The 57,671-nt window shown below is 60.9% G+C and carries 46 protein-coding genes; 16 read left to right on the top strand and 30 right to left on the bottom strand.

Translation table 11 applies throughout. The annotated features are described in order from the left end of the window. Positions 1–66: 66 nt before the first annotated feature. Positions 67–423 carry a DMT family protein gene (locus tag R3F07_16550; GenBank protein ID MEZ5277994.1) on the bottom strand — a complete coding sequence of 119 codons (357 nt, stop codon included), beginning with the start codon at positions 421–423 and terminating at the stop codon, positions 67–69. Between the two features lie 21 nt (positions 424–444). Then, positions 445–771 (bottom strand): quaternary ammonium compound efflux SMR transporter SugE, encoded by a 327-nt coding sequence (gene sugE, locus R3F07_16545; protein ID MEZ5277993.1) that lies wholly within the window; start codon positions 769–771, stop codon positions 445–447. Between the two features lie 128 nt (positions 772–899). Between sugE and R3F07_16540 the strand changes: the two genes are divergently transcribed. From R3F07_16540 to R3F07_16530, 3 genes are all read left to right on the top strand, one after another. Continuing rightward, positions 900–1,646 (top strand): polysaccharide deacetylase family protein, encoded by a 747-nt coding sequence (locus R3F07_16540; protein MEZ5277992.1) that lies wholly within the window; start codon positions 900–902, stop codon positions 1,644–1,646. Beyond that, positions 1,639–2,796 carry a DegT/DnrJ/EryC1/StrS family aminotransferase gene (locus R3F07_16535; protein MEZ5277991.1) on the top strand — a complete coding sequence of 386 codons (1,158 nt, stop codon included), beginning with the start codon at positions 1,639–1,641 and terminating at the stop codon, positions 2,794–2,796. The genes R3F07_16540 and R3F07_16535 overlap by 8 nt, the downstream gene beginning before the upstream one ends. 390 nt (positions 2,797–3,186) lie before the next feature. After that, positions 3,187–3,414: a hypothetical protein gene (locus tag R3F07_16530; protein MEZ5277990.1), complete on the top strand. Its 228-nt coding sequence runs from the start codon at positions 3,187–3,189 to the stop codon at positions 3,412–3,414. Positions 3,415–3,416: 2 nt separating this feature from the next. On the opposite strand, the gene R3F07_16525 is transcribed toward R3F07_16530, so the two are convergent. Further along, complete coding sequence (locus R3F07_16525) at positions 3,417–4,127, bottom strand: hypothetical protein (protein MEZ5277989.1); 711 nt, start codon at positions 4,125–4,127, stop codon at positions 3,417–3,419. Between the two features lie 311 nt (positions 4,128–4,438). Between R3F07_16525 and R3F07_16520 the strand changes: the two genes are divergently transcribed. Both R3F07_16520 and R3F07_16515 read left to right on the top strand, forming a co-directional pair. Further along, a complete protein-coding gene (locus R3F07_16520) occupies positions 4,439–5,935 on the top strand; it encodes an ATP-binding cassette domain-containing protein (protein MEZ5277988.1) in 1,497 nt (498 codons plus the stop codon). Between the two features lie 226 nt (positions 5,936–6,161). Further along, the gene (locus R3F07_16515; protein MEZ5277987.1) at positions 6,162–8,735 is read left to right on the top strand and encodes a CehA/McbA family metallohydrolase; all 2,574 of its coding nucleotides are present in this window, start codon (positions 6,162–6,164) and stop codon (positions 8,733–8,735) included. A gap of 148 nt (positions 8,736–8,883) precedes the next feature. Here the strand turns inward: R3F07_16515 and R3F07_16510 are convergent, their stop codons facing one another. Further along, positions 8,884–9,375 carry a cupin domain-containing protein gene (locus R3F07_16510; protein MEZ5277986.1) on the bottom strand — a complete coding sequence of 164 codons (492 nt, stop codon included), beginning with the start codon at positions 9,373–9,375 and terminating at the stop codon, positions 8,884–8,886. Positions 9,376–9,674: 299 nt separating this feature from the next. Here R3F07_16510 and R3F07_16505 point away from each other — a divergent pair, with 299 nt between their 5' ends. After that, positions 9,675–10,610 carry an aldo/keto reductase gene (locus R3F07_16505; GenBank protein ID MEZ5277985.1) on the top strand — a complete coding sequence of 312 codons (936 nt, stop codon included), beginning with the start codon at positions 9,675–9,677 and terminating at the stop codon, positions 10,608–10,610. A 292-nt stretch (positions 10,611–10,902) separates the two neighbouring features. Here R3F07_16505 and R3F07_16500 read toward each other — a convergent pair whose 3' ends face one another. Then, complete coding sequence (locus R3F07_16500; GenBank protein MEZ5277984.1) at positions 10,903–12,852, bottom strand: heparinase II/III family protein; 1,950 nt, start codon at positions 12,850–12,852, stop codon at positions 10,903–10,905. Positions 12,853–12,968: 116 nt separating this feature from the next. Continuing rightward, positions 12,969–13,784, bottom strand: coding sequence for an aldolase/citrate lyase family protein (locus tag R3F07_16495; GenBank protein MEZ5277983.1), 816 nt, complete (start codon positions 13,782–13,784; stop codon positions 12,969–12,971). Between the two features lie 164 nt (positions 13,785–13,948). On the opposite strand from R3F07_16495, the gene R3F07_16490 reads away from it, so the two are divergent. The 4 genes from R3F07_16490 to R3F07_16475 all read left to right on the top strand — a co-directional run bounded on the left by R3F07_16490 (position 13,949) and on the right by R3F07_16475 (position 19,385). After that, a complete protein-coding gene (locus R3F07_16490) occupies positions 13,949–16,084 on the top strand; it encodes a TonB-dependent receptor (GenBank protein ID MEZ5277982.1) in 2,136 nt (711 codons plus the stop codon). Between the two features lie 136 nt (positions 16,085–16,220). Beyond that, positions 16,221–16,982 carry a FadR/GntR family transcriptional regulator gene (locus R3F07_16485; protein ID MEZ5277981.1) on the top strand — a complete coding sequence of 254 codons (762 nt, stop codon included), beginning with the start codon at positions 16,221–16,223 and terminating at the stop codon, positions 16,980–16,982. After that, entirely contained in the window at positions 16,945–17,769 is an 825-nt protein-coding gene (locus R3F07_16480; GenBank protein ID MEZ5277980.1) for a hypothetical protein, read from the top strand. The genes R3F07_16485 and R3F07_16480 overlap by 38 nt, the downstream gene beginning before the upstream one ends. Next, positions 17,766–19,385, top strand: coding sequence for a hypothetical protein (locus tag R3F07_16475; GenBank protein MEZ5277979.1), 1,620 nt, complete (start codon positions 17,766–17,768; stop codon positions 19,383–19,385). Before R3F07_16480 ends, R3F07_16475 begins: the two co-directional genes overlap by 4 nt. 60 nt (positions 19,386–19,445) lie before the next feature. Here R3F07_16475 and R3F07_16470 read toward each other — a convergent pair whose 3' ends face one another. From R3F07_16470 to idi, 7 genes are all read right to left on the bottom strand, one after another. After that, on the bottom strand, positions 19,446–20,825 hold the full coding sequence (locus tag R3F07_16470) for an aldehyde dehydrogenase family protein (protein MEZ5277978.1): 1,380 nt from the start codon (positions 20,823–20,825) through the stop codon (positions 19,446–19,448). Further along, positions 20,822–21,322 (bottom strand): hypothetical protein, encoded by a 501-nt coding sequence (locus R3F07_16465; GenBank protein MEZ5277977.1) that lies wholly within the window; start codon positions 21,320–21,322, stop codon positions 20,822–20,824. Before R3F07_16465 ends, R3F07_16470 begins: the two co-directional genes overlap by 4 nt. A gap of 3 nt (positions 21,323–21,325) precedes the next feature. Then, a complete protein-coding gene (locus tag R3F07_16460; protein ID MEZ5277976.1) occupies positions 21,326–22,417 on the bottom strand; it encodes a glycosyltransferase family 2 protein in 1,092 nt (363 codons plus the stop codon). Continuing rightward, the gene (crtI, locus tag R3F07_16455) at positions 22,414–23,922 is read right to left on the bottom strand and encodes a phytoene desaturase family protein (GenBank protein ID MEZ5277975.1); all 1,509 of its coding nucleotides are present in this window, start codon (positions 23,920–23,922) and stop codon (positions 22,414–22,416) included. The genes R3F07_16460 and crtI (R3F07_16455) overlap by 4 nt, the downstream gene beginning before the upstream one ends. Positions 23,923–23,955: 33 nt before the next feature. Continuing rightward, the gene (gene crtI / locus R3F07_16450; protein ID MEZ5277974.1) at positions 23,956–25,443 is read right to left on the bottom strand and encodes a phytoene desaturase family protein; all 1,488 of its coding nucleotides are present in this window, start codon (positions 25,441–25,443) and stop codon (positions 23,956–23,958) included. Further along, the gene (locus R3F07_16445; GenBank protein MEZ5277973.1) at positions 25,440–26,270 is read right to left on the bottom strand and encodes a squalene/phytoene synthase family protein; all 831 of its coding nucleotides are present in this window, start codon (positions 26,268–26,270) and stop codon (positions 25,440–25,442) included. Before R3F07_16445 ends, crtI (R3F07_16450) begins: the two co-directional genes overlap by 4 nt. A gap of 62 nt (positions 26,271–26,332) precedes the next feature. Continuing rightward, on the bottom strand, positions 26,333–26,878 hold the full coding sequence (gene idi / locus R3F07_16440) for an isopentenyl-diphosphate Delta-isomerase (GenBank protein MEZ5277972.1): 546 nt from the start codon (positions 26,876–26,878) through the stop codon (positions 26,333–26,335). Between the two features lie 507 nt (positions 26,879–27,385). Here idi and R3F07_16435 point away from each other — a divergent pair. The 3 genes from R3F07_16435 (at position 27,386) to R3F07_16425 (ending at position 30,564) form a co-directional block, all read left to right on the top strand. Then, entirely contained in the window at positions 27,386–28,258 is an 873-nt protein-coding gene (locus R3F07_16435) for a sugar phosphate isomerase/epimerase family protein (protein MEZ5277971.1), read from the top strand. 77 nt (positions 28,259–28,335) lie between these two features. Beyond that, a complete protein-coding gene (locus tag R3F07_16430) occupies positions 28,336–28,893 on the top strand; it encodes a hypothetical protein (GenBank protein MEZ5277970.1) in 558 nt (185 codons plus the stop codon). A 15-nt stretch (positions 28,894–28,908) separates the two neighbouring features. Next, positions 28,909–30,564, top strand: a complete 1,656-nt coding sequence (locus tag R3F07_16425) for a GxGYxYP family putative glycoside hydrolase (GenBank protein MEZ5277969.1) — start codon at positions 28,909–28,911, stop codon at positions 30,562–30,564. Positions 30,565–30,627: 63 nt separating this feature from the next. On the opposite strand, the gene R3F07_16420 is transcribed toward R3F07_16425, so the two are convergent. From R3F07_16420 to R3F07_16405, 4 genes are all read right to left on the bottom strand, one after another. Next, complete coding sequence (locus R3F07_16420; GenBank protein MEZ5277968.1) at positions 30,628–33,159, bottom strand: type VI secretion system tube protein Hcp; 2,532 nt, start codon at positions 33,157–33,159, stop codon at positions 30,628–30,630. 12 nt (positions 33,160–33,171) lie between these two features. Further along, positions 33,172–33,729 (bottom strand): type VI secretion system tube protein Hcp, encoded by a 558-nt coding sequence (locus R3F07_16415; protein ID MEZ5277967.1) that lies wholly within the window; start codon positions 33,727–33,729, stop codon positions 33,172–33,174. Positions 33,730–33,861: 132 nt separating this feature from the next. Beyond that, entirely contained in the window at positions 33,862–34,704 is an 843-nt protein-coding gene (locus R3F07_16410) for a hypothetical protein (GenBank protein ID MEZ5277966.1), read from the bottom strand. Between the two features lie 102 nt (positions 34,705–34,806). Continuing rightward, on the bottom strand, positions 34,807–36,174 hold the full coding sequence (locus tag R3F07_16405) for an FAD-dependent oxidoreductase (GenBank protein ID MEZ5277965.1): 1,368 nt from the start codon (positions 36,172–36,174) through the stop codon (positions 34,807–34,809). A 127-nt stretch (positions 36,175–36,301) separates the two neighbouring features. Here R3F07_16405 and R3F07_16400 point away from each other — a divergent pair, with 127 nt between their 5' ends. Continuing rightward, positions 36,302–37,420 (top strand): metallophosphoesterase, encoded by a 1,119-nt coding sequence (locus R3F07_16400; GenBank protein ID MEZ5277964.1) that lies wholly within the window; start codon positions 36,302–36,304, stop codon positions 37,418–37,420. A 277-nt stretch (positions 37,421–37,697) separates the two neighbouring features. Here R3F07_16400 and R3F07_16395 read toward each other — a convergent pair whose 3' ends face one another. Both R3F07_16395 and cmoA read right to left on the bottom strand, forming a co-directional pair. After that, positions 37,698–38,447 (bottom strand): isoprenylcysteine carboxylmethyltransferase family protein, encoded by a 750-nt coding sequence (locus R3F07_16395; GenBank protein MEZ5277963.1) that lies wholly within the window; start codon positions 38,445–38,447, stop codon positions 37,698–37,700. Next, on the bottom strand, positions 38,444–39,181 hold the full coding sequence (cmoA, locus tag R3F07_16390; GenBank protein MEZ5277962.1) for a carboxy-S-adenosyl-L-methionine synthase CmoA: 738 nt from the start codon (positions 39,179–39,181) through the stop codon (positions 38,444–38,446). Before cmoA ends, R3F07_16395 begins: the two co-directional genes overlap by 4 nt. A gap of 54 nt (positions 39,182–39,235) precedes the next feature. Here cmoA and R3F07_16385 point away from each other — a divergent pair, with 54 nt between their 5' ends. Further along, entirely contained in the window at positions 39,236–39,601 is a 366-nt protein-coding gene (locus tag R3F07_16385; GenBank protein ID MEZ5277961.1) for an efflux RND transporter permease subunit, read from the top strand. On the opposite strand, the gene R3F07_16380 is transcribed toward R3F07_16385, so the two are convergent. The 10 genes from R3F07_16380 to cecR form a co-directional block, all read right to left on the bottom strand. Further along, positions 39,598–39,990: a hypothetical protein gene (locus R3F07_16380; GenBank protein MEZ5277960.1), complete on the bottom strand. Its 393-nt coding sequence runs from the start codon at positions 39,988–39,990 to the stop codon at positions 39,598–39,600. The genes R3F07_16385 and R3F07_16380 overlap by 4 nt on opposite strands. Before the next feature lie 226 nt (positions 39,991–40,216). Beyond that, positions 40,217–40,903, bottom strand: a complete 687-nt coding sequence (locus R3F07_16375; protein MEZ5277959.1) for a response regulator transcription factor — start codon at positions 40,901–40,903, stop codon at positions 40,217–40,219. Beyond that, positions 40,900–42,786: a HAMP domain-containing sensor histidine kinase gene (locus R3F07_16370; protein MEZ5277958.1), complete on the bottom strand. Its 1,887-nt coding sequence runs from the start codon at positions 42,784–42,786 to the stop codon at positions 40,900–40,902. Before R3F07_16370 ends, R3F07_16375 begins: the two co-directional genes overlap by 4 nt. A gap of 12 nt (positions 42,787–42,798) precedes the next feature. Beyond that, positions 42,799–44,271, bottom strand: a complete 1,473-nt coding sequence (locus R3F07_16365; protein ID MEZ5277957.1) for a tetratricopeptide repeat protein — start codon at positions 44,269–44,271, stop codon at positions 42,799–42,801. 285 nt (positions 44,272–44,556) lie between these two features. Then, a complete protein-coding gene (locus tag R3F07_16360) occupies positions 44,557–46,014 on the bottom strand; it encodes an efflux transporter outer membrane subunit (protein ID MEZ5277956.1) in 1,458 nt (485 codons plus the stop codon). A 99-nt stretch (positions 46,015–46,113) separates the two neighbouring features. Beyond that, entirely contained in the window at positions 46,114–47,211 is a 1,098-nt protein-coding gene (locus R3F07_16355; protein MEZ5277955.1) for an ABC transporter permease, read from the bottom strand. 18 nt (positions 47,212–47,229) lie between these two features. Further along, entirely contained in the window at positions 47,230–48,360 is a 1,131-nt protein-coding gene (locus R3F07_16350) for an ABC transporter permease (protein MEZ5277954.1), read from the bottom strand. Continuing rightward, entirely contained in the window at positions 48,357–50,108 is a 1,752-nt protein-coding gene (locus R3F07_16345) for an ATP-binding cassette domain-containing protein (GenBank protein ID MEZ5277953.1), read from the bottom strand. The genes R3F07_16350 and R3F07_16345 overlap by 4 nt, the downstream gene beginning before the upstream one ends. Continuing rightward, positions 50,089–51,090 (bottom strand): secretion protein HlyD, encoded by a 1,002-nt coding sequence (gene hlyD / locus R3F07_16340; protein ID MEZ5277952.1) that lies wholly within the window; start codon positions 51,088–51,090, stop codon positions 50,089–50,091. Before hlyD ends, R3F07_16345 begins: the two co-directional genes overlap by 20 nt. Before the next feature lie 29 nt (positions 51,091–51,119). After that, positions 51,120–51,839 (bottom strand): transcriptional regulator CecR, encoded by a 720-nt coding sequence (cecR, locus tag R3F07_16335; GenBank protein MEZ5277951.1) that lies wholly within the window; start codon positions 51,837–51,839, stop codon positions 51,120–51,122. A gap of 251 nt (positions 51,840–52,090) precedes the next feature. Between cecR and xylA the strand changes: the two genes are divergently transcribed. After that, positions 52,091–53,428, top strand: a complete 1,338-nt coding sequence (gene xylA, locus R3F07_16330) for a xylose isomerase (protein ID MEZ5277950.1) — start codon at positions 52,091–52,093, stop codon at positions 53,426–53,428. Between the two features lie 1,565 nt (positions 53,429–54,993). Here the strand turns inward: xylA and R3F07_16325 are convergent. Next, positions 54,994–57,543: a right-handed parallel beta-helix repeat-containing protein gene (locus R3F07_16325; GenBank protein MEZ5277949.1), complete on the bottom strand. Its 2,550-nt coding sequence runs from the start codon at positions 57,541–57,543 to the stop codon at positions 54,994–54,996. Between the last annotated feature and the right edge of the window lie 128 nt (positions 57,544–57,671).

The raw sequence follows: 57,671 nt of genomic DNA, 5'->3' as shown, positions 1-57,671 counted from the left end.
ACCCTTATCGTATCTATTACCTGAACTTCTGTCAATCCACTTCGCCGAACCGCACGGGTCCCGCGGTCACCCTCCAAAAAGCTTCCGTCGGAAAAGGAAGAAGACGGCTCCGAGCAGGCAGAGCCCGGCCCAGAAGTAGTCCGATGTGATCTTCTCCTTCAGGTAGAAGACGGAAAACGGGACAAAGACCGAAAGGGTGATCACCTCCTGGAGGATTTTCAGCTGCCCCACGGTCATGACCTGGTGTCCGATCCGGTTGGCCGGCACCTGGAGCAGGTATTCGAAGAGCGCGATCCCCCAACTGACCAAGGCGGCGATGACCCAGACCCGATGAGACAGGTTCTTCAGGTGGGCATACCAGGCAAATGTCATGAAGACATTGCTGCAGCCAAGCAGGATGACGGTGATAAGGATACGGTTCATGGCCTCGCCCTGGTCAGCTCGCTACGGTGCGGCCGGGGCAAAGACCCGCAGTCCGATGACCCCCGCCACGATCAATCCGATGCAGAGGATGCGCAGGATCTCCCGTGACTCTCCCAGCCAGACCATCCCGATAACGGCCACGCCGGCCGCCCCGATGCCGGTCCAGACCGCGTAGCCGGTGCCGACCGGGATCGTCTTGAGCGCCTGCCCGAGGAAGACGAAGCTGGCGATCATCGCGCCGACGGTCAGCACACTCGGGCCGAGTCGTGAGAAACCGGCGGTGAATTTCAGCCCGATGGCCCAGACGATTTCCAAGAGACCGGCGATGAGGAGGTAGACCCAGGACATAACGGCAAGTCTGGTTGAGGCACGGCCCGGCGCGCAAGTGCGATTGCCCGCGCCCTGCCCGCATCGCGATGGCTTGCCACGACCGCCCCCAGGAGGCGTAATGCCATCACCCGCAACCCTTACCTCCCATGCCTGGATTCTCCTGGCCCGACAACGCCAAAGCCGCCGTCTCCCTCACTTTCGACGATGCCCGCACCACTCAACTGGATGTCGGCATCCCGATTCTCGATTCATTCGGAATAAAGGGGACGTTTTTCGTCAGTCCGGAATTCGTCGGAGACCGCCTCGCCGAATGGCAGACGGTTCCGGCCAGGGGACACGAGATTGGCAATCACACCATGACGCATCCCTGTTCGGAATGCTTTGAGTTCGTGAGGGAGCGCAGGAACGCCCTGGAAGACTATGATCTCGAGCGCATGGCCCGGGAACTCGATGACGCCAATGCATGGATCGCCGAACGACTCGGTTCGGTACCGACTTCATTTGCCTACCCCTGTGGACACACGTCTGTCGGGCGGGGGCGTGACACCCGGAGCTACATCCCTCTGGTGGCCGAGCGGTTCATCGCCGGGCGTCTCTACACTCATGATCCCAATGCCAATCCGTTTCAGGTGGACCTGGCCCAGACCTGGTCCTGCGGCATTGATCGCCTCCTTCCCGCTGAAGTGCTGCCCATGCTCGAAAGCGGGCTCCGGGCCGGAGACTGGGTGGTCCTGACCGGCCACGAAATCACGATCGACCATCCGCAAGGCATTCTCCCGGAGACCCTGACCGCCATTTGCGAATGGGCTCGGGACAAGAACGGCGAAGTCTGGATCGACACCTTCAGCGCCGTTGCCCGGTACATCCGCTCAACCCAATCCCATCATGCTTGAAGTCGGCGAACCTGAAATCCGCGCCATGGCCCGCGTCCTGCGCAGCGGGAAACTCTTCCGCTATCACCCGGGTGGAGAAGCGAAACGATTCGAGGAAGAATACGCCACCTATCTTGGGGGCAAATACGTCCAGCTCTCGGCCAGCGGGACGACCGCCCTGACCTCCGCCCTGGCCAGTCTCGGCATCGGCCCCGGAGACGAGGTCATCGTCCCCGCCCACACCTATCTGGCCACCGCCATGGCCGTGATCGCCTGCGGCGCCATCCCGGTCATTGTCGACATCGACGCCTCGATCACCCTCGACCCCATGGCCCTGGAAAAAGCCATCGGCCCCCGGACCCGCGCCGTCATCCCTGTCCATATGTGGGGACTTGTCTGCGACATGAAGCCGATCCTCAGGATCGCCCGCAAACACAAGATCCTTGTCATCGAGGATTGCTGCCAGTGCATCGGCGGCTCCTACCAGGGCCGCATGGTCGGCTCCCTCGGAAATGCCGGGGTTTACAGCTTCAACTACTTCAAGAACATCACCTGCGGGGAAGGCGGCGCCGTCCTCTCCAAGACACGCCGGGCCCATGAAAGGGTGGTCATGCATACCGATGCCTGCGGTTTCTTCTGGGAAGGAAAACGCAGCGAGCCTTCTTTCTGCGCCTCGAGCGCCCGGATCTCCGAGATTGAGGGAGCCATGCTCCGCGCCCAGCTGAAACGGCTGCCCGGTTTCATCCGGAACCTGCGGCGTAACAAGGCACGGATCCTAGAGGGCCTCGCCGGCTCGGGCCTGATGCCCTCTCCCGTCAACGATCCCGACGGCGAATGCGCCACCTTCGTCTTCTTCCAGTTCCCGTCCGAAGAACAGGCCAGGGCATTCGCCAGCCTGACTGACGGCAACCAGGTGGTGGATACCGGACGCCACACCTACCACGAATGGGAGCCGATCCTCGCGAAACGGGGCCATATCCACCCGGCTCTCGACCCATTCAAGATGGAGGCCAACCGAGGGTGCCGGACGGATTATCATCGCGATATGTGCCCGGTCTCCCTGGATATACTCAGGCGGACCGTCATGCTCGGGAATCAACATGACGCGAAAGCGGCCGACCTGAAGAGGACCGTCGACCGGATCCGCCGCGCGGCCGGCAGCGTCCTGTAAAAAGTATCGAGGTCTGAGGGGTTCGCCCCACGCATAAAGCAGCACGAGATCCACGGTAGCTTCCCCGGGCATGCGGAATGGCTTTCCAACAGAAACCGGGCCAGGCGTGCACCGACGGTTTGCCCGTGGATCGCCGCGCGGTCACCGTGCAAACCATTGACGAAACTCAAGACATGGGTAAACTCCCGAACAACACAAAGCGTGCCGGAACCCTGAACGGAATCCAAGGTCTCTGTTGATGGCGCCCGATTCTGCCCACAAAACCAACTCAACCATCAGTCAGGACCCTTTTTACAGCTCCGGAGGGCGAGAATTTGAGCTTTATCTCTGCCTGATCCTGCTTAACCTCTTCCAGATCTTCATCAACCGGCCATCAAGAACAACACGACCATGACCAAGCGGCTTTTCATTCTTCCCCTCTTTGCCGTCCTCCTCAGCGCCAGTTCCTTCGGCCACACCGCCGCCTACCCGCACGGCCACCCACACGGAGCAGCAACCTCCTGGATGGACGTGTTGATCATGGGTGGCATCGTTGCGGTGATCGCTTTCGGGACATCCGCCATCCTCCGCTGGCGAAACGAGTCCCGCCCGACCCGGCAGCGGATCAGGCAGGACTGATTCTAGCGGACGGATTCGAGAACCAGCTCGTATTCGGCTTCCGAAATCGGTCGGATGGCTGTGATCGATTCGACGACAACACGCGTATCGAATGCGCCAAGGTGGCCGTATTCGCCTCCTGTGTCCTTCCGTCCGGTAAAGGAGAGGATCACCGTAACTGACGAACCGCGACCCGGGCGTTCGGTCATGTGCGACTGAAGCGCCTCCCAGTTGGACCCGTCCGCCTCCAGCCACCACGGCCCCTTGAGACCCGGTTCCAGCGGGTGGAACTCACTCGACTCAAACCCGCTGCGGTAAACGCCCCGGAATAACTCGATCGGCGGTTCCGCAGGAGAATCTGCTTCAGTTGACAGACTCGATGCTTCAGACGGTGCGGCTACCGGCTTGTTCTGCATCCCGGCCTGATAGGCCGCCTCATGTTGTCGTTGTTTCTGGGAAAACACCACGAATGTTCCGATTACAAAAAGGACCAGCCCCAGCTCTCCAATCAGGGGCAAGCGGCTCAACCATCGCCACCCCCGCTGTTGTTTGAAACGACCGATGCCGTAGACCATGAGGACCAGGGCGACGACGAGGGCTCCCATCTGCCACAGGAAGAAACCCTCCAGGCGATTCAGCCCGCGGGTAAACCCGTCGCCGGTCGGTTCGATCACCGCCGTGCTGATGAACGACCAGGCAAAGACAACAAGCCAGCCAACAACGCCTGTGGTCACGAATCGGCGTTCGCGGGATCCGGAGCCGGGGACAGATTGATTTCCCTCCATGCCCTCACGAAACCAGACCCGGACAGCTCGGTCAAGACGCGGAAACAGACCGGCGTTTTTCCAAGTTGCCAGGTGCCGCCTGGTTCGCCAATTTCAGGATCGGTAGGGTTGAGGGCAGTGCCCATCATCCAGGCCAGTTGAATCCAGTCAATCATGCGCAGGAACTGAAAAGCCCCATCGGTGGCCGCACCTCGCGGCCGATTTTACCTCGCCCCCGTTCAGGCGGCGTATGCTTTTCATGATTAACGTGTTCCTTCGCCATGGCCTTTCATCTGATCTTCGATCAGGTTTGCTTTTCCCACGAGTCAACCGTATCGGTCCTCTTCGAGAACCTGTCACTTGATTTTCCTCCGGGTTGGACCGGAATCGTCGGTCCCAACGGCTCGGGCAAATCCACCCTGCTCCATCTCGCCACTCGCCGGCTCGAGCCGGATTCGGGCACAATCCGGATTCCGCGAACAGTCGCTTATTGCCCGCAACGGACGGATCAAGCTCCAGCCGCGCTGAAGGAAATGCTGACTTCATCCGATCCCGAGGCTTGGGCTATCGCTTCGCGACTCGGGATGGCGCCCGATTGGCCCGTCCGTTGGAACCAACTCAGCCACGGCGAGCGCAAGCGGGCCCAGATCGGCGTCGCCCTCTGGCAGAATCCCGATATACTCGCGATCGACGAACCGACCAATCATATCGATGCCGGCGCCCGCGAGCTTCTGATCGCATCGCTCGAGAACTACCAGGGCATCGGACTTCTCGTGAGCCATGATCGTGAGCTTCTCGATCGCCTTATCCATCAATGTCTGTTCATCGAGACACCCCGCGCCATCATGAGACCGGGCAACTACAGCCGCGCCTCGGAGGAGCGAGGCCGTGAACACTCGGCCATTCGAGCGGAACAGGAACGTCTGGTCACGTCTTACCGGAAACTCGAGCGGGAATTCAAACGCCGTCGCACCGAGGCGGACAGGGCTGAAAAACGAAGATCCAATCGACACATCAACCCGCACGACAACGATGCCCGCGGACGGCAGAATCGGGCAGTCGTCAGCGGCAAAGACGGCAAGGCCGGACGCCTGCTCAGCCAGATGAAGGGCCGGCTCGGACAATTGGAAGCACAGCGCAATGCCCGCACCTCCAGCCGCGAGTTTGAGACCGGTATCTGGGTCGAGGCAGAACCCGCCCGTCGGCCCACTCTGGTCGATCTCGAACCCGGCGAAATTCCTCTCGACGGACGACGTTTCCTGCGCCACCCGCAGCTCACCATTTCCCGCTCCGATCGCATTGCTCTGGTGGGACCCAACGGATGCGGAAAATCCACGCTCCTCCGCTTCATCATTGAATCGCTCGACTGGCCTGAAGAGAAACTGCTTCTTCTCCCTCAGGAAATCACATCCAAGAATGCCTCTTCCATCCTCGACCAGGTTCGCCTGCTGCCACGCCGGGAACTTGGCCAGGTCATGCAGACGATCAGTCGGCTTGGCTCCCGTCCGGATCGGTTGCTCGAGAGCGGCCAGCCCAGCCCGGGCGAAATCCGCAAGCTTCTCATCGCGCTGGGAATCCGCCGACGCCCCTGGATGATCGTGATGGACGAGCCGACCAACCACCTCGATCTGCCGTCGATCGAGTGCCTTGAAAATGCTCTCAAGGACTGTCCCTGCGCCTTGCTCCTCGTCTCGCACGACCACGCATTTCTCAATGCCCTGACCACGACACACTGGTCGATCGACAATCGCGAAAATCCCGTCCTGGAAATCAGGTGATCCGGCGGGCTCTGCGGCAAACCGATGGGAGGCCCAGCGGTCCGTCCCTACGTGTTCAAAGCGCCCATCGGGTAGGGCGTGACCGCTGGGCGCGCCTCTTCCGGCAATCGATCAAAGATCCATCATTGGATCCCCAGACTCTCGCCCATTCCCGCTCACGTTCTCCGGGATCGTCTTGTCACAGGCCGCCCGTCCCGTCATAGTCGCTTCCGCACCCCTTGACCACATGAGAGCATTCCAAGACGGTCCCGCCTCATCCCTCTTCCAGCCCCTCAAGACCAACCTGACCGAGTCGATCGGCGGATTAGACCCCGAGATCCTGTCGCCTGAGTTTGTCCGGGCCCGGGAACACGCGCCCGACGAATCCTGCATCGGCTGGGGCATCCCGTTCAGGATCGATGGCGTCGCCGCCATCTCCCAACGACCACGGGCGATTCAACTGGATAACCCCGTCGCCGCGCCCTGGTTCGTCTTCCTCCACACCTCGGATCTCCGAAAGGAGATTCCCAATACAGACGGTTTCATGCCCCCCACTCCCGACCAGGGGCGCATGAGTGTTCACGCCGCCGACTACATCTTTGTCTTTGCCGACGGTGAAGAAATCTCCGTTCCGATCAGAAGGCGTTACGAGATCGGGCCCATCCAGCGGCCCTGGGGAGAGAACTGCTCGAACTGCGTGCCCAGCCGCAAGCCCTTTCCTTTCGATGAATCACGTCCGAATACGGCCTGGGGCTATGGGCAGACCAGGGCGGATATCGCGGACGGCGGGCCGTTCGTCACCTGGATCTGGGCCTTTAGGAATCCGCGGCCGGACGCTCTCCTGAGGGAAGTCCGCCTTCTGCCCAGAAGTGGCGTGGTGGTCGTCTTTGCCCTGACCGCCGGCTTCACCCGGGGAACGCCGATCCGTTGGGAGCGACGGAAAAAGGCCGTCGTCCGGCTGCCTGACGACGTGGTTTTTGACCCACGATTGGATGCCAATGGCCTCCTCCCCCAGGTTCAGATGGATCTAGGCACCGTTATTTCCGCCAACCCCCGCAAGATCTACCCCGACCTCGAATGGGAAGCTACCCGCCACAACCGGGTTCCCGAGATCCACGAAAAGGAACTCCTGGTCGAATTCTCCGCCCATCCCCAGGCGGAGTTTCACTTTGCCTGGGGACAGAAAACAGCCATCCACGAGCTCGAATCCGGAATCGCCGGCCAAGGCTCGGAAGGCATACGAATCGTTCCACCCGCTCACCAGCGGGTTTGCATCCGCACGGTGGACGCGAAGTCCGGCGTGCCCGTCCCGGTGAAGCTCCATATCCACGGATCCGAAGGTGAATACCTTCCGCCCACCGACCACCACCGAAAACCGAATCACAACTGGTTCGAAGACTATGCGCCTGAGTTTTGGCACGGTGACGAATCGGCTTCGCATATTTGCGCCTACACACCGGGTGAGACCCTGGTCGATCTTCCCCTCGGCAAAATCCATGTGGAAGTGACCAAGGGTTTTGAGATCCGTCCCATCCGCAGAATCCTGAGCGTCGATCCGGAGACCAGGGAGATCACCATCAAGTTGGAGAAGGTTCTGCCCTGGCGGGAAAACGGCTGGGTTACCGCCGATACCCACGTGCATTTTCTCTCCCCGGGATCCGCCATGCTGGAAGGCGCGGCCGAAGGTGTGAACCTGATCAATTTGCTCGCCAGCCAATGGGGCGAACTCATGACCAACGTGGGGGATTTTGATGGACGAACGACCTTCGGCTCGAAGGAGTCCGGCGGCAGCGGCGAGTTTCTCGTCCGGGTCGGCAGCGAAAACCGCCAGCATGTCCTCGGTCATATCTCACTGCTCGGCTACAAGGGAAACCTGATCACCCCGATGTGCAGCGGCGGTGCCAATGAATCCGCCATCGGCGACCCGGTCGACATTCTCCTGACCGAGTGGGCCCGCCAATGCCGACAACAGGGCGGGCTCGTCATCATGCCCCACTTTCCGCAGCCGCGGATGGAAAACGCCGCCAGCCTCGTCCTCGAGGAAATTGACGGCATCGAGATGTGCTCCTGGGGCGATCACTATTCGGGCATCGATCCCTATTCACTCTCATCCTGGTACCAGTATCTGAATAACGGGTACCTGGTCCCTGCCGTGGGGGGCACCGACAAGATGAGCGTCTCCACCGCGGTCGGCACCATCCGGACATATGCCAGGTTGGCTCCGGACACGGTATTCTCCAACGAGACCTGGATGGACGCGGTTCGTCGCAAGGAAACCTTCTGCACCTACGGCCCGCTCATGGAGTTCAACGTCGATGGACAGACCATGGGCCGCACGATCGAGATGAACTCGACCGGCGGCACGGTCGATGTTTCCTGGAAGCTCGCCAGCGTGACCGTTCCCATGACCCGGGTTGACCTGGTCGTGAACGGGGAGATCCGTGAAAGTCAATCGGTCGAACCGTCGGAGGATTCGGGCAACTGGTCGGTCAAGGTCGACCGGAGCTCATGGCTCGCCCTCCTGGTGCGCGGGAAATATGCGGACAAACCCGAGATGATCGCGGCCCATTCAACCCCCGTGATGGTGAGCATCGAGCATTCCCATTTCTTCTCGGCGGCCGATGCGGCCGTCATCCTTGAACAGATCGAAGGAACCCTTGCCTTCCTTGACAACGTGGGCACCCGGGCGGAGACCATCCGCTACCGCGAGATGCGCCACATCATAGAATCCGCCCACCGGCGTCTGCACAACCGCATGCATGCCTTGGGCTACGACCATCACCACGGCCCCTCCCGGAATCATCGGGAGCACGAGAAGTGAGGGGTTGTCCGGAATGGCAACCAGTTAGGCAGAAATTCCGGATTTCCGTCGTCCCCCAGCCACCTCGCGGTGTCGAGGTGCCTTGCCGTGGCTACAACTCCGAACGGTCCTGCTCCCCCATCAATTCAGCGCCATTCGAGGCTGCCTGCTATTCCAGATCAACCGGCACAATGTCGACCACCATGACCCTGGCCGGCTCCTGACTCCGGTTCTCCCACCAGTGGACGATGCCCGACTGCTCGAAAGCCGTGTCTCCCGCCCGTCGAATGACCGGGTCCGGCTGATCATTTCGGTGTTCCACCAGTTCTCCCTCGATCACATAGGCCACTCCGGGACGCGATTCATGCTGATGCACGGCAACCGTGCCCCCGGGCAACAGGGTGATCTCCCGGGCCCGGATCTTTCGATCGGCAAGCTCGGGAAAATCCTGCTCAAGGGAGATGGCACCCAGTTTCACCACTCCGCTGACCCCCTTGGTCTCGGTGGGTCCTGCCATCCCAAGGTCTTTGGCCGTGGCACGCTCGTGTGCCGGCACGATCGAGATTTCCTCAGCCTCGGAAGATTCCACATGTCCAAATGTGACTGAAACAACGGCCAGGACAGCACCGGCCAGAAAAGTACTGATCAGGGAAAGACGCATGATGAATGGGGGGTATTCTGCAGGTTTCGGGTCACATCGCCTCACGACATAACGCCCTGGGGAACGACGACCGCGCATTCTGCCCCGGGCCGGATTTCAGTCAAGCCCACCCTGGGAGCCACCACGTCGCCCGATTGCGGGAGGACTTTCCGGTCCCGGAGCAAGCTTTCACCCTCGATGCGACGCCCGAGATTCTGCTAGCCTTCTTCCGTCCAAGACCGCGTCGTTCCCCATCGGCCGGCCGCAGGAACCACCAAGACCGCTTCTCCCAAATAGAACCACTCAATCGAATCAGCCCCATGAAATACCGCAAACTCGGCCAAACCGGACTCGACGTCTCCATCCTCGGATTCGGAGGTTCCCCCCTTGGTTCGGTTTTCCGGGATATCGACGAAGGAGAGGGAATCCGGGCCGTCCACCTCGCCCTCGATGAGGGTATCAACCTGATCGATACGGCTCCCTTCTACGGCCTGACCCGGGCCGAGTCTGTTCTGGGCAAGGCCCTGAAACAGATCTCCCGCGAACGATATATCCTGGCGACCAAGGTGGGGCGCTACGGCCACACCCAGGCCGACTTTGATTTTTCCGCCGAACGGGTGACGCGAAGCGTCGACGAAAGCCTGCAACGGCTCGGGGTCGACACCATCGATTTCATCCAGGTCCACGACATGGAATTCGGGAGCATCGACCTGATCGTCAATGAGACCATCCCGGCTCTCCGCAGGGTTCAGGCGGCAGGAAAGGCCCGTTTCGTCGGCATCAGTTGCCTGCCGCTGAGTCTTTATCGGAGGGTGATGGATCAAATCGACGTCGATCAGATCCAATCCTACTGCCACTATTGCCTGAACGACACATCGCTGAGTGACCTCATGCCCTACCTGAAATCCAAGGGTGTCGGGATCTTCAGCTCCGCACCGATTGCCATGCGTCTGCTCAGCGACGCCGGTCCTCCCGACTGGCATCCCGCTCCCGGCAAGCTCAAGGCAAAGTGTGCCGAAGCGGCGGCTTTCTGTCGCTCACGGGGCGCTTCGCTCAGCAAACTCGCCCTCCAGTTCTCCGTCGCCAACCCCGATGTCAGCACGACCATCGTGGGCACCGCCAATCCGGACAGGGTCCGGCAGAATGTCCGCGACATCGAGGATCCCATCGACACGGAACTCCTGGAACGCGTTCTGGAAATCCTGAGCCCCGTCCACAACCTGACCTGGCCATCGGGCCGGCCCGAACATCAGTAGGCTGTCTTCCGCGACCGCGGAAAACGTAGAACAAGCATCCACTCCCGGATGCCCCATCACATCCATCCGGATACATCCCTAGCGCATCAACCACGGATACCCCTGGATCACCCGCTTGAGATCCGTCCCGTGCGGCGGATAGCGGAACCCGGGATCGAGAAAGGTGCCCCGTTGCAGCACACTCTTGCGGTGGGAAAAGGTGTCGAACCCGGCATTTCCACGGTAGGAACCGAAACCACTCGCTCCGACTCCTCCCAGCGGCAGGTCCGCCGGGAAAATCTGACTGATCGTGTCATTGATGCCGATCGATCCGCGATCCCCTGCCCGGGTTGGCGGCGGTGAAACCCTCTGCTCCCGCACGGACTTCAATTGATCCGTCCGGGGTCTCGATCGCCCAGACTCCGCCACCCGGATCGGTCCAGCCAGGCAGGGGGCTCCCACCCGGAAAGACCGCAAAGAGGCTGATCAGCCTTACCTTTTCCCCGGTCGTCACGACCTCGATGAAGCTCTCGTGCTTCTGGACAAGGTGCTCGCCCAGCCGATTGCGATCGTAAGGAGGCTGGTAGGCATGTTCGCCCCGCCGGATTTCCAGTATCCCCCTATCGGGCCTGGCGATTTTCCCGACCAGACGGGCGGATTTGCCGGTGACCGTGAAACTCCCATCCGGCGAGGGAGTCGAACGATCTGCCGTATGCCAGCGAAGGACCACCTGTTCGGGATGGCAAAGGTCGATCCGGTCAGAAACGGCAACGATTCCGGGGAATAGGTGGATCACGGTTCGATGGACACGGTAGACTCCCTCATAGGCTGCGGTTGTGTCGAGGCGCCAGCAGGCACCCAGATCGCGGTCGAATCGTGCCCATTCAATCCGGCCCTGGGCATCCGGCGTCATTCTCAGATCGCGCTCCCCGATCATCGGTATATTGTGACCCGAACCCGAGAAATTGTAGAAATTCTCCAGCCGGTCGTAGAATTCATGGCTCGGATAATGGCACGCCCCCAGATCGACAATCAATGGTTCACCGTAGCCATCGATACAGAGCTGGCCCACGTCGTTGTGGGCGTGATTGACCTCACGACCCGCCTTGCCCGTGACCACACAGGCCGTCGTCCGCGGATTCCAATCCGTCCGGCTGCTGATGCATTGGCCGTGGGCATGATAGGCGCGACCGAGCGGCAGACCAGGGCCGGGCGCCTTCGCCGCGAGAGTGTCGTCGAAAAAGAGGAACGGGCGGATGTCGTGACGCCGCTCCTGCTCGGTCTCGTGGTGGGTGGCAAAGAACCACTGCAGCAGAGGGTCACGAGTGGCCGCGGCGACCGCCGCAAAATACTGGGACGCGACCGGAGTTTCCCGGTGAGCGTCACCGAAGGGAACCCCGTATCCCGGAGGATTGGTGAAATGCATGACCCAGCGGCAGGCCTCCGGGAAGGGCCACGAGGCCAGCAGGTTCTCACGCCCATCCGTCTGGTAAAGCCAAGCGGCATAGAAATTCACCAGCAACTGGATTGCACCGGCGTAGCCGACACTCTCATTGAATTCCCCCTCGGGTCCATAGACGCTCAGGCAGTCGCGCATGACCGGCAGGGCGATATCGATCAGCCGCCCGGAATCCGGATGATCGTCTGCCAGGGCCATGCCTGCGATTCCCAGCCCCCCGACCACGCAGGTCGTCCAGTTGTGACGCGAAGTCAGCCAGAACGGCTTCCCGGGAAGCCTCTCGAGGTAGGGCTGAATGCCGCAGCGGTCGATGCCCTCGATGATGAACTGCCGATCCGGCCCGCTCAGCGATCCGTGGAGCCAGTCATAGGCAAGAGCAAGGTCGGCACAGAGCATGCCGGTGCGGAGATCCGCCGGTGGTGAACCTTGGTGGACGTGGGCCTTGTCGCACCACATCGGCCAATCCGCGGGATCAAAAAGCGACGCCATCTGCCGGAGAGCCTCATCCTTGAAGGCACCCTCTCCGGTCAGAAGATGAACGAGCGAGGCACGGAGAATTCTCTGGCCGGCCGCGAGGCAGACCGTGTAATCGGCATTCCTGTGACGGGCATGAATAGGTTCACGCTCGGGAAATTCTGACCAGGGCGTGAAGGGATCGCGATCGAGATCCGCCTCGGCCCGCGAGCGGATGCCTTCCCACAAGCGTCGACCGAGACCCGTCTTCGTGGCGTCGCGAGCCTCGGCCACCGAGCGGAGTTGTGCCGTCTTGTGAGCAGTCAGGCAAATATGGGGACGTGTGGGCATAATCGGTTCGGACAGGTTTGCCGGTAGCGGGGAACTTATATCAGGGAGTCTCGAAAGAACGGCCGGAACGAGAGGCGGACCCCGGCACCGGAAGGGATTTGTCCGTTGTTCCGGCGTCAGCCATCCCGTCTGGTGGTTGGGATTGACGCCGGATGGGTCGCCGCCAGGCCCGCCCGAAGCTCAGCGCCCCATTGGGGGAGTGTCCGGAGCACCGCCATGAAATCACTGCCATAGGAGACGAAACCCACATCCGCTTGAAGAAGGTACCGGCAGTCGGTCTCGTCAAGTGCCGGGCGTCCCCAGGCGATTCGGCCCGCCACACAAGCCGCCACAATCCTAGCTTCCGCCTCACGAAGAACCGGGAGGGCCGGATCCAGATTACAGTTCAGGCGCAGAGAGAGATCACCTGGACCTATGAACAAAGCATCGACGCCCGGCACAGCAGCGATTCCTTCAACCGCATCTAGGCCTTCGCTGTTCTCGATCTGGAGAAAGAGGAGGGATTCCTGGTTGGCTTGCTCCGGATAGTCCGGATCGGCTCCCAGGTAGAAGTCCGCGTCGATGCCCGATCCGTCCAATCCCCGCTGGCCCTGCGGAAAGAACCGCACAGCCTCGGCCAGCGCCAATGCTTCATCGACCGAGGACACCTGTGGAATGACCAGACCAGTGGCTCCGGCTTCCAGAAGCTGATAGAGTCGCGCCTTCTCGCGGGTCGCCACCCGGACCAGGCAATCGATCCCCGCTAGGCGGCATAGATAGATCATCCGCTGGATTTCGCGGATCTCCCACAGGTGATGCTCCGCCTCGATCCAGATTCCATCGAATCCGGCCGCCGCGGCGTGACGGGGAAACATGTCGATCGGATGATAGAGACCGGTGATCAGGGCGGGTACACCGGTCCGGAACTTACTCTTGATCAGGGATTTTTTCATGAAGGGAAAGGGGCGGAGGTCGGAAGCCTGCAGATGCCAGGAGGAAAACCGCTCGAACGGCAGAAATCGAGTTGACAGATCCGTTCCGGGCATGCGATCAAATAATACGTCATACATATTATTTCTCTACACCACATCATTAGCCTCAATACCCACCCCAAGAAATGAAGAACCCCACCCCACGAACCAGCCTCATCGCCCTCATCTCGTCCATCGCCGCCCTGACTGCCACGGCGCAGCAGGTAAACCCGGGATCACGCGAAGAGGAGATCATTGAACTGCCGGCCTTCGAGGTCGAATCGACATACGGGACCGGATACATCAGTCACCAGGCCCTTTCCGGTTTCAAGACACGGAAGTCGCTTCTCGAAATACCCCAGGCCATCACCATCGTGCCCCGCGACCTGATCGACGACGTCGCCCAGTACCGCAACGAGGTGGATATCGTTAAGTACGCCTCCGCAGGCATTGTCGCCGAGCACAAGGGCGGTCAGCCCCACATCCGTGGGTTCCGGTCAAATGTCATCCTAGAGGACGGATTATGGGACAACACCTTCAGCTCGGCTGATTCGGCCAATGCGGATTCTTACGAAGTGCTCCGTGGGCCCGCTGCGGTCATGTTCGGCGGCCGCCCCACCCTCGCGGGCATCATCGTGCGGAACACGAAGAAGCCCCGGATGGAACGGCAGGAGTCCCTGCGGGTGATTGTGGGATCCGAAGACTTCTACCGGGGCGAAGTCGACCTGACCGGTCCGATCTCGGAGAATTTCATCATGGAGGGGGGCAAGCTTGCTTACCGCCTGGTGGGGGTTGTCCAAAAGGACGATGGATTTCCCACCGGCGACAAGGATGACCGGACCGGCCTCTACCCCTCTCTTCAGCTGACGTTGCCGCAAACTGTGTTCCGCCTGCAGGGCGAATTGAGCGAGCAGAAGACCGGCGGCGTCCCGATCTATTTCTTCAACGAGGAGCTGACGGGGCTGTATGTCGGTTCAGATAGCGGCCGGAACCAGAACTGGAAAGAAGACTGGTCGGAAGCAACCTTCTCACGCGAGAAGCTGAAGCTGACCGTTCAACATCAGCTAAGCGACGGCTGGGACATCCAGGTCGCCGCATCCCGGAACAATCACGACCGCGCGGATTACGAAGTGCGCCATTCCTCGAATCCCAACTGGACCGACATGACCATTGGTCAGATGTACTTTCATAATGGCAATTACGGCTACGTCGATGTCCTCACCGGGGATATTGTCGGCAAATACTCGCTTTTCGGCCTGGACCAGGAATCCTACATCGGGCTCTACGGAGATCGCTGGACCTATGACGGCTACCGCAGGACCGCCGACCTCGGGTCCATCTCATTGGTGAATCCTGTCTTCAACCGTCAGCGTCCGGACGCCGCGGATCTATTCGCTCCTCTTGCGGAGAACACACCGAACTTCCGCCTGTATCAGCAATACCTGCACGCCGCCTATTCTCATACGGTCTACGCTTTCGAACGGAAACTTGCCGTTGTCGTCGGGTTGGCCGCCAACGAAACCGACTTCCGGAACTACGATCTCCTGACCAGTTCCACCATTCCCTCCTTCGCACAGAAGGAAACCGAGAACACCCGTCGGATCGGCGCCGTCTATCGGCCGGCGGAATCGATCGCCGTCTTTGTCAACAATTCGACCACCTTTGCGCCGCAGGCGAATCAGGACTTTGCCGGCAACTTCCTTCCGCCGACGATCGGAGAAGTCATTGATATAGGAGTGAAATTCAGCCTTCCCGATGATCGCATCGTGGGATCGGTCACCTATTTCGACTTGTCGGTAACCAATCTGCGGGTGCCCGATTTCGATCATCCCGGATCCTGGCTCGCGGCAGGTGAACAGGACAACAAGGGGTTTGAGATCGAGCTGGCCCTTCGCCCGATCGATCAACTGCAGCTCGTCGCCACTTATTACCACGGCGACATCAAGGATGCCCAAACCGGAATCCGACTCAACAATTCCGTGAACGACACGGCAAGCTTCTGGATAAAGTACAACATCGATTCCGGACCGCTCAAGGGTCTGTCGGTCGGCGGTGGAGCCTACCACCAGGGATTCCGCCTCCAGAGCGGCACTATCGGGTGGCCGTCCTACACCCTCTACAATCTGTTTCTCTCCTACTCGGTCAATGAACACCTCGGCATCCAGCTCAACGTGGAAAATCTGGCGGACAAGCTCTACTCGCCGGGTGGTTTCAATGTAACGCGCTTCGCCGACTATGGAACACCACGGAACGCCAAACTCACCCTGAACTACCGCTTCTAAGAGGCTGACCGCGACAGATGGTTGGTGGAAAAGGCCCATCCGGCCAGCAATCGACCCAGGCGCGTTTCAGGCCGGAGCGTCAGGAGGATTCCTTGATCTTGCTTCACCGGAGCTTCCTGAGAAGCTTGATGTTTCCATGCCGGACAAAAATTCACTATTCCCGAACCTCAAAGAGCCGAAAAACCTGAGTGAGAAGGTCTACTTCCATCTTGAGCAGGCCATTCTTTCCGGGACTTTTCCCGCCGGTTCGCGTCTACCGACCGAACCGGAACTTTGCACGTCATTTGGCGTCAGCCGGACGGTTATCCGTGAGGCCATCCAGAACCTGAAGGCCCAGGGGCTGGTCAATTCGAAGATCGGGAGCGGGACGTATGTAACCGAAGATCACAACAGTGAGATCAGTCGGGTCTTCACCCAGTACTGGAAACTCTACCTGAACGAACGGCGCATCTTTGACTATCTGGAACTGCGTACCGTCCTTGAACTGGAATGCGTGGAAAGAGTCACCCGCGCACAGGATCCGGAATGCATCCGACAGCTGGAAGACATCGTGAGGCGAATGAAGGATCCCGCTCTGGATACCATCGAAAAGTTCTACGAGCTGGATATGGAGTTTCACCTTACCATGGCTTCCTTCTCCGGCAATTCACTTTTCAAGGTCATTCTCGAACCCCTCCGCGATTTCGGCATCCGATTTGGGGTTGTCCGCTCAGATGGAGACTCGTTTCGTGACAAACAGGAAAGCCTCTACCGCGAACACGACAGGCTCCTCCGGCTCATCCGGACCGGACAGACCGACAAAGCAAAGGCTTTCTTTCGCAGGAAGCTCGAACAGAACACCGCCCACGTTCGAAGTTTCCATGATTCCCAGAAACGGTCGGCCGAGACCTCTCGCTGAAGCATTCCGGGGGCGGCAACGACGCTGTTTCCCGACCGCGCTGATCGTCGCGGCAACGGTCTCCGCGGTGGCCGGTCCCAATCCGTCCGGATGGCAGGCACTCGCCTCATACGATGCCGGTGCCGCCGAGGTTGCCTTCTCCCAGTCAAGCGGTCCCGAGGGAGTGCTGGGCCGCGCGATGGCTCTCCTCGCCTCTCCCGAGTATTCTCCGGCGAAGGTGGAAGAGGCTGAAAGCCTGCTCCTAGCTCTCGTGCAGAGCGGTGAACCGACCAGGGAAATTCCAGTGGCACGGTATGCTCTTGCCCGGATCAGCCATCTGTTCCGTGACAATCATCTCAAGGAAGCGGAGGGGAGATACCGCGAATTGATCCAGCTCCACCCCGGGCATCCTCTGGCCGAAAGAGCCGTCTCCAAGGTCCTCCTTATCCAGTTGGGCCGCGCCGCTCCCGGGGCGTTCGCGGTCGTTCTCATGGAGTGGACACCTCGGGTTGATCGGTTTCTTGATCCAGGGGCCGTCCGGGACTTTCACCTTACGGCGGCAAAAGCCTGGCTCGGCTGCGACTGCCATCCGGAGGCCTTTTCGCACTTCACCGCCGCCCTCAACACAGGATCTGTCCGCGGAAGAGCAAGGGCAGATCTGCTCCTTCAGGTCGGGGAGTCCGGACTGCGGTCAAACAGGAAGGCAGCGGCTGAAGAGGCTTATCGCCGGTTCAAGGCGGAGTTTCCCGGAGATCCCCGACTTGCCCTGGCGACCCACCGCTTGAAGAACCTCGGGAAGCCGCAATGAACTGCAAGGCGCTCACCGGCACACTTCTCCTCGCCGCCGTCTTTCTGGCCGCGGCCATCCGGACGACCCGAATCGGTCTTCGGTCCGCCGACAATTCCGGTGTGACCACCATTCAGGTTGCGCACTTTGTTCTCGATCCCTCGTTTCGGCGGGCTTTCGACCTGATTGCCAGGAATTACGAAGCATCACACCCCGGGGTCGAGATAAAGCGGGTCGACGTTCCGAGATCGATCTATGCCCAATGGCAACGGACCCGGCTGGTGGGAGGAGACAGCCCCGAGATCATGCAGTTTGCCTATTTCATGACCGGAGTAGAGGACATGGTGGCCCAACATTTTCGCATCCTGGACGGACAGGTTGAGGCGCCCAATCCCTACAATGTAGAGTCCGCAGAAGCGGCTGTTCCGTGGAGGGACACCTTCGTTGACGGCATGACCTCACGCGATGCATTCAGCCAGAAACTCCGCGTCCATTTCGGAATTCCGCTCGTGGTGGGAGGGTATCGCCTCTTCGTGAATGAAGACCTCTGGCGACAGTATTCAACCGATAAGCACGCCACCGTCACGTTCGATTCACTCATCGACCGGTTCAACAACAGCAACCGGGCACCCGAAGGCCCTCATCTTGTGGGTGGATCCTCGTTCTCGGCCTATGTATTGTTCCACAATCTTTATGCGGCTGTCACCCAGCCCCTTCTTTTCCGCCTTGACCGTAATGGCGATCTCGACGTGACAGCCCGTGAATGTGCACTCGGCTACCTCGATGGAAGCTGGAACCACCGGACGCCGGAAGTCTTTGCGGCCTATTCACTGATGCGGGAGTTTTCCCGCATCATGCCGACCGGATTCCTGCAGCTTGGAAAGGAAGACGGCGTTTTCCAATTTGTTCAGGGGCACTCCATCCTTCTTGCCGGCGGATTGATGGACGTGTCCTACCTCCGCGAGATCGCGCCTTTCAAGCTGGGGGAAGAGGCTCTGCCGGCTCCCGCCCGGGACCATCCGGAATTCGGCGAGTTCGTCCTTGGACCGGTCAACGAAATCGGAACAGAGACCACCCTGACGCTTGGAGTCGTCGAAGGTCCACGAGCAGCAATCGCGACGGATTTCCTGAAGTTCCTCACCAGCAGGCAATCCCAGGAGCTACTTGCCCGCAAAACGGGCTGGGTTACCGCTGTCGTCGGTTCTTCTCCGACCGGCCACAAGGCAGCCAGAACAGGATTTCCCGACGGACTATACGGTTCAATGAACCTGCGCCACAACTCCATGGCATTCAGCCGTAACCTCCACCTCCTCTTCGGTCCGAACGGTGGAGCCGAGGTCCTCGCAGGCGCCCTCGACTCGGAATCCAAACCCACCATTCGCGCTTCACTTCTGCGCGAAGCGTCCTCCATGCGGCAACTTATGCGCCGCCAGGACATCGCCGCAATCGCCCGATGGTGGCTTGCGTCAGGCTCTGAGGACCCTGATCCTTCGACGGATTCGGTCGATGACTTTTTCCGCGCCCAGCATCAGCTCGAACTCGACTACGACGATCTGTCGCAACACCTGGAGGAACGCCGCCGCTTGGCCAGGAAGAACAAGGCCGAACCGTCGTTCCGGTCAGGCACTCCCGAATGATCGTCCGCCGGCCATACCGAGCGTGATGCAGATTCGGTAGTGCCGAAGGAATGCGTCGGCCTACCGCATCAACCACGGATACCCCTGGATCACCCGCTTGAGATCCGTCCCGTGCGGCGGATAGCGGAAACCGGGATCGAGAAAGGTGCCCCGTTGCAGCACACTCTTGCGGTGGGAAAAGGTGTCGAAACCGGCCTTTCCACGGTAGGAACCGAAACCGCTCGCTCCGACTCCTCCCAGCGGCAGGTCCGCCGGGAAAATCTGACTGATCGTGTCATTGATGCCGATCGATCCGGAGAACACCTCGGCCTTGAAGCGATCCATCTCATTGCCATCCGACGAGAACAGATAAGCGGCCAGGGGCTTGGGGCGTGAGCGGATCACACTTACGGCCTCGTCCAGACCATCACAGGGTAGGACCGGCAGAACCGGGCCGAAGATCTCCTCCTCCATGACCGAGGCTCCCGGCTCCACGTCGACCAGGATCGTCGGACAGAAAACCAATGTTTCACGATCCCGCTCCCCACCCGAATGAATCTCTCCCTGCTCGAGAAAACCCTCCATCCGATCGAAGTGGGCTTCATCGATCATACGTCCATAATCCGCCGGGCGGGCCTCCGGAGGCCGCCTCGGGATCATCGCATGGGACGCCGCCTTCAACTCCTCAAGCAATCGATCACGGACCGACGCCTCCACCAGGACATGGTCGGGCGCCACACAGGTCTGCCCGGCATTGAGGATCTTGCCCCACATTATCCGCCGGGCACTCAAGCGCAGATTCGCGCCACCCGTGACCACACAAGGCGACTTGCCGCCCAATTCCAGGGTGACCGGAGTCAGGTTTCCTGCCGCCGAAGCCAGCACTTTCCGCCCGACTCCGCCCGAACCGGTGAAGAAGATGTGGTCAAAAGGCAACGCCACCAGATCGGCCGCCACGGCCGCACCTCCCGGGCAGACCGTCACGTAGTCCGGGGAAAAGGCACCCTCCATCAGCGAGCGGATTACCTCGGCGGTGGCCGGAGCCTTTTCCGATGGCTTGAGGCAGACACAATTGCCCGCCGCCAGCGCGCCGACCAATGGGGAAAGGAGAAGCTGAAACGGATAATTCCAGGGTCCCAGGATCAGGACCACCCCCAAGGGGTCGGGACGCACCTCAGCCCGGGATGGCGCCGTCATCCATGGGGTTCGCCTCTTCTCGGGCTCCATCCACTGCGGCAGATGCCGGATCGCATGGTCAATGTCCCGCAGGACAAAGCCGATTTCGCCGCTGTAGGCTTCGATCGGGGATTTCCCGAGATCCTCTTGAAGCGCTGCAAGGATACGGTCGCGATTGGCAACGATCGTCTGTGACAGGATGGTCAGCTGCTCGCGTCGAAAGTCCAGCGAAACCGTGTCGCCGCCATCGAAATACCGACGCTGCCGCAGCAGAACGTCAATCATGAGCCTCCCCCTTGTCCGGAATAACCCCGCCGGCGCAGGACCCGCGCCATCCGGATACGATTGTAGCGTTGGGCCAGGATGCATGGCAAATTGCTGACCAGGGCATACACCACCATCCAGACGGCGATCCCCGGTGGGTTCCAGAGGAAAAAGAAGGCCGATGACAGGATCACCACAACGTGAACCGCCTCCCCCCGCCGGGTCTCGCGGACAAAGGTCACGAGGTAGGCTGTATCGGATGCCGCCAGCCTGCCCTTGCGAAAGCCGCCCTTGAACAACCGTGACCCGTCAGGCAGGAGGTCCTTCCAAGACCTGATCCTGAAAATGCCCTCATACATCCGGCCGGACCGCTCAAAGCGGTGTTCCCGGAAATAGCCGCAAGCGTGATCAAAGAGCGCGATCGGCATCCGGGTTCCCAGCCATGCAAAACCCATCTGGATGAGAAACCAGGCCAGGGCGTTGACCGCGATGATCTCGAGAACCTGGGATGTCGGCATGATTCAGATGCTTGAAATCGACCGGCCTTTCCAGACGACCTCCCGACCGAAGATCCTCAGCAGAAACGATCGACCGAAGACGCCGAAGAAGATGACAAGCACGACGGGATAGAAGAACGAGGTCCAGACCGAAAACCGTCCGATCCGTTGCAGGAATACCCACCACTGGATGACAAACGCCGGATAGGCCACCCCCCAGATCCCGAGGTGCCATCCCATCCAGGGGATCAAGGCCAGGCCCAGCAAAGGCAGCAGGCTCCCGAAAATCCAGATCACCACCAGCGACAGCCGGATACCCGATGTCTTGGCCGCGCCCGCCGCAAATGCCTTGGTCCAGCCCTCGATCAGACTGTACCACCCATCCGGATACATCCGGGTATGGATCACTCCCCTGCCGGCCAGGCAGGCGAGCCGGGCTCCTGCAGCTCTCAGCACCGGCGCCAGGCTCATGTGCTCGAGGATTTCGCCCCGAACCTGTTCGTGTCCACCCACCTTCCGGTAGATCTCGCGATCGATGAGGAGGCAGGGCCCGAACAGGCCGCCCGGGCTCTCCGGCGAATCCCAGACCGCAAAGGCCCCCACCCCCATGCAGGTCGTCAGGTTGAAGATGGCAGAAAACTGCTCATAACACCGCGAGGTCTCGTGATAGGGCGCCAGTGAGAGCGCATCGAGACGGCGGCGACCCGTCTCGGCCGCCAGAAGGCCCAGACCATTCGGCAAGACCCAGGTGTCGGCATCGAGAAAGAGAAGCCAGCGCCCGCGTGCCGCCAGACCGCCCTGTTGGCAGGCCCACGTCTTGCCCCGCCATCCCGCCGGCGGCGTTCCCGGCTCGACGATGGTTGCTCCCAAATCCCTGGCAATGGCTGCGGTGTCATCCTCCGATCCGTCGTCGACCACGATCGTTTCCAGCGGCAGTCGGTCTCCGGACCGGATGGACGACAGCAGGCGGCCGATATTCCGCGCCTCGTTGCGCGCCGGTATGATCACGGAGAGGTCATCCACTGGAGACACGCTCCCGCCGCCTTCACATTTCGGGAACCGCCAGAAGACAATGAACCCGACAGACCAGAGCAGGAAGAGAAGCGCCAGGATCACGGCTTCGATTGATCCGCCTCCACCACCCGCCGGGCCACATTCTGACCGCAGAGGAAAACCATCGGCATGCCCCCACCCGGATTGACCGAGCCTCCCACGAAGAAGAGGTTCCGGTAGCGGGCGCTGACCTTGGGAGCCTTGAAGGCGAAATTCCGGTAACGATCGCTGACCACCCCGTAGATCGAGCCCCGGTTCGAATAATACTCCCTCTCGATATCGCGCGGGGTCCAGAAATGCTCCGTCACGATATGCCGGCGCAGATCCGTCAGCCCCATCCGCTCCAGTTTGTCGTAGATCCTTTCCTTCAAGGCCACGTAATCCTCGTGGGCGACCGGCCGATCGGGGTCCAGATACGGGATATGCGGAAGGATCTTCAGGCAATCGCAGCCCTCCGGGGCCACTGCGGGGTCTGTCCGTGACGCCGCCACCAGGTAGAGCGTCGGATCATGCGGGATTTCCCTCTTCTGAAAAACAGAGCGGAAATGCGCCTTCTGATCGCCGGAGAAGAAGAAATTGTGATGACCCAGTTGGTCATACTTCCGGTCAAGACCCACGTCGATGACCAGCCCGGAACAGGCCGGCTCCAGACGCTTCTCCAACGGCCGGACGAAGTCTTCATCCGCCGGCAGCAACCGCCGGTATGTCGGTATGACCTCCATGTTGGACACAACATGGTCGGAGTCGAACGCAGTCCCGTCGACCAGCTCGACCCCGCAGGCGCTACCTCCGTCCGGCGTCAACCGAATGCGGGACACTTCCGCACCGAGATGGATCGCCACCCCCACCTCGCGGAGAAGGCGCTCCAGGCCCGCCGCCAGCCCATACATCCCGCCCATGACATACCAGAGGTCGTAACGGAATTGGATGGTCGGCAGGCAATTCATGAAGGCCGGCGCCCGATGTGCCGATGACCCGACGTATTTGATGAAGAAATCGAAAATATCGACAAAGTAGCGGGTCTTGAAGCGCTTGTTCACCCCACCGTGCATGGTTCGCAGGAGATCGAATTTCCCGAAATTCGAGAGTCCGTAAAACGCGCGGAAATCCTTCGCCGAATCCAGTCCCTCCCGGAAATAGCCGCGGTCGACCAGATCATAAAGCTTTCCCGAATACTCGAGAAAGGCCTCGACCGCCCCGGGGTCCTCACCCGCCTTGCGCGCTTCGGCAGCCATCTTCTCGCGCTCCGGATACAGATCAACGACCATCCCGTCCTCGAAGAAATTGCGCCAATGGGGGCGGATCGGGCAGATCGTCATATAATCGGACATCCTCTTTCCGGCCTTGGCAAAGGTGGCCTCGAAGATGGCGGGGAGCGTGAGAATCGACGGCCCGAGGTCAAAGGTGTACCCATCCTGGATCTGAAAATTGAGCTTGCCGCCGATCTTTTCGTTCTTGTCGAATAGACGGACCCGGTAGCCTTCCAGTGCAAGGGAAAGCGCAGCGGATATGCCACCCAGGCCCGCCCCAATCACCGCGACCGACTTTCCGTTGGTTGAATCAGGCATCAATGGAGAGGAAGCATTGGGTCTTGGTGCCGTTCAGGAGGCCATTCCCAGATCTTTCATGACCAGTTTCGACGAGATCCTCGCCGATTCATAAATGACCGGCAAGCCGCTTCCCGGATGCGTCCCCCCACCCACCAGATAAACGGATTCAAGATCCTCAAAGCGGTTGTTCGGCCGCAGAAAGAGCATCTGATCCAGTGAATGGGCGAGATTGAAGACCGCCCCCCGGTAAACCGAGTAGTCGGCACTCCAGGTATCGGGCGTGATGATCTGCTCTAATTCGATCTTTGACTCGATGTCGGGGAACCCCATCTTGGCCAATTGCCCGAAGGCCAGTTTCCGGAAACTGTCCCGGGACGAATCCCAATCGATGTTGGGATGCTGGTGGGAGACCGGGACCAGCACATAAATGGCACTCTTGCCCGGAGGCGCCATCGACGGATCCGTCACACAGGGATTGCAGACGTAAACCGACGGGCTGTCGCCGAGGCGGTGATCATTGGCGATTTCCCGGAGAGTCTGCTGATAATTCCCGTCCAGGAGGATATTGTGATGGGCCAGTTCCGGGTAGGTTCCGTCGACCCCCAGGTACATCATGAAGGTCGAACAGGAGTATTTCTTCCGGGCAATCGTCTTGTTCGACCAGCGCTTGCGCAGGTGATTCGGCACCAGCGTCGTCATCGTCTTGCTGAAATCGCCGTTGATGACCAGGGCATCGCACGGGTATTCGCCTTCATCGGTGATGACGGCCCGGGCACGCCTGCCCTCAAAACGCAGGTCGCGCACCGGCTCTCCCAAACGGATGTCTGCCCCCAGCCGCCGGGCCGCATCGCCCATCGCCCGGGAAACCGCGCCACACCCGCCCTTCGGGTGAAAAACCCCGTACTCGTATTCCAGATACGAGAGGATGGTGAAGATGCTCGGACACTGGTAGGGCGACATCCCCAGGTACTTGCTCTGGAAGGCGCAGGCCAGCCGGATCCGCGGATCATTGAAAAACCGGCCCAGGTCCTGATCCACGCTCCGGCTGGGCCGGAAAAACGGCAGCATCTTCAGCATGCTCGGATGCATCACATCGAGAACCGACGAAAACGGCCGCTGCAGGATCGATTTGAAGGCCCCGAACTTCCGCCGGTTGTCCGAAAGGAATGCCCTGAAATTGGCGCCATCCTCCGCCGAAAACTCGGCGATTCTTTGCTCCATCCGGTCGACGTCCGAGGTCACGTCGATCTCACCCCGGCCCTCGAAAATCAGCCGGTAGTTCGGGTCGAGCCGGGTCATCTCGAACTCGTCCTCCATCCGTAGCCCGCATTGTGCGTAGATTTCCCGCAGCACGTCCGGATAGAGGAAGAAAGTGGGACCCAGATCAAAAGTGTATCCTTCGCGGTGAAGACTCGAGGTCCGGCCACCGACATAGGGTTTCTGCTCCAACAGGGTGACGTCGGCCCCGGCATGACTGAGCAGCATGGCGGACGCCAGGCCTCCCGGCCCCGCCCCTATAATGACGATCTTCTGCCTCACGATTTGATCCCTCCTGCGGCCAGGACCCTGCTGACCACCGCTTCCACCTCAGACCGGCTCAGCTTCTCATGTCCGTTTTCGATGACAGCCAGGGTCGCCCGGGCCAGTTCGAGGGGAATGGCACAGAACTCCCGGACCGGACCCACGGCGAGGTATTCCATGTAGGCATCCGCCATCGCCAGCTGCCGGCGGGCATAACGGAACATGGCCGACTCATCCCATCCCGGAGGAAAGAAATCGACGCCCCGGTGAGCATCATCTCTCCGGTTGCGGATGATATTGACCGCCTGAAGGGCGCGTCCGAACCCGATCGCCAGATCGTTCTTCGTTTCCGTTCCGTCAAACCAGCGCCAGAGAGCGGACAAGAGCAGCCCGACCCGACCGGCCACATCGAATGTGTACTGATCAAGATCGTCTTCATCCGCGATCCGCCAACCGCGCTCCGCCCAGCCCGCCATGGCCAAAGCCATCTCCGCGGTCGACGCCCAGACCATCGGCTTCGTCACCTTTGTTCCGAGTTCCACGAGGGCCGGCAGGGCCAGAGTCACCTCAGGCAGACGAGCGGCTTCCGCCCCGAGCGCTCGTTCCAGCTCCTCGACCGCACCCTCATGCGGCCCCTTCCCGAGAATCGCTCCTACCTCTTGCAGCAGGGCAACCTTGGTCTCTATGCCGAGGTTCTCGTGATCCTCGATTTCGTCGATTGCTCTCAGGCAGAGATAGGCCTGGCCGACGGGTTCACGCAAAGCGTCCGGAAGACGCAGGATGGGGAGAAGGAAAGTCCTGCTGGTGCTTTCCAGCAACGGAAGAATCCTGTCCTGAACGCTCATCCCACGATCCATGGAAGAATCATCCAACACACGCCTGCACTTTCTTTCCAGATCAATCACCATCATGGGATCGAAAGAACGGAAGTCGAAGAGGCGGATCGCAAAAATCTTCGAACCCTCGGCAGGGCGATCCGCAGCCAGGGAGTGAAGAGAAAGGGCTCGTCCGCCACCTGGTCAGCGAGCGCCTCCAGCGGAATCCATCGGTAATCCGCAACTTCGCCCGGGTCGGGATCGACAGGACCCGAGTAGGTCCCGCTGAAAACGTGATCGACTTCCCGCTCGGTCAGACCCGACTCACAGTCCGCCTCATATCGGAAGACGAAGGCAGGCTCCAGGTCACAGATGATCCCCATCTCCTCGGATAGTCGCCTGACCGCTGCCGCCCGGGTCGACTCACCGGGACGCGGATGGGTGCAACAGGTATTCGACCACAATCCCGGGAAATGGTACTTCTCCAGGGCACGGCGTTGCAGCAGCAGTTCCCCCTCCGTGTTCATCAGGAAAACCGACAAGGCCCGGTGCAGCCGCCCCCCGTTCAGGTGGGCCTCCAGTTTGGACATGACCCCCATCGGGCGGTCTTGAGTGTCGACGAGGATGACTTGCTCCATTTTGCAGTTGTTCAGGTTGGCGAAAACCGGATCCGTCCCCAAAGGACGGATCCCGCACCGGCAATACTACGCACAAATAAGCAGTCGGGATGTCGATCGCCGCGGAATTCCAACCCCGATTCCAATCGGCGGGCCGCTCCGTCGAAGAGACAAACCCGATGACCGGCGGTACCAAACCCTGAACCGACCTGAAGGGGGTGTCCGCCGGAACCTACCATCGCCTGTCCGCGGAGAAACCTCATGCGCGACCGCCCATACCTCAAACAACCATTCACTTTCATTCTCAGCACCGCACTGGTCCATCGGAATAAATGAAGTCGGTCACCGGCCTGCCGGAAAAGGAAACAAGCCATCCTCCCGGCTTCGCCCAAGGCAGTTTGTAACGTATTATGTTACAAACTGCCTTGGGCGATCGTAGGAGCTCGGAAACCGGCCCGCAGCGGCGGATCCGTTCGGGGTTCGGAATTCCTGATTGCCTCATCAGGCCCGGATCGCAGGCTGGCGGATATGAAAATCGGGGTCAGTTCCTACAGCTTCAGCCGCCTCCTCCGGTCGGGTTCCCTGGCACAGATCGAGGTGATCGCCAAGGCCAAGGAGATCGGCTTCGATGTGATCGAGTTTTCCACCATCGCGGTTCCGGAGGGTCGAACCCTGGCCGATTTTGCCGCTGAACTGAGGGAAGAAGCCGACCGGGTCGGGATCGAGATCGCCAACTACACCATCGGGGCAGATTTCCTGCGAGGCTCCAACGGTGATCTTGCCGCTGAAATCGAGCGGGTGAAGCGGGAGGTCGACATCGCCGAGATCCTCGGTGTGCCGGGAATGAGGCACGATGCCACCTTCGGATGGCCCGAGGATTTCAAAGGGGTCCGAAGCTTCGAGGGATCCCTTCCCCGACTCACGGAAGGCTGCCGCAGAGTGACGGAATATGCCGCCGGAAAAGGAATCCGCACCATGGTCGAGAACCACGGCTTCTTCTGCCAGGACAGTGTGCGGGTTGAGCAGCTGGTCAGTTCGGTCAATCATCCCAACTTTGGCGTGCTCATCGACATGGGCAATTTCCTCTGCGTGGACGAGGATCCCTCGGTAGCGGTCGGACGTCTCCTGCCCTACGCCTTCCATTGCCACGCCAAGGATTTTCACATCAAGCGGGGCTCCGACCCCAAACCCGGCGACGGCTGGATCACCACACGGGCCGGCAATTATATCAGGGGCGCGATCGTGGGGCACGGCAATGTGCCGGTTCTGCAATGCCTGCAGACGATCAAGCGGGCAGGTTACGACGGAGTCCTTTCCATTGAGTTTGAGGGCATCGAGGACGTGCTCATGGCGGTCCAGGCTGGCCACGACAACCTGCGCCGATTCGTGGCCATGGCCTGAGAGGCATCCTTGTCAGTCCTGAAGCGCGCGGTGGAAAATCACCGCGAAAATCACGAACTTGAAGCCTCCCCTTCCCGATGAAAACACGCCCAACTGACCAACTCCAGATAGTCATCCGACTGCTGCCGTTCATCGTCATGGCATCCGTCACCCATGCCAATTCCGCGTTCTCCGGCCTTTGGACGATCAGCGCGGGAGAAACCACCAGCACTGATCCCGCGGCGCGGAGCACCGCACTCGACCCCTGGAGAAAACTGGACATGGCGATTGAAGTCAAAGGAGACACCGTGGCCATTGTGCGAACGTTCGGGGGTGGCTCCCGCGTCGCCACCGAAACCATGACCGTCGACACCTCCCTTCCCGGACAGGAAATCACGGTCGAGGGCTGGTGGGACAACCGGCACATCGGCGCCTACCTCGGAAACGACAAGAGGATCCATGTCTCCGCGAAGTGGCTGGATAGTGACCGGACGCTGCAGCTCATGATCGACATGGTGCTCGAGACGTCTCAAACGGACACTCCCGTCCGGGTCATCCGCGAGATGCGCCTATCGGATGACGGAGACACCCTTGTGGTCATCGAACTGCGCTCGAGCCGCGACAAGCCCATCGTCCGCTATTTCAAGCGGGCCTGACCCGGATACCCACCCATGATTACATTTCAAAGGAGTCTGAAGCTTTGGGGGATCGGTATGGCCGCAGCCGGGTGGCTCGCGGTGTTTCCGTCAGCCCGAGCGATATCGAACGAGGCCTGGGTCATGCAGATGTCGGACGACTGGACGATCGAGGGCGATCTGCCGACCCATGCCCTACTCCTCAGCTTGCAGGGCCTTGCCAATCGAGACGGTCCCCGCCTCTATTTCGAGTACACCCCCTCGTGGCCCTGGAAGATCACCGGGCCGCTCAAGGAGTTCTACGAGCGACGCCATGGCTTTGCCTTCACGCCCCTCGCCAATGCCGACGAGGCCCTCGCCCGCTTCGCCTCCTGCGCCCGCGGCTACGTCGTCTGGGACAAGGAAGTCCGCACCTCCCTCATCGTCGCCTTCACCGTGGCCGGACTCGAGGACGTCGTTGTCGTCTCCGAAGACCTGATACACCTGGTCGAGAAGCACGGATTGAATCAGATCGTCGACCTGCGCGGCGAATTCGCCGGGATGCCTGACCATGAGATCTACGCCATCGCCATGGATCGCTACTGGGATCGCTGCAGCCGCGATGTGGTCATCTGGATGGGCGGAGTCCACGGCAACCGGATGGAACCCGGCATGGCCGACTGGGGCATCTACCGCCGGGCATTCTTCACCGATCTGTCGAACAATCCGATGGATCCGGAGGAATTGGCCCTGACCAACCGGATCTATACCGAACAGAACCCGCAGAGCTTCGTCATGGGTTGGCATTCCTACGCCAAGGACACCGAGGGCCAACAGGTCAGCCTGATCTCCAGCTACGGACTCAGGATGGAAGGGCTCAATACCCTGCCCAACCTGAGTTTCAACAGCCAGATTCCCTTCACCGAGGATTTCGTCTTCACCAACAACCACAGTGTTGAGCCGGACGAAGTGGTCATTCCCGAGGAAAAGGTCTACGTTTCACTGGTCCAGACCGACAGCATCGGGATCGGGGCCTGGACCAAGCCCGGGCGCGGCGCCATCCCCTATGCCTGGCAGGTCTCCATGAGCTGGGTCGATCTCGCGCCGGCCTGCCTGCAATACTTTTTCGAAGGGGCCATGCCCAATGACTACTTCATCGGCGGCCTGACCGGCCCGAGCTACATGTATCCGAAGCCAATCCCGGCCGAAGCCTTTCCCGTCCTCATGGCCGAGGCCAGACGCCAGATGAAGATCCTCGATCTTCGGGTCATGGAGACGATGGACTACTCGGAGGGCAACCGCCACGTCGGCAATACCGAATTGACCCGGGAAGTGGCCGACCGTTACTACGAAAACTTCCCCGATGTCATCGGCTTCATCAACGGTTACGGCAGCGCGCGGACCTTTGATCTGCGCGATGACCGGCCGCTCATTTCCTACGACTATTACCTCGGCTTGTATCGTCCCGAAGACGAAGCCGTGGCCGACCTCGAGGAGCTGATCCACCTAAACCGCAAGCGTCCCTATTTCCTGCTCATCCATGTCCGTGAATCGAAGAGCATTGAAAAGACCGTCGATATCCTGAAGGCGGTCAGGGAACCGATCGAAATCGTGCCGCTGGATGTATTTCTGAAAATGGCGGCCAGCAACAAGACCTACCGGACGAGATACCAGCAACCCGACGACCCCATCGTCGGCAACCCGCACCCGTAGCCGGACGCCGCGTCCGGGGCGATCGCCCGACCTCAGGCAAGCCAGGCAGAGTCATTTCCGGCCTCAAAATACCCCGACCGACTGGTAACGGATGAACAGCGGCTTCTTCCCGTCCGGCAACGTGATGGTAGCCGTCACGTTCTCATAGAGCGAATCCGGGCCGGCCTCCGTCGTCTCGCTGTATCGCGCATTCGTCAGATCATACTGGACCCAGTTCTCCGTGTCTTCTGATCCCCAGAAAAAACCCTTCACATTCGGGTCGTCGACCCGACGCCGGAACTTGATGACAATCGACTCGCCGCCGGACCGCGGATCCGGCTCGACTTTCATGGCTTCATCCGCCGGGTTGAATTCCCTCGGATTGGTTCCCAAGAGGAACTCCAGCTGGGTGGCCAGCCCATCGCCATCAGGATCCTCAAGCGGCGCCGACAGATACGGATCGAACAGTTCATCCTCGGCGAAATAGGCGGAGAGAAACCCTTCGTAGGGTGTCATCTCGACATCAATGAGGATGGGAATCGAGACGGAACGGGTATCGGTTCCATCAGAGAGTTCGACCAGGATCGAGGCAAAACCCGACCGCAGGGCCGAAGTCCTGAAGGAGACGATTCGATTCTCACCCGAACCCGTGACTTCGAGCGCACCGATCAGGTCGGGACGGTCGGTCGACAGATGAATCAGAAGGTCACTTCCGGAAGTCTCGCCATCCGAAACCATCAACCCAACAGAACCTTCGTCGCCCGGATCGACCGGTTGATTGCCAACCGTCTCGATGATTGGAGGTGTGTTACTGCCAGTGCTTGAACTGGAACCACCCGTGTTCGTCTCTACATCCCACCATGCCATGACCTCGCCAGTCGTCGTACCGTCGGCCGCCAGCAACCGGTAAATCCAGTCGACCCGTTCGTAGTCCAGAGCAACGGACTCCATCGCAGAATCCTCCCCTTGCCCGGCAGCCATGAATTCGGTCACCGCCGCATTCTTGAGACGGTATTCAAGAGCGGCCCGCGCCCCTCCCAATTCCGGCAGATTGGCGATCAGCACGACCTCGGGAAAGACGATCCCGTTCGTGGCTCCTTCCAGCAGCTTGACTGAAGCGGCATCTACCCTCTTCTCAACGACAAGGTCACCGTGGGTGGCCGACACACTCCGACTGAAACCATCGGGCCGGTCGATCCGTGATCCAAAGTCATCGACATCAATCCAGCCCTCATAACCTTTGGCAACCGATTCGCCGCTGATCGTCCCGACTCTGAGGAAAATCCCCTCGGTAAAGGGCAGCGGGGATGGCCTGCCCAGATGCCGATTGCCCTCAACTGACGATGCCACCGAGTTGACGGTGAAGCCAGCAGGCAGATTGAAGACATCGCCGGAAGCCGGAAATCCCAACCCGTCGGTAAAGTCAGCAACGGCAACGACTCGACCGTTGTTGTTCAAGGCGGAGGAACTGATCTCGACAAGCAACGACACCCTGAACGGCACTCCAACCTGAACCGGGGCCGTATCTGTTGTGATGATCTCGTCCATCGGAATCGAGAATTCCAGGACGTAGTCCCCCACGTCCCCGACAAGGTTCGAGGGAAGAACCCCGGCGAACCAATCAGTCGGATCCGCGGCGATCTCAGTCACCTCCGTCGGTGTGCCGAACGATCGTCGGGCCGTAATCTCGACCGATTGGTCGAAAACCCTGCGTCCATCAATCCTCGCCTCGACCGCAAGATAGACCGAGGAGGTACCTTGCTCGAGAATGAGATCGCCGGCCCCCGCGCCACCCTGAAGAATTCCTTTCAGTCGGAGATTCATCGACAGATCGACCGTCGATTGCCCTCCGGTTGGGGTCACCATGAAATCCGTCGCCTCAAATGCTGCGGAACCATAAATCGCGGTGCTGTTCTTGCCATCGGATACCATGGCCTCGGATCGTCCGCCGATCACGCCCCGGTCGGAGCCAACCGAGATTGCGGTGTTTTCGTCGGCGAATGAGCGAGTCAACGGTTGGCCGGTGCTCGATCGAACATAGGTCGAATCATTGGAATAATCCACCGTATGGATGGCAGCAGGATCACCCGGTTCAATCCTGATCGAGAAATAGCGACCATTCGTCCCGCTACCCGTCCAGATCAGGCGGGCATCCGTCGGTATTCCATCAAGTAAGCCCCAGGGATCTGATCCGTTCGCACCAATGTCGATAACAGCCTGATTGGGCGACCCCAGCCCACCTTCACCCCCGACCCAATGAACGGCATCCGTAGTGACCACATAGTCGCCATTGGGAAAAACGAATCCTCCGTCCTCGGTTTCAAGAGAGCCGACAAAATAAGGATTGGCGTCTGGTGCCCCCGCCAACACGAAATGGAGGTACTGAGTCACCCCATCAATCAAATCCCGATTGAAGTAGAGATAACCATTGCTGTTTGACCCGGTCAGGCGTTCTCCGAGTTCAACGGCCGATTCTGAATGGTAGAGCAAGATCGCCTGACTCGAACGGAAATAGCCACTTACCGCTCCCGCTCTGAGCGAACTGGCGCAAAGCATCGCAGCCGCAGCCAAGATCGAGACCCGAGCCTGGGCTTCTAGTGCCTTGAATCGCGACATCAGCGTCAGGAATCAGGGTGTGCCTTCTTCAATCTTCCAGGTTGTTTCGACGTTACCACCGGAAGAACCATCCGAATTCTGTATGCTGTAGGTGACCTTTATCTCCTCGAAATTCATTGAGACCGATTCCGTCGGCCGGTCTTCGCCCTCCGACTGTCCGACGGAGAAGGATGAGACAAGGACGCCCTTCATCTCGATCACCAGATAGGTGAACAGCCCTCCCGCTGCTCCGGGTTGATCAAGCGTCAGGGTCACCGTTGGATAGACCTTTCCTTGAAGGCAGGCTTCAATCAGCTTGACCGATGCTTTGTCCAGCAACTTGGTGACCATCAGGTCCCCGACCACCGCGGAGCCCCGTGTCCTCGTGCTGCCTGAGTCATCGGAATTCGCCCGGACGACACTCCATGACCAAGCAACCACCTCACTCTGCCCTTCCCGTCCCGAGACATTCGATTCTCCGTCCACTCCGTCGAACTTGATGTATCCGGCCCCGGACGCGGATAGGCTGAAAAACGACGCAAGAAGCAAGGCCGTCACCAGACGGCAGACAATGTTCCGGCTAGAGTTCATGAGGACTACTGATACAGACAATAAGCCTTGCTGTAAAGCACCATAACCCTTCTCCGGTAGCAATTGACCGGTCGCTGATCGAAGCGGGTTCGAAGGAAGTCCTCCCAGTCGTGCGCAAAGATGGGTTTCCCGTCAACCCGCCAGCTTGGCGTGGCGCTCGAGCGAGGCTTCGCGCGGCTTGAGCAGGTGGCGGTACCTGACCGCGAATTCCTGAAACGCCGGCGTCATCGCGTGGGTGTGCAGGGTCATCCGTTCCCGGTAAGGCACATAATTGCCGATGTGCCAGGCCGTGTTCCGGTAGAGGAGAAAGTCTCCGGGATTCATGACGAGCTGGACCGCTCCTGGCATGGCCTGACAGTAGTTCAGGCAGAAGAGTTCGAGCTCTTCATCGGTGCGCCGGTTGTCTTCATCCCGGAGTTCCTCCTGGGTGGTGGACCGGTAGACCGTCATCTCCTCATCCGTATTGTGCACCCGCAGATGGCTTCCGGGGACAAACCAGGTCGATGTATCCTCAAAGAGCGGACAATTGATCTGGTTGAAGAAATCGGGGTCTGCGAGGATCTCCTGCCAGCGGGCATCGCCGATATTCCCATAGAAGTCGGCATCCAGCACATGATCCCGCCAATCACGATGCCACTCGGTCGACCAGGGTCGGTCTCTTGGCGAAAACAGAATGGTGGCCTCTTCGGTCGGCTTCAGCCGGTGGTTCGGCGAGGTCAGCGCCTGGACCGCCTCGTTTAGTCCGTCGATTTCGGTAAAACGCTTGAAGGGCCCCAGATCGAACTCATCGCCATACTCATTGAGGGGCTGCAGGCGCTGCGCCTGTGGCCCCCCCACCCGATAGGCCACCTCCCGGGCTTTGGCCGCTTCCCTACGCAGATCCTTCAGCAGCGATGCCGGGATGACCTGCCGCAGGACGTGGAATCCGCCGGCCCGGTAGTGTTCGACGTCTCGCTCCGTAACGGGGAATTTCATGATCAATCCATCCAATACAAGCGACCGGCGCCCGACAAGCCATTCTGTCATTCTGCCATTCCTGACCCGACCTGCCTGACGGCGGTTGGGGGCGACCGGCGTTCAGTTCTCCAGGTAAACCCCGCCCTTTTCCAGCGCGCCCCTCAACTCCCGGTAGGGCAACTCCCGCGTGCCCTGTCCCCGCATCGCGCAAAGGGCCGCCGCCGTTCCGGCCGCCTGGCCGTGTCCCATGCAGGAAACGGTGTTCCGGGTCGACATGTGGGTGCGCCAATCCGAAGTGATCATCATCCCGGTGGCCAGCAGGTTTTCGATCCCGCGCACCCGCAGGGCGCGGTAGGGCGTCCCGTAGGAACCACCGTTGGCAATCTGGATGCGCGGCGCGCAGTCATGGAACCCGTAGGTGAACACATCATCCTCGAAGTTCCGGCCGCTGATCACGTCGTCATGGGTGATGTCATAGTCACACTCGATACACCGCCCCCGCCGGATGCAGAGACTCGGACTGGTCCGGGCGATGAAGGCCTTCCCGCAACCGGGAACAAGCTTCCGAAACATCGCGACCGCCGCGAACTGGCGCCGGCGCAGCTCCAGTTCCGCCGCCGAGATCGCCGCACGGCTGGTCGGGCTGACCTTCATCTTGAAGTTGAGCTTGAGAAACATGAAATAGTTATCGTGAACCGTCGTCGTGACCATCGCCATGCCGATCCGCTGGGCTTCGCGACGGAAATCCTCAGGCATCCGGGCCAGATGCCCGCTCATCCGGACGATCTGATTCTCCTGACCGCTGCGCCAGCCGCGGGCCAGATCGTAGGTGGCCTGGTGGCTGCTGACAAAGTCCCAGTAGCCCTCCATCGACACATTGCCGACCCCGATGCTGTTGGCGACGGGATGGTCGTTGGGCTCGGTGAAAGACGCGCCCGCCCGGCCGCACAGATCGCCATAGCCGGTGCAATCCACAAAAGACTTTGCCATGACCACTTCCCGGCCGGAACGGCTCTCCGTGATCACGCCCCGGATACGGTCGCCCTCACGGATCGCGTCGACAAGCATGGTGTTGAGCCAGCAGTCCACACCGGCTTCCTCAAGCATCTCGAGGGTGACCAGTTTGTAGAGCTCCGTGTCGATACCCGTACAGACCGAATCGTATCCGAAGTTGGCCAGCATCTCGGCATGACCGGTTGAACCACCGACCGCCACCAGGCGATCCACGATCTCGGATGGGATTCCCCGGACCAGCTGGCGCTTCTCCACCTCAAATGCCTGCCAGAGGTTGTAGAAGCTGTGCAGGGCGGTTCCGCCCTCCACCGCAATCCCACCCGTGTATCCCTTGGACTCGATCAGAATGGTCCGGGCTCCGTTGCGAGCGGCCGCCAGTGCCGCGACAACCCCCGCCGTTCCACCGCCGGCCACCACCACATCCGATGAGAAGACCGGCAATTCCCTCGGGGTTTCCAGAAAGCGCGTCGTCATCGGGTCACCATCCTAATCGGGCGGACCACTCCCGCGAGCCTTTTTGCGTAAAACCCTTGCCTCGCGGAACTCCGGTTGACGCTTGACAGATCGGGCTCACCGGGAATCCCTGCCGCAAACACCGGCCATGTTTTTCATCCTGTTTTTCGGAATCATTGGATTCCTTCACTACGTCCTCCTCTCCCACCTGGGCGCGGCCTGGCCCGATTTCTTCTGGGGGTTCGCGACGATCCTCTCGGCTCTCTTCGTAACGCCCCTTCTCATGGGCGTCTCACGGAAGCGACAGCAGCACACCCTGGCGCGTCTCTTTGCGCTGATCGGGTTCACCTGGCTCGGAGGGCTCTTCCTCTGGGACTGCGTCCTGGGGGTTCTCGCGCTATACAATCTGCTCGCGCCATTCATTGAGGTCCCGCCGCTGAGCGCGCCGGCCACTGTCTGGACCTCCGCCACCATCACTCTGGCCGGCATCGCTTACGGAGTCATTGAGGCGCGCGCTCCACGGGTGAAAACCGTTGATCTCAAGCTTCCGAAAATCAGCGGATGGGCGTCACCGATCCGGATCGTCCAATTGACCGACCTGCACCTCGGCTATGTCGCCAACGCCCGCCGCCTCAGCGATCTGGTGATCCGGGTCAATGCCCTCAAGCCCGATCTGATCGTCTCAACTGGCGACCTCTTCGACAGTGACTTCGACCGGATGACCCCTCTCTGCCGGATTCTCGCCGACCTTCACGCCCCGCTCGGAAAATTCGCCATCAGCGGCAATCACGAGGTTTACGAGAACCTTGATCAGGGACTGGCGCTCACCCGCCAGGCGGGATTCCGTATCCTCCGGGGCGAATCGGCCAGGGTCCGGTCCGGCTTGACCATTGTTGGGGTCGACGACGCCGAGGCACTCAAGCCGGGAACCAGTCGCGGGCACGAGGCGGGCGCCCTGGCCACAATCCACGAAAACGACGTCCGCATCCTGCTCAAACACCGCCCGACTGTTCTCCGGGCCTCCCTGGGCAAATTCGACCTCCAGCTATCCGGACACACCCACGGCGGTCAGATCTTTCCCTTCAGCCTGCTGACCCGAATGGTCTATCGCCACGGTCCCGGACTCAACCGGCTTGGCGAGAATGCCTGGCTCTACCTCAGTCGAGGGACCGGCACGTGGGGCCCGCAGTTCCGGATCTTCGCCCCACCGGAAATCACCCTGATCACCTTGTCGGGAGCCTCCCAAACCAATCCAAACAAAACGTAGCATAGACCGTAGGGTTTGCACGGCCAAAACAAACCGTAGTCTGCTAGAACGGCGCTTAGTTGGCGCCAAGGCGCAATGAGCCAACAAAGCTCTGTTTGCTCTTTGACGGCGGGTCCGGAGGCCCCGCCCTTCCACCTGAAAACGGAGCATGCATGGTAGGGCTGAACGTCCCCGGCCAGCCGCAACGATTGTCCGAGACAAAACAACGTTCATCACCCATAACTAAGCGCCATTCTAGCCTGCTACGTTTTGTTTTGTCGGCTCCGACCCGGCCCGATCACCCTCGCTGGACTGCTTTCGACTCGACCATCAGGCCGGACTTCTTGAGGAAGCGGACCAGGAGATAACCCAGCACCAGCACGGGGACGACGATGTTGAGAAGCTGATTCCGGTGGACCAGGTCGCCATGGGTCAGGAGGGGGTATTTGAACAGGAGCACGAGGAAGATGCCCAGCAGCCAGATGAACTGGGTGTTGTACTCCATCAGGATCCACCGCCTCCAGTTGAAGTGCATGCCGGTTACCGTCCCCCCGATCCCCCTGAGATCGGGCACCCAGCGACTGACCGCGCGGCAATAGTCATCGAAACCGGAACCGAATTTCCCCCTGAGGAAGTCCTCTTCCGCGAGTACGATGGCCTGGTAGATGAACATGAAGAGCGGGATCACGATGACGGCGAAAACCAGGGAATTCGACAGAATGCCCATCCCGACCAGCATCAGGATATTGCCGACGTAGAGGGGATTGCGGCAATGGTGGAAGATGCCCTCGGTCACCAGGCCCTCCGCGTAGGGCTTCCCTTTCCTTCCGCCGCGAATGATATAGGCCAGACCGATGGTGGCACCCCGGATCAGCTGTCCGCTGATCGTCACGACCAGACCGATGATGATCGGGTAGAGGAAATAATTCGGTCCGAAGAAATGCGCCGGGAAGAGCGGGGCCGAGGGAAGGAACAGGGCTGCATAGAACAGGATGAATACCAGATTCCGGTAGCGGAAAAAGAAATTGCCGATCGCGACCATGTTCATTTCTTGACGGCAATGAGACCTGAAAAGTTGTACCATTTGAAGAAGACCTCGCAATGAGCGAAGCCCACATCACGCAGCAGGCTCACGTTCTCGCTCAATTTGTAGGGGATGAGAACGTTCTCCAGCGCCTCCCTCTTCTGTGAAATCTCCATTTCACTGTAATTGTTGCGCCGCTTGTAGTTGTAGTAGTACTTGATGAAATCGCGATTCATGGTGCTCTCTTCGGCAAGGATCTTCTCCACCAGAATCAAGGCACCGCCCGGCTCCAGCCCCTGGCAGATCTGCCGGAGGAGGTTTTCGCGATAGATGGGACGCACAAACTGGAGGGTCAGGCAGAGGACGACGACCGAGGCATTGCGGATTTCCATCCCTTTGTTGAGGTCGGCGACCCGCAGATCGCAGGGACGCTTGAAACCGGCCTCTTCCAGTTTCAGGCGGCACTTGTCGAGCATCTGGGTCGAATCGTCGACCCCGATGAAGCGGATTGACGGATCGATAAGGCTGTCCATTCCGATCATGGTCGTGCCGGTCGAGCAGCCCAGGTCGACCACATCGGAACCTTCCCTCGCGTAATCCGCGGCCAGTTCCGCGACCATCCGCTGGATCTCACCGTAGAAAGGGACAGATCGGCTGACCATGTCGTCAAACACATTGGCAACCGCCGTGCCGAACTTGAAATCGGGCACTTTGGTGATGGTTTCCCTAAAGACTTCGTCTTTGTTCTTGGTTGTCATGGACTATTTCGAAAGACTGGGCGCCGGACCTGCGGAGGGATTTTGAATGAAAGTATGGGGACCGGGGAAACCGGCACCCGTATTCAATACCATTGTCTCCTCGTGGGACGCAATCACGGTATCGGATTTCAGCGTGATAATGAGCCATCCGCTGTCATAACGGGCAGAAAGGTCCCGATTGATCGCATGCGGCCGATCGCCATGACCACCTTTGCCGCCATCCTGGCGTTGCTGCCGCTCGCTCCCGGTATCGGCCAGGGCGCTGCCATGCAGCGTCCGTTGGCGATCGCCATCATCGCCGGTCTGAGTGTGCAGCATCCGCTGGTCCTGGTGATCCTGCCCGTCATGCTGGCCTGGTTCGGAACCGGGCCTCGCCAGCCCGAACAGGCCCCGTGCCCGCCCGGCCGGGTTCGCCGCTAGATCCGCTCCAGTTCAATCAGGCGTCCGTCAATCCGGGACTGCAGTTCGGATTCCAACCCGGCACCCGCCGTGCGGTCATAGAGACAGCGTGATTTCCTCAACAAGGACTTCCGCTCGTCCCCGTCGGCGGCAACCAGAGCCAGGGCACGACAGACCTCCGCCATGAGGAAGCACTTCTCCGCGACCATCCGGTCTGAATCCTCAAACAGGCGGATGACTTCCTCGGCCGGCAGGGCGAGCAAAATCGAGGAAGGCAGACCGATCCATTCGGCTGAGACCGCGTCCAGCTCCATTCCGACACGCTCACTCGAGAGATTCCCTTTCAGGATGCGCTCCACCAGGGCGGCGACCTGATCGATCATCCGCAGCATGAAGTCCCGTCGAATCATCGGCTCACCTGAATTTCCAGGCTCCGAAAGTTCGTTTTTGCTCGTTCATTTGCAGGGTGTAGTCGCCACAGTCTCTTGGGGCGTTTCAACGCGGATTCGCGGCAAGAGACTGCCGCGGCTACATCTCATAGCTTCTCCTGAAAACCCTTTAGCTTGGTGCCATTCCAGTCTCTCCCCGATCTTCACCATGCTACGTTCCACTCCGTAGGGCAAGCCGTCCCGCAGATCATCCCGCAGCCTGCTCAAAACGGTAACCCACATCCCGGATGGTAATGATGTGTTGGGGGGCGTGCGGGTTCTCCTCCACTTTCGCCCTCAGGGTGGTCACACAACGGTCGACGCTGCGCTGGGTCACCATGACCGAGCTGCCCCAGACCTTGTTCATGATCGTCGTCCGGGTCAGGGCCCTCCCGGGGTTCTCCAGAAAGTATTCGAGCAATTGAAACTCCTTGGCTGTCAGATCGACCACCGCCCCATCCCGGGTGAATCGATGGGAACTGCGGTCGAGGCTGCAACGCCCGAAGGAAAAGACCTCGGTCCCGGCCGCCCGATGCCGTCGCAGAAAGGCCCGGACCCTTGCCACCAGTTCCTGAATACTGAAGGGTTTGGTCACATAATCATCCGCTCCCAGTTCGAGCCCCCGGACAATATCACTTTCCTGTCCCTTGGCCGTCAGCATGATGATCGGATAGTCAAAGCCTTCCCTCCGGATCGCCTCGCAAATCTCATACCCATTCATCCCGGGCAGCATGATATCGAGCAGCACGAGATCGGGGCCTTTCGACAGCGCCAGATCCAGACCTTCGTCGCCTCTCGCCGCCGGAAGCACCTCATAGCCCTGGTCGGTGAAGTTGTCGACCAGTCCCCGCCGCAACGCGGCATCGTCCTCGATGATCAGAACTTTCGCCCTCATGACGACGCGTCGGCGGGTTCATCCGGGCCCGCGGGAATGCGGATCGTAAACCGGCTGCCTTTGCCGGTCTCACTTTCCAGTTTCAATTCCCCCCGGTGTTTTTCCACGATAAAGGACACGATGCTCAAGCCGAGACCCACCCCACCCGCATGCTCGGAAAGGCGGGTCCGGGCCTGGAAAAACTTCTCGAAGATCCGCTTCTGGTCCTCCTTCGCTATCCCGATTCCCTTGTCTTCGACCGAAAACTCAACCCAGCCGTCTTTGCGGCCAACCGTCAGAAGGATGTCCGGATGACGGCCTCCGTACTTCTGGGCGTTTTCCAGCAGGTTGCCCAAAGCAGTCTGCAGGGCCTCACAATCCGCCACGATCAGCGGAAGGCTCCCATCGCACTCGACCCGGAAGAGACCATCCCCGTCGACCAGGCGCTCGCGAAAGATGGTTTCCGCTTCCGTGACGATCATTCGCGGATCGACCGGCCGGAGATCAAAGCTGTTCTTGTCCCGCTCCATCCGCGAGAAGGAAAGGAAGTTCTCAATCAGGTGCCCCAGACGCTTGTTCTCCCGCGAAATCAATCCCAGGTAATCCTTCACCCGGACCGGGTCCCATTCCGGATCGGCTTGCAGGGTATCGACGAGGAGGCGGATCGAGGCCACCGGCGTCTTGAGTTCATGGGAAACCGTGGCCACCAGGTCGTTCTTCAGCTGGGCCAGGCGCGTCTGCCTCTGCATCACCCGGAAAAGGGCCAGCGAAAGGGCGATGGAGAGCCCGATGACGAAGGCGCCGACAAAGGCCAGCCAGAAGACCTCCCGGTTGGCTCGGCCCATCGCGGTGATTCCGTCGTCTCCCTGGAATTCAATGAGCCAGCCCTGGAGGGGAAAACCCGCCTCTACCCCGATCACCCCGGTTCCGGCCTCCCCGACCGGCGGTCCGCCGTTGGAAGTTGAACGGGATTCGCGCAGAACCAGCCGGCCCCCAGCCCGATCTTCCAGCAAATCCAGGCGCTCCTGCACCCGAGTGGCCAGGGTCGTTGCCTCCAGCAGAAAAACACCGGAGGCCGGAGCGGGTCGGAAACCAATCAACGAACCGCTTCTGGAGACCGCTGGCTGTCCTTCCGATTCCGATGCCCCCTCCCGGTGCTCCATCCACTGGACGCTGTTCCGCACAAAGGGGTTCAACGCCTCCACCTGTGGATCATCGTCCCAATCCCGGATGCGCCCCAGGTAAAACACCAATTGGGTGAGCGGCATGGCGGCCCGGATATCCTCGTCCAGAATCATCGCCTTCAGCCGAGCCCGGGCCGTCTCCCTATGTTCGTCGTCACCCGCCGTTTCGGTCGCCAGGAAGGCCACCATGGGCGCGATCATCCGTCCGTCCGGCAGCCGCGCATCGGGCAGGTCCGGCCGCTTCAGCAAAGCGTCCATCCTTTCCCCGGCCTCCTCAACATCGCCCCTTCGGCGAAGGTCGCCGATCGCCTCCAATTCGTCGATCATCGGACTGCCCGGCCGGTCGTCGCCGACGACGGCCATGGCCCTTCCAGCCGCCGGCATTTCCGAATCGGCCGGGGAATAGCCGTCCGCCTCACCGGAGGACCAGACCCGGGCCCACCTCGCCTCCGGTGCGACCCCGGCAACGAGCTCGGCGAAGCGCTCGCCTGTTCGAGCGACTTCCTCACGGACCGCGTTCTGGCCGGACTCCAGAAAACCGGTCCGGGCATCCTCGTAGATCTTCTCCACGACCATCTGCTTGTCTTCGGACGCCTTCAGCACCAGCCAGCTGACGGCCACCGCTGGTATCAGAACCACCAGGACAAGCAACACCAGGACCGCCCAGGTCTTCCCCTGGGCGGTCCCTCCGGATTTTCGATTGAAAGCTCGATTGACCAACCTTGCGCCCCCTCAATCCACCCGCAGCGAACCCACCATGGCGTCGAAAGCCGGTTCAGTGTCGTCGAACTGATCCGACGCGCAGCCCATGTTGAAGACGATCGTCAGGTTGTCCGTCCTCAGGACCACTTTTTTGAGGGTCTTGGCCTGGCCGAATTCCTCCAGGTTTCCGGTCACTGACACACCGGCGGCTCCGGGCACCTCAAGACTCTCCCAGGATTCCTCGTTCACGATGAAGCTATTATCCCTCTTCTGGAAGCGTTCGACCTGTTTTTCGGCTATCTCCCGCGCCTTTTTAACCGCGCTCACCGCGTCAGCAGCCTCTTCACTGTCATCCCGATTGGCGAGGAATTGAATGGAAACGGGACTGCCTGCTTCGCGGATTTCCAACCTCACCTGACTGTCGTCGTTGCCCGGGTTTTTGAAAATACCCCATTCGGCGGGCACATCAAAGGCCAGGCCCATCGCTTCCTGGACAAAGGTCTGGACTTCGCCCGGCTCCACCACGGCATAGCGGCTGGCCACGATCTCCACCCCGCCGGCTTTGAACTTGATCAGCCGCCGGCTCGCATCGGTCGATGTCCAGATGGTTTGCTTCTGCACGGCCAGGTCGATCTCCGTCTGAACGCATTCAAAGACTCCCAGCGGTGTCTCGACCTCCTCGACCGCCTTCACCGTGAACGTGACCGGAATGAGGTTTCCAGTCATCCCGACAAAGATGCTCTGCTGGGTTGAGAATCCCACTTCCATCGGCATCTGACGCACAAGGTAGTGGGCCTGCAGGTTGTCGATCACCCTGCCGCTGGTCGGTGTGGTTTTCTCCTCCGGGTCGTCTCCATAGATCGACCGGATCTGGTCTTCATCGAACCACCAGCTGATCTCCTTGGTATCTCCGCCCCCGTTGAAGTAACCGTAGACCGGAGCCTGGGTGACCGGATCGATCTCGACCTTGGTGATGATGTCCGCATTGGCCAGAGTCCGGTTGGTGATCTGCCAGAGATCGCGGCCTTCCCGCACGACCTTTTCGGTCCGGTAGAACGAGTAGCCCACCACCGATCCGGTCGGCAGGCGGATTTCCATTAACTCGGTCTCCCCATCGACCCAGGGAATCAACTCCGGTTCAAAGGGTTTCGGAAGGTGAGCCAGTGCCGCATCCACCCACTCGGTCTGGTTGGGGAAATTCTTCACCAACGCCTCGAAACTCCGGACCGCCATGGCGTTGTTCCCCTGCTTCTGGTAACAGACCGCAAGGCGGTATTGGGCCTCGGCCGCTTTGGGCCGGCTGATCTCGTCCGAATCAACCACCTGCTGGTAAAGCGCGATGGCCGCATCAAGGTCTCCCCGGGCCTCTTCCTGGTAAACCCCAGCCTCGAGCAATTCGCTGACCAACGGCTTGTCGTCCTGTGCATTTCCGGTCGCCGCAAAAAGGAGCATCGCTCCCAGCAACCAGCCTGATCGGTATTTCTGAATCTGTGTGTTTCTCATGACGCTCACGAAACTACACCGCCCGTGTTACCGCTTTGTTACCGGAATGTCCTGATTTGTCGACCCATTCAGTTTTCGACGCCCGGGCAATTCCGCTCCAACGAACAAAAAGGACCTGGCACCTTTGGCATTCATTGGTAGGAGAGGCTTTACGCCTCGATTCGAAGGTAGGAGCCTCGATTCGAAGCCCATTCGAGGCGTAAAGCCTCTTCTGCACGATCCGGCAGGTAGACAATGCCCATTGCCGCAGCAATCCGGAATGGGCAGAGGGTCCCAGGCGACGAATCAGCGGAGCGACACCGTATCTGCCACCGACACCTCGACCGGCCCCTCGCCCTGCCATCCGCCGCCGAGAGCCTTGTTCAGGGCCACATGGCTCAGGGCAATGTCACCCTCAAGCCGCGCGAGCTGATCGGTGACTTGATTGAGCTGCCGCTGGGCATCGAGAACATCCGTCAGGGGATTCTCACCGGCCTGATAACGCTGACGGGCCCAACCGACCGCCCGACTCGCCGCATCGCGGGCCGCTTCGAGTTCCCGCGCGGTTTCCTCCTGGCGGCGATAGCGGATGAGCACGGTCTCGACGTCGGCCAGGGCGCGCAGGACGGTTTGCCGATAGTCCAGGAGCGCCGCCTCGGCCGCCTGACGTTTCGCCTCTTCCTGATTCTTCAGCCGCCCGCCATTGAACAGGGGCCAGACGAGGCCCGAGCCGATCGACCAATACCGACTGGCCGAGTCGGTGAAATCGCCCGCTTCAACCGACTCCAGTCCGAGCGTCCCCACCAGCGAGAATCGCGGGAACTGCCCGGCCACGGCGGCACCCACATCGGCCGTGGCCGCCGCCAGTTGACGTTCGGCCAGCCGGATATCCGGCCGCCGTGTCAGCAGATCCGATGGCAACCCCACCGGAGGCAACTCCGCCGGGACCGGAACCGGGCCGAACAGAGCCAACTCGTTCTCGAGACCACTCGACTCCCGGCCGGTCAACACCGCGAGTGCCTGAACCGACGCCAGCCTGCGCGCCTCAAGCGGCGGAAGCTGGGCGCGAAGACTTCGCCACTCCGCTTCCGCCCTTGCCGCATCGAAGTCGGTTCCCACCCCGGCTTCGGACCGGATTCGGGCCAGCCGCAGAGTGTCGGCCTGCAGGTCGATGGTTTCACGCAGAACCGCCAGTCGATGTTGGGCCACCCGGTACTCCACATACTGCGCGGCCACTTCTCCCGCCACCGTCAGAGCGACCGCGTTGCGCCGCTCCTGAACCTGGCCAAAGCGCGCCTCTGCCGCCTCGTTCGACCGCCGGTTGTATCCAAAAAGATCGACCTCCCAGGAAGCGTCGAATCCGGCCTTGAAATCGTTCAACGTGTTCGGGATGCCGTCGGGAAGGATGGTGTACTGGGGATTGTTCAGGCTGGCGGAATTGCGGCCCGCCTGGGCCCCCGCGTTCAGCGACGGTTGGCTCGCACCGGCGACCACGCTCCATTCGGCCCGAGCCTGGCGCACCCGCGCTTCGGCCGCCTGTAGATCCAGGTTCGTTTCAAGGGCACCCTCCACAAGCTGCGTCAGCTGCGGATCGGCAAACGAAGCCCACCAGTCGACCCGGGGCTCGGCCGTTCCGGCCGCGCCGGCCTGTCTGAAAGACGCCGGCAGGCTTGTTTCCGGTTGCTCGTAGTCGGGCCCGACCGTGCAGCCGGCCAGGCCGACTGCGACAGTCACTGCAATGAGGTGGATTCGAATCGGATTCATGGCAGAAATCTCCTTTGAAGTTGAGCGACCGAAAGGCGGCTTGGGGTTCCCGGGGACTCGGGCGGATTGAGGAATGCCGTTGGCTTGATCGACTTCATCTCAGGCGATCTTGCGGTTGAAGATGATGACCGAGGCCCCGAGGGTGACGGTTGCGATGACCAGCATCGGCCAGGTGTTGGTCCAGACATCGGCTGCACCCATCCCCTTCAGGAAGACGCCCTTCACGACGACCAGGAAATGACTGAGCGGATCCGCCCAGGTGATCCGTTGCATCCAGATCGGCATATTCTCGATCGGGGCGGTGAATCCGGAGAGAAGGATGGCCGGAACAAGGAACCCGAAAGCCCCGAGAAAGGCCTGTTGCTGGGTACTGCAGAGAGACGAGATGAACAACCCGCAACCCACGAGCGAGAGGACGTAGACGAGGGCTGCGCCGTAAAAGAGAAAGAGCGAACCCTGAAAAGGGATCCGGTAGGCAAAGACCGCCGCCATCAGGATGATGGTGCCCTGGAAAAAGGCGACGATGATCGCCGGCACTGCTTTGCCGATCATGATCATCCCCGGGGTCAGGGGAGAGACGAGCAGCTGATCGAAGGTTCCCTGCTCGCGCTCGCGCGCCACTGAAAGTGCCGTCACGATCATGCTCCCGAGCGTGGTGATCAGGGCGATCAGGCTGGGAACGATGAACCACTTGTAGTCGAGATTCGGGTTGAACCAGTTCCGGACCACCAGCTCGGATCCTGCCGGCAGGCCGATCTGCCCGTTGACATAGCCGAGCACGATCGTCTGGGCGTAATTGAAGGCGATCTGACTGCTGTTCGACCGTCGCCCGTCAAGGATGGCCTGCAGGGCGGCCGGGCGGCCCGCCGCCAGATCGCGCGAAAAGTCCGGGGGAAAACGCAGGACCAGCAGGGCCTCCTGACGGTCGATCGTCTGCCGGACCTCGTCGTCGGAGTGAAGTATGAGCAGATCAGGGAAGGCCTCGGCCCGCGCGAACCGCTGTATCAACTCGATCGAGGGCGCGCCCGAATCCTCGTTGAAGATGGCAAGGGTGTTGTTCTTCACCTCCAAAGTCGCGGCAGACGGGAAAAGCACCAATTGCAGCAGGACGGGCACAATGAGAAGCCGGCGACTCTGCGGGTCGCGCAACAGCGATTGCAGTTCCTTTATCACCAGGGATTGGATACGATGGATCATGTCGGGAGAGGTCGGCGCCTATTCCAGCCGGCGCCGGGTCTTGAGAACGGTCAGACCGATGAAGACGATGGAAGCCGCCGTCAGAAAGAGAATGTCGTGCCAGAGAATCGACCAGAGGTCGCCGGCCTGGAAGAGGGTCTGGATGGCGGTGACGAAGTAACGCGCCGGGATGAGATAGGTGACCGCCTGAATGACGGCCGGCATGCTGCGAATCTCAAAGATGAAACCGGAGAGGATGAGCGCGGGCAGGTAGGCCGCATTGAGCGCAACCTGGGCGGCGTCGAACTGATTGCGGGTCACCGTGGAGATGAGCAGGCCCATTCCGAGGGCCGATCCCAGGAAGAGAGAGGACACCAGCAGGAGAACAGGGATCGAACCACGGAAGGGAACGCCGAAAAACACCACCGCCATGCCCACGCAGATGGCCAGTGCGATGATCCCCAGAACGTAGTAAGGGATGAGCTTGCTCAGGATGAGCTCAGCCCGATTGACCGGCGTCGAGAGCAGGGCCTCCATCGTTCCACGCTCCCACTCGCGGGCCACGACCAGGGAGGTCAACAATGCCCCGATCACGGTCATGATGATGGTGATCGAGCCGGGCAACAGGTAGTAGCGGCTGATGGCCGCCGGGTTGTACCAATAACGCGGATCGATCCTGATCGGCGCAATCCGCCGGTGTCCCGAGGCCGCCGCCCGCTGACCCAGCCAGGACTGCCAGGCGCCTTGCAGATAGCCCGACACGAATTGGGCGGTGTTGGGCTCCGAGCCGTCCGCAATCACCTGGATCGGCGCCCTCTCTCCCGCACGGGCCAGCCGGCGCGAGAAATCGGAGGAAATGACCACGAACCCGCGGATCCGTCCCGCAGTCAACGCATCCGCCATCTGTTCGCGATCACCGGTGGTGACGAGCGCCAGATAAGGGGACCCCTCAAGGCTGGAGACAAAATCCCGTGCCTCCGGGCCGGTATCCTCCATGACCAGCCCGACCCGCAGACTGTTCGAATCCAGGCTGATGCCGTAACCGAAGATGATGAGCAACATCGCGGGAAGGAGAAAGGCAATCGCGATGCTGGTCGGATCGCGAACGATCTGAAAGACCTCCTTCTTGCAGAGCGCCCGGAAGCGCCGGAATGAAAAGTTGGTCTTCATCCCTCCCCACTCCCCTCCACCAACCCGATGAAGGCATCCTCCATTGTCGGGTCGGGTTGTCGCTCCGAGACGACCATCTGTTTGAGTTCGTCAGGCCTGCCGACGGCAATGAGCCGTCCCCTCATGATCAGCCCGATCCGGTCGCAGTATTCGGCTTCGTCCATGAAGTGGGTGGTGACCATGACGGTGACGCCCCGACGGACCACCCCATTGATATGGGTCCAGAATTCCCGGCGGGTTACCGGATCCACTCCGGAGGTCGGTTCATCAAGGAAGAGGATGTCCGGCTCGTGCATCACCGCACAGGCCAGGGCCAGGCGTTGTTTGAAACCCAGCGGCAATGAATCCGTCCGGTCCGTCAGATGGGGGCCCAGTCCGAAGACTTCAACCATCTGGTCAATCTCCCGGCGTTGGCGGTCGCCGCGCAAACCGTAAGCGCCCGAGAAGAACTGGAGATTCTGAACGACCGACAGATTGCCGTAGAGCGAGAACTTCTGCGCCATATACCCGAGACGCTGACGGGCCCGGCCCGCACTCTTCTGAAGATCCAGACCCATGACGCGGGCGGTCCCGGCGGTGGCCCGGAGCAGCCCGCACATCATCTTGAAGGTGGTGGATTTGCCCGCCCCGTTCGGTCCGAGCAGACCGAATACCTCACCCCTTCTTACCTCAAAGGTCACCCGGTCGGTCGCGACGAAGTCACCGAACTTCTTGGTCAAGTCGTGCGCCTCGATCACGACCGACCCATCCAGTGCCCTGGGCTTCAGCTGGCGGGCGAGGACCGATTCTCCGCCATGCCCTCCGCCAAGCATGTCGATGAAGGCATCCTCGAATCGGGGCTCGACCCGCTCAAGCCGGCTGTTCCCGCCCGCACCGACCTCCTCCCCCTCAAACACCCGGGCATCCTTGTGCAGAACAAGCCGCACCGCATCTGCCTGGATAACCCCATCCAGCACATCGTCACGCGAGGTCGCCCGCGTCAGTACCTCGCGCTTGTCACCCGCAATAGCGCGAATGCGGTAGCAACGGTCACGGACCCTCGCGGTCAAGTCCGACGGTTTCCCGGCAAACAACAGTTTGCCCTGATTCATCAGAAGGGTCTCCGCACAGAGTTCTGCCTCGTCCAGATAGGAGGTGCTCCAGACGACCGCCATGCCCTGGTCGACCAGTTCCTGCACCATTTTCCAGAGTTCCCGCCGGGAGATCGGATCCACCCCGACGCTGGGTTCGTCCAGGAGCAGGACCCTGGGACGGCCCAGGAGTGTGCAGGCCAGGCCGAGTTTCTGCTTCATGCCACCCGACAGCTTGCCGGCCGGCCGGGAGATGAAGCGCTCGAGATCGGTGAAGGCGAGCAGTCGCTTGAAGGAATCCTTCCGCGCCTGGCCCACCACCCCGCGAAGATCGGCATAGAGGGTCAGGTTCTCCATCACCGATAGATCCTCATAGAGACCGAATTTCTGCGGCATATAGCCCAGCATCCCCCGGATGGACTCCGCGTCCCTGACGGAATCGTGACCGTCCACCGTGATCCGACCATCCGAAGGCAGAAGAAGCCCGGCGATCAGACGCAGCAGGGTGGTCTTTCCCGCCCCATCCGGCCCCACCAGTCCCGTGACGCCACCACGGAGGATATCGGCCCGGATTCCATCCAGGGCAGGAGCCGAAGCGCCGGGAAAACGTTTCGTCACCGCCGAGATACTGATGACCACATCGCCCATCGCGCACCCGTCAGTCCCGCTGCCCGGCATCGGATCCGGTGATCCGCACCGTTACCGGCATGCCCTGACGAAACCGGTCATCGGAATCCTCGACGACGATCCTCAAACGGTAAACCAGCCCCGTCCGGAGCTCCTTCGTTTCCACCGTCTTCGGAGTGAACTCCGCCGTCGGCGAAATGAATCCGATCTGGCCGATGCAGGGTTTTCCGGGATCCGTGTCCGTTGCCACCTCAACCTTCTGTCCGGGCCGGATCCGGCCGAGATCGGGTTCACTCACATAGGCGCGCACCCAGACCGGCCGGGTCAGGGAAAGTGAATACACCGTCGCGCCGGGACCGAGTATGGTTCCGGGTTCGACCACCCGGGTCAGCACCACCCCGTCGGACGGCGCCCTCAATACCGCATCGTCGACCTGAATCCGGGCCGAAGCCAGGGCCGCCTCGCCCGCCGCAAGATTCGCCCGGGCCTGCTCGATATCTTCGGATCGGAAACCGGCCACCAGCAGAGCCAGCGATGCCTCGGCCAGCTTGACTTGGGCAACGGCCTCGTCGCGGGCCGCCAGGGCATCGTCGTAGGCCTTCGCCGCCGACGCACCGGTGCCACGAAGCTCGGTCTCACGCACCAACCGCCGCTCGGCATTGGCCAGGCCCACCCGCCTCGCTTCGACCGACGCCCGTGCCTGATCGACCTCCTCCGGGCGGTAGCCCGATTCGACCAGCTTGACCCGTGAGCGGAGCGACGCGACCCGGGCAACGGCGTCCTCGACGGCACGTTCGTAGGGCGCAGCGTCGAGCCGGGCCATGACCTCGCCGGACTGGACCGCGTCCCCCTCGTCGAACTCCAGACTGGCCAGGCGGCCACCCACCCGGAAACCCAGGTTGACCTCACGGATGTCCACGTTGCCCTGCAACGTGAGCGTGGAACCGTCGGCCCCTTCCCTTTCTTTCAGGAAATACCAGGCCCCGGCCGCGAGAACGGCGAGCCCGATCGGTAAGAGTATCTTCTTGTTCATGACGATTTCGGATCGATTGAGTGGACCTATCAGGTTGAGGAGCGGGACGCACGGCGCTCCCGGCCGCGCCAACCGGCGAGAAGGATCTCGATATTCTGCCGAAGGACCGAGATCACCGCAGAGCTCTCTTCCGGTCCGAAGTCCATCCACTCCACCCGACGCAGAAAAAACTCGCGGGCCGCCCGGAAACCCAGCACCTGTCCAAACAGGGTGTGAGAGAAAATGACCAGATCCTGATCCACCGTCTCGCGACCAAGATACCTGCGGATCAGTTCCGTCGCCAGTTCGTGGAAGCGGGTGACCGGACCGTTGAAGAAGATCTCGAAAGCCTCGGTCGGGCGAACCATCTCCCGCATGATGATCCGGCTCACGCTGACGGTCTCGGATCGCAGAAAGCCATTCACTGCCAGCAGCTCGTACATGTCCTGCAATCGGCTCAGGCAGCGGGCCCGGGAAATCGCGCCGACTGCCAGTTCCTCTTCAATCTCCGCCACCATTGGCCCCATCAACCCTCGCATCATCTCGACGACATGGCCGACACAGGCATGGTAGAGCCCCTCCTTGTTGCCGAAATAATAGGCGATCGAGGCGATGTTCTGGCCCGACCGCCGCGAGATCTCGCGGGTGGTGGCGTCCTCCAGGCTCGATTCCCCGAAAACGTCGATGGCCGCCTGAAGCAGCGCGGTGCGGGCCTGATCGCCCCGGCCAGCCTCAACGTCCGGTCGGTCCTCATTTCGATGATCTTCCATTTCACTCGAAAATAATCAAACGTTTGATTTAATGTCAATCCGACGATTGAGGTTTTCCGGCCGAACCCGGCTCCTTAACCTGTGTCTCAAACACGTCGTCACAGCCCCAACCGCCGGGAATCCTTCCCCTGAAGGCATCCACCTGCCCGTGTCTGCCACCGGTTCGCCCGGATCGAAACTCCTCGGAACGGTTGACCTGATCCCCACCGTCGGTGATAAACACACCTTCGAATCCCAAAACACCCAAATTGATGAAGAAGAAAGCCGCCGCCACCAACTGGTTCAAAATGGTCAAGAAGCCGATTCCCTACGAGGGTCCCGGCACCGACAATCTTTTCGCCTTCCGGCATTACGATCCGGACGAAGTCATCGACGGGAAGACCCTGTCGGAACATATGCGCTTCGGCATCGCCTACTGGCATACCTTCCGCGGAGCGGGTCTCGACCCGTTCGGCTCTCCCACCATCTGTCGCCCCTGGGAAACAGGCAAGGATCCCCTCGCCGATGCCCTGCGCCGGATGGATGCCGCGTTCGAGTTCTTCGTCAAGATCCGGGCCCCGTTCTGGTGCTTCCACGACCGCGACATTGCCCCGGAGGGCCGCAGCCTGCGCGAATCCAACAGGATCCTCGACCGGGTGATCGCCCACGCCAAAGGCCTGCAGAAGGCCACCGGGGTCAAACTCCTCTGGGGCACGGCCAACCTCTTCTCCAATCCCCGATACATGTGCGGCGCCGCCACCAACCCCGACTCCCATGTCTTCGCCTATGCCGCCGCCCAGGTGAAGAAAGCGATCGACGTGACCAAGGAACTCGGCGGCGAAAACTACGTTTTCTGGGGCGGCCGCGAAGGTTACGAGACGCTCCTCAACACGAACCTCAAGCGCGAACTCGATCACCTTGGCGCCTTCCTCCACATGGCGGTCGATTACGCCAAGTCGATCGGCTTCAACGGACAATTCCTCATCGAGCCCAAACCCAAGGAGCCGACCAAGCACCAGTACGACTTCGATGTGGCCAGCGGGATCGCCTTCCTCAAGCACTACAAGCTCGATCGCCACTTCAAATTCAACATCGAGACCAACCACGCCACCCTGGCCGGTCACACCTTCCAGCACGAGATCGAACTGGCCGCCGCACACGGGATGCTCGGGTCGATTGACGCCAACACCGGCGACCCCCTCCTCGGCTGGGACACCGATCAGTTCAATACCGACGTCAAGGAACTCACCCTGGCCATGGTCGCCATCCTCAAGGCCGGCGGCGTCGGCTCCGGCGGATTCAATTTCGATGCCAAGATCCGGCGTCCGTCCATCGACCTGGACGACCTCTTCCACGCCCATATCGGCGGAATGGACGCCTACGCCCACGCCTTCAAACGAGCCCGCAGGATCCTTGCCGACGGTACCCTCACACGCCTGGTGGCCGACCGCTACGCCAGTTTCGATGCCGACTTCGGCAAGCTGATCGAGAGAAAGAAGATCGGTTTCAGGGAACTCGAGAAACTGGTCTTGAAGAAGGGCGAGCCGAAGCCGCGCAGCGGCAAACAGGAGATGTACGAAAACATCCTGATGCACGGCGTGAACGACTGAGCGGGTTTGGCCCGATCCGATTGACCGACCTGTAGCCAGGTGTCAAACGCCTGAAGCTGTCTGCAAACATCCTGCGTGGCTCCGCGTTCTGCGGCTGGCCGGGGACGTCCAGCCCTACCATCGATACCCCGGGTAGGGCGAGGGCCTCCGGACACGCCGTTCATGCCGCAACTGCTGCGTTCTGCGGCTGGCCGGGGACGTCCAGCCCTACCACCGATACCCCGGGTAGGGCGAGGGCCTCCGGACACGCCGTTCATGCGATACCGTTGCGTTTTGCGGCTGGCCGGGGACGTCCAGCCCTACCATCGATACCCTGGGTAGGGCGAGGGCCTCCGGACACGCCGTTCATGCCGCAACTGCTGCGTTCTGCGGCTAGCCGGGGACGTCCAGCCCTACCATCGATGCCCTGGGTAGGGCGAGGGCCTCCGGACACGCCGTTCATGCCGCAACTGCTGCGTTCTGCGGCTAGCCGGGGACGTCCAGCCCTACCATCGATGCCCCGGGTAGGGCGAGGGCCTCCGGACACGCCGTTCATGCCGCAACTGCTGCGTTCTGCGGCTGGCCGGGGACGTCCAGCCCTACCATCGATACCCCGGGTAGGGCGAGGGCCTCCGGACACGCCGTTCATGCGAAACCGTTGCGTTTTGCGGCTGGCCGGGGACGTCCAGCCCTACCCCGGACGCCCCGGGTAGGGCGAGGGCCTCCGGACACGCCGTTCATGCCGCAACTGCTGCGTTCTGCGGCTGGCCGGGGACGTCCAGCCCTACCATCGATACCCCGGGTAGGGCGAGGGCCTCCGGACACGCCGTCCATACCGCAACCGCTGCGTTTTGCGGCTGGCCGGGGACGTCCAGCCCTACCCCGGACGCCCCGGGTAGGGCGAGGGCCTCCGGACACGCCGTTCATGCCGCAACTGCCGCGTTCTGCGGCTGGCCGGGGACGTCCAGCCCTACCCCGGACGCCCCGGGTAGGGCGAGGGCCTCCGGACCCGCCGTTCATGCCGCAACTGCTGCGTTTTGCGGCTGGCCGGGGACGTCCAGCCCTACCATCGATACCCCGGGTAGGGCGAGGGCCTCCGGACCCGCCGTTCATGCCGCAACTGCCGCGTTCTGCGGCTGGCCGGGGACGTCCAGCCCTACCCGGACGCCCCGGGTAGGGCGAGGGCCTCCGGACACGCCGTTCATGCGAAACCGTTGCGTTTTGCGGCTGGCCGGGGACGTCCAGCCCTACCATCGATACCCCGGGTAGGGCGAGGCCTCGGACACGCCGTGGAAGGGCTGGATCCATCTCCTTCGAAACAAACCGTAGTATAGACCGTAGGGTTTTCGAGTCAAAAACAAACCGTAGCAGACTAGAATGACGCTTAGTTAGCCCCAAGGCGCGATGAGCCAACAAAGCTCTGTTTGCTCTTCGACGGCGGGTCCGGAGGCCCCGCCCTACCACCTGAAAACGGAGCATGCATAGCAGGGCTGGACGTCCCCGGCCAGCCGCAACGATTGTCCGAGGCAAAACAACGATCAAACCACTAACCAAGCGCCGTTCCAGAAGACTACGTTTTGTTTTTGCTACGGTTGGTTTTCCTTCCCGATTCGCCAGGCCAGCTGCGTCATGCCGTGCATCTGCTGCCAGGCATAGATGGACGGCACCGCGGGCTGCGGACGCTCGATGTTCCCGTGCCGCCGGACGACCGTTCCCCGCTCGACCAGCGGCCTGGCCTGACCCGTGACAAGGACGGAGACCGGCCCGATCACCGTGTTGTCGATCAGCTCGACCCCCAGGCAATCCCGGGTCCCGAGGTAAAAAACGGCCGGCCAGGGTTCGTGAACGACAAAGACGTTGCCGCGGATGATGTGGTCAAAGCTGGCGTGCTTCATCGCGATGGCCGGCCCCTTGCCCACGATGAACCGGTTGTAGGCCACGATGAAATTCTCGTTCATCCCGCCCATCCAGAATCCGACCGAGGGGCCGGTGATATCGCAGTTGTAGACGACGTTGCGCGGACCGGTCGGCCCATGGAAGCCCGCCTCCGGACTCGACGAATAGATCCCGTAGCCGTAGCTGCCGTTCTCATAGCTGCTGTCGACCACGCAGTTCTCAAAGAGATTCTCATGGGTCCAGCCCGCATGATACTGGGCGTCACTCCCGATGAAGTGACAATTGCGGAAGACATTGCCGGATGAGGCCCATTGCACGAGGGGCCCGTGCCGCATCTGCCGGGTGGTCACGTTCTCCATCAGGCATTCGTAGTCGCGCTCGAATCCAATATAGGAGGTGCCGCCCCCGAGGTCGTACCAGGTCCGGTCGAATTCGCAGTCCCGGATCTCACAGCGCTTCCCGAAATTGAGGTAGACGGGATGGCGCCCCGCCAGGGTCACATCGACGCGCTGGACCCAGGATTCCCAGGCCCAGACAAAGAAGACGCCGTTGGTCCACAGACGTTGGGTCTGCTCGATCGCCAGGTCCTCAACCCCGCACCGGTCCTGGAAATCGACAGCCTGGACATAGGAACCGTCAATGATGGGAAACTCGATCCGCAGCGGGTCCTCCACTGTGATACGGTTTCCGTCGACCGCCGTCACACGGGTGATCGCCCGCCGGTAGTCACCCCAGGGCGCCGCGCAGCGCACGAGGGTCTTCCAGCGCTCCGTCGCCGGCGCATGCACCGTGATCCGGTCACCGGCCCTCAATCCGTGTCCGGCAGCCAGATCAAGACTCGTCGAACCCCGGGTCGCATCGGCGGTCAGCGGAATCATCGAGCCCAGCGGCCCGCCGCCCACGAAATTGATCGCGGCCAGCTGACCGGGAAAGGCGAGCTGGTTCTCGTGACGCGCTCCTTCGACGAAGGTCATTTCCCGTTCCTCGCGTGACACTTCGCCGCTGTAGTATTCCGCGATCGCGGTCACGGTGTGGGTTCCCGCTCCAAACCGGTCGAGAATCCGCCATCCCGGCGCATAGGTCATGAACTGGTAGGTGCCGACCGGCAGGTCCGTCAACTCGGAGAGGAGTTCGCCGTCCACCTCGAGAGCGACCCGCCGCAGCTCTTCTTCATGCCCCGCTGCGAAGAGCTGGCTCGAGGGACCCATCACGCCACCGGGGTCGGCCAGGGTGAAGACATCCACGCCGCGCTCGGGGGGCGCGTAGCGGAAGAGGATCTTCGTCCGGTCGCGCCCGGCCCCGCGGATGACGACGCCGTCGTGCCGCACGAAGACCGGCCGGTCCAGCAGGTAGGTTCCGCTCTCAAGCAGCACCGCGCCCCCGCCCGCTTCACCCGCCGCCGCAGCCGCCGCGGTCAAGGCCTCCGACGCATCGACTCCACTATCCGGAAGCGCCCCGAAATCCCGCAAACGGACGACCACCCCGACCTCGGGGATACCGCCCTCGATGCCGACCCGGGTCCAGTTCGGATAGACAATCCCATCCGGTCCGACGATGTCGGCCGGCGTCAGTCGCTCGGTCTCCCCGGCCCGGATCTTGTAGGACGGAGCGAAGGGAGGTGCTTCATGAGAATTATCCACCACTGATGGCATCTGCCCGGCATACTCCGCGTAGGCATAATCAGGCGGTTCCAGCCGAAGGGCCGAGAAGAGGGAGACCTCATCGCCATCGGGCGCGACGAACCGGACAAAGCAGAAGCGAGGCTCTTCGTTCTGAGGGTTGGACTTCCGGTATTCGATCGTGAAAGCCCCGTCGGTCGTCGTGACCTCGGCCGTCACGATACCGGCCGTGAACATCCCCATCTTCTCAAACGCGTTGTAGGCCGGAATGACCGTTGTGCCATTGACCCGGATGTCCATGAACCGGTTGAAACGGCTGTGCGCCCGCATCTCGGCATGCCCGAATTCGAGCCGATAGGTGCCCGGAGCGAACCCCCGGGCCGTTATCCGGATCTCACCGCGCAAGGCCGCCTCGAAGAGGACGCGATCCTCGTCGTTTGTCCCAACGAGGTTCCGATTCGTCCGCTTGATATAGGTGACATGGTCATGCAGCGGCTCGAACTCATAGACGATCGGATCGCCGGGGATTTGGATCTGGTCGGAAAACGGCGTGACCCAGGCCCGCAGCGTCAGATGGCAGGCAAGGAAAACGAGTAGACACGCGACGCCCTTTGGAACCATGCCCGGATTCTTGCGGAAAACACAGACCAGTCCAAGCCCTACCGAGGCAATTTCGACGGGTTCGATGAAACGAGCAAGGGACCTACGGGTACCTCCCGCCATTCTGCGTTCACTCGGGAAGACCCTCG

The sequence above is a fragment of the Opitutaceae bacterium genome, assembly GCA_041395105.1.
Taxonomy (GTDB): Bacteria; Verrucomicrobiota; Verrucomicrobiia; order Opitutales; family Opitutaceae; genus B12-G4.
The sequence above is the reverse complement of the archived record's forward strand: the minus strand, read 5'-3'. Positions and strand labels throughout refer to the sequence as shown.

Excerpts from the sequence above, each read along its gene's own strand:
- R3F07_16550 (MEZ5277994.1), bottom strand. The coding sequence starts at position 423 with ATGAACCGTATCCTTATCACCGTCATCCTGCTTGGCTGCAGCAATGTC.
- sugE (MEZ5277993.1), bottom strand. The coding sequence starts at position 771 with ATGTCCTGGGTCTACCTCCTCATCGCCGGTCTCTTGGAAATCGTCTGG.
- R3F07_16540 (MEZ5277992.1), top strand. The coding sequence starts at position 900 with ATGCCTGGATTCTCCTGGCCCGACAACGCCAAAGCCGCCGTCTCCCTC.
- R3F07_16535 (MEZ5277991.1), top strand. The coding sequence starts at position 1,639 with ATGCTTGAAGTCGGCGAACCTGAAATCCGCGCCATGGCCCGCGTCCTG.
- R3F07_16530 (MEZ5277990.1), top strand. The coding sequence starts at position 3,187 with ATGACCAAGCGGCTTTTCATTCTTCCCCTCTTTGCCGTCCTCCTCAGC.
- R3F07_16520 (MEZ5277988.1), top strand. The coding sequence starts at position 4,439 with ATGGCCTTTCATCTGATCTTCGATCAGGTTTGCTTTTCCCACGAGTCA.
- R3F07_16515 (MEZ5277987.1), top strand. The coding sequence starts at position 6,162 with ATGAGAGCATTCCAAGACGGTCCCGCCTCATCCCTCTTCCAGCCCCTC.
- R3F07_16510 (MEZ5277986.1), bottom strand. The coding sequence starts at position 9,375 with ATGCGTCTTTCCCTGATCAGTACTTTTCTGGCCGGTGCTGTCCTGGCC.
- R3F07_16505 (MEZ5277985.1), top strand. The coding sequence starts at position 9,675 with ATGAAATACCGCAAACTCGGCCAAACCGGACTCGACGTCTCCATCCTC.
- R3F07_16500 (MEZ5277984.1), bottom strand. The coding sequence starts at position 12,852 with ATGCCCACACGTCCCCATATTTGCCTGACTGCTCACAAGACGGCACAA.
- R3F07_16495 (MEZ5277983.1), bottom strand. The coding sequence starts at position 13,784 with ATGAAAAAATCCCTGATCAAGAGTAAGTTCCGGACCGGTGTACCCGCC.
- R3F07_16490 (MEZ5277982.1), top strand. The coding sequence starts at position 13,949 with ATGAAGAACCCCACCCCACGAACCAGCCTCATCGCCCTCATCTCGTCC.
- R3F07_16485 (MEZ5277981.1), top strand. The coding sequence starts at position 16,221 with ATGCCGGACAAAAATTCACTATTCCCGAACCTCAAAGAGCCGAAAAAC.
- R3F07_16480 (MEZ5277980.1), top strand. The coding sequence starts at position 16,945 with ATGATTCCCAGAAACGGTCGGCCGAGACCTCTCGCTGAAGCATTCCGG.
- R3F07_16475 (MEZ5277979.1), top strand. The coding sequence starts at position 17,766 with ATGAACTGCAAGGCGCTCACCGGCACACTTCTCCTCGCCGCCGTCTTT.
- R3F07_16470 (MEZ5277978.1), bottom strand. The coding sequence starts at position 20,825 with ATGATTGACGTTCTGCTGCGGCAGCGTCGGTATTTCGATGGCGGCGAC.
- R3F07_16465 (MEZ5277977.1), bottom strand. The coding sequence starts at position 21,322 with ATGCCGACATCCCAGGTTCTCGAGATCATCGCGGTCAACGCCCTGGCC.
- crtI (MEZ5277975.1), bottom strand. The coding sequence starts at position 23,922 with ATGCCTGATTCAACCAACGGAAAGTCGGTCGCGGTGATTGGGGCGGGC.
- R3F07_16445 (MEZ5277973.1), bottom strand. The coding sequence starts at position 26,270 with ATGAGCGTTCAGGACAGGATTCTTCCGTTGCTGGAAAGCACCAGCAGG.
- idi (MEZ5277972.1), bottom strand. The coding sequence starts at position 26,878 with ATGGAGCAAGTCATCCTCGTCGACACTCAAGACCGCCCGATGGGGGTC.
- R3F07_16435 (MEZ5277971.1), top strand. The coding sequence starts at position 27,386 with ATGAAAATCGGGGTCAGTTCCTACAGCTTCAGCCGCCTCCTCCGGTCG.
- R3F07_16430 (MEZ5277970.1), top strand. The coding sequence starts at position 28,336 with ATGAAAACACGCCCAACTGACCAACTCCAGATAGTCATCCGACTGCTG.
- R3F07_16425 (MEZ5277969.1), top strand. The coding sequence starts at position 28,909 with ATGATTACATTTCAAAGGAGTCTGAAGCTTTGGGGGATCGGTATGGCC.
- R3F07_16420 (MEZ5277968.1), bottom strand. The coding sequence starts at position 33,159 with ATGTCGCGATTCAAGGCACTAGAAGCCCAGGCTCGGGTCTCGATCTTG.
- R3F07_16415 (MEZ5277967.1), bottom strand. The coding sequence starts at position 33,729 with ATGAACTCTAGCCGGAACATTGTCTGCCGTCTGGTGACGGCCTTGCTT.
- R3F07_16410 (MEZ5277966.1), bottom strand. The coding sequence starts at position 34,704 with ATGAAATTCCCCGTTACGGAGCGAGACGTCGAACACTACCGGGCCGGC.
- R3F07_16405 (MEZ5277965.1), bottom strand. The coding sequence starts at position 36,174 with ATGACGACGCGCTTTCTGGAAACCCCGAGGGAATTGCCGGTCTTCTCA.
- R3F07_16400 (MEZ5277964.1), top strand. The coding sequence starts at position 36,302 with ATGTTTTTCATCCTGTTTTTCGGAATCATTGGATTCCTTCACTACGTC.
- R3F07_16395 (MEZ5277963.1), bottom strand. The coding sequence starts at position 38,447 with ATGAACATGGTCGCGATCGGCAATTTCTTTTTCCGCTACCGGAATCTG.
- cmoA (MEZ5277962.1), bottom strand. The coding sequence starts at position 39,181 with ATGACAACCAAGAACAAAGACGAAGTCTTTAGGGAAACCATCACCAAA.
- R3F07_16385 (MEZ5277961.1), top strand. The coding sequence starts at position 39,236 with ATGGGGACCGGGGAAACCGGCACCCGTATTCAATACCATTGTCTCCTC.
- R3F07_16380 (MEZ5277960.1), bottom strand. The coding sequence starts at position 39,990 with ATGATTCGACGGGACTTCATGCTGCGGATGATCGATCAGGTCGCCGCC.
- R3F07_16375 (MEZ5277959.1), bottom strand. The coding sequence starts at position 40,903 with ATGAGGGCGAAAGTTCTGATCATCGAGGACGATGCCGCGTTGCGGCGG.
- R3F07_16365 (MEZ5277957.1), bottom strand. The coding sequence starts at position 44,271 with ATGAGAAACACACAGATTCAGAAATACCGATCAGGCTGGTTGCTGGGA.
- R3F07_16360 (MEZ5277956.1), bottom strand. The coding sequence starts at position 46,014 with ATGAATCCGATTCGAATCCACCTCATTGCAGTGACTGTCGCAGTCGGC.
- R3F07_16355 (MEZ5277955.1), bottom strand. The coding sequence starts at position 47,211 with ATGATCCATCGTATCCAATCCCTGGTGATAAAGGAACTGCAATCGCTG.
- R3F07_16350 (MEZ5277954.1), bottom strand. The coding sequence starts at position 48,360 with ATGAAGACCAACTTTTCATTCCGGCGCTTCCGGGCGCTCTGCAAGAAG.
- R3F07_16345 (MEZ5277953.1), bottom strand. The coding sequence starts at position 50,108 with ATGCCGGGCAGCGGGACTGACGGGTGCGCGATGGGCGATGTGGTCATC.
- hlyD (MEZ5277952.1), bottom strand. The coding sequence starts at position 51,090 with ATGAACAAGAAGATACTCTTACCGATCGGGCTCGCCGTTCTCGCGGCC.
- cecR (MEZ5277951.1), bottom strand. The coding sequence starts at position 51,839 with ATGGAAGATCATCGAAATGAGGACCGACCGGACGTTGAGGCTGGCCGG.
- xylA (MEZ5277950.1), top strand. The coding sequence starts at position 52,091 with ATGAAGAAGAAAGCCGCCGCCACCAACTGGTTCAAAATGGTCAAGAAG.
- R3F07_16325 (MEZ5277949.1), bottom strand. The coding sequence starts at position 57,543 with ATGGTTCCAAAGGGCGTCGCGTGTCTACTCGTTTTCCTTGCCTGCCAT.